Source organism: Gammaproteobacteria bacterium (assembly GCA_029880545.1).
In the GTDB taxonomy this organism is placed as follows: domain Bacteria; phylum Pseudomonadota; class Gammaproteobacteria; order Acidiferrobacterales; family SZUA-150; genus JAOUOD01.
Genome location: JAOUOD010000006.1, coordinates 115,107 through 169,796, shown reverse-complemented (window position 1 = coordinate 169,796; position 54,690 = coordinate 115,107). Strand labels below are relative to the sequence as shown.

Here is a 54,690-nt window from a genome sequence, read left to right as displayed (position 1 = left end):
TCAAGGGCCGTGATGCCTACTCGCTGATCAAGGACCCGGTGCAGGCTTACCTGCTGTTTGGCCTGGAACCGGACCGGGACTTCATCGACGGTGGCCGCACCCTGGAAGCGCTTAAGGCGGCAGATTTTGTTGCCCTGGCAACTGCCTACAAGCCGGGCGCGGAAGCGCTTGAGCACGTGAACGTGTTGTTACCGATTACGCCGTTTACCGAAACTGCCGGAACTTTTGTCAATGGTGAAGGCAAGGCACAGAGCTTTGGCGGAGTTGCCAATCCTGCAGGCGAGGCACGTCCGGGCTGGAAAGTATTGCGGGTAATGGGCAACCTGTTTGAGTTACAGGGTTTTGACTACAACAGCGTTGAAGATGTGCGTGCCGAGATTGATTTTGCTGTTGTGCCATCGGCTCTTGCCCAAACCGGTATTGGTGGCACATTCGGTGGCAAGGCCGCAGACCTGGTTCGTACAGGCGAATACCCTATTTATGCAGGTGACAGTATTGTGCGTCGGGCAGTGCCACTGCAGGAAACAATGGATAACCCCGGACCGTTGGCGCGCATGAATGCATCCCAGGCATCGAAGCAGGGCGTGTCCGATGGTGACCGTGTCCGCGTGCGCATGCTCGAAGGCGATGCCGAGGTCGAGCTGATGATTGATAACCGGATTCCGGATGGCTGTGTCTGGTTGCCATCGGGCTATGCCGAAACCAGCAGGCTGGGTGCTTATGGCCCGGCTTCAGTGACGAAGTTATAAGGCGCAGCAATGATTGAATCATTAACGCAAACTGCATTGGGTGTATGGGGCTGGTTTCCGGTCTGGTCGCAGACACTGATCTATAACGTTGCACTGATCATCCTGATCATGGTGCCGTTGATGTTGTGTGTCGCCTACCTGACTTTTGCTGAGCGCAAGCTGATCGGCTACATGCAGGTGCGTGTGGGACCTAATCGTGTTGGTCCGCGTGGCTGGTTGCAGCCGATCGCTGACGCGGTCAAGCTGATGTTCAAGGAAATCGTGGTTCCGGCCAATGCCAATACTTACCTGTTCGTTATCGCACCAATCCTGTCCATCGCGCCGGCGCTGGCGGCCTGGGCGGTTATCCCGTTTGATAACGGTATGGTGCTGGCCAACATTGACGCGAGCCTGCTGTATGTACTGGCGCTGACATCTGTTGGCGTATACGGCGTTATCGTCGCCGGCTGGGCATCAAATTCCAAGTATTCTTTCCTGGGTTCCATGCGTTCAGCCGCACAAATCGTTGCCTATGAAATCGCCATGGGCTTTGCCCTGGTGGGTGTGCTGATGGCGGCCAATACGCTGAACCTGCACCAGATCGTGGTATTGCAAAGCGGTGATATTACCGACTGGTACATGTGGCCGTTGTTCCCGCTATTCCTTGTCTATTTTATTTCGGGTGTTGCTGAAACCAACCGTGCGCCGTTTGACGTGGCGGAAGGTGAATCGGAAATTGTTGCCGGTTTTCACGTGGAATATTCAGGCATGACCTTCGCCGTGTTTTTCCTGGCGGAGTATGCAAACATGATTCTTATCGCGACTCTTACAGTAGTTATGTTTCTGGGTGGCTGGCACGCACCGTTCAATGTTGCACCGTTTAACTGGGTACCTGGGCTGGGCTGGTTGTTTATCAAGGTTTGTTTTGTGTCATTCTTTTTCCTGTGGTTCCGGGCGACTTTTCCGAGATATCGCTATGACCAGATCATGCGCCTTGGCTGGAAAGTATTGATACCTGTGACCCTGGTGTGGATCGCAGTCATTGGTGTTGCCGTGCAGTATCCCGATACACTCGGTTACATGTTTCATTAATGGAGGAGGCTGAGCGATGAACGCGATAAAACGTTATCTGAACAGTTTCCTGCTGTGGGAATTGTTGAAGGGTATGGCGGTAACCGGCAAACACATGTTTGCCCGCAAGGTAACCATTTTTTACCCGGATGAGCGTACGCCCCAGTCACCGAGATTCCGGGGTTTGCATGCTCAACGCCGTTATCCGAATGGCGAAGAGCGCTGCATAGCCTGCAAGCTGTGTGAAGTCATTTGCCCGGCCCTGGCCATTACTATTGAACTGGCCGAGCGTGAAGACGGTACGCGTCGCACCAGCCGTTACGATATTGATCTGACCAAGTGCATATTCTGCGGATTCTGCGAAGAGGCGTGCCCGGTGGACGCCATTGTCGAAACCCGGATTTTTGAATATCACGGCGAGAAGCGTGGCGATCTGTATTACACCAAGGATATGTTGCTGGCCGTGGGCGACCGTTTTGAAAAACAGATTGCAGCGGATCGCGCTGCAGATGCCAAGTACAGGTAACGGGGAAGTCGGTGGAAATACAATCTTTTCAGCAAGTCTCGTTTTACTTCTTCGGTGCGGTGTTGCTGCTGTCCGCCTTTATGGTGGTCACCATGCGCAACCCGGTCAAGTCGGCGCTGTTCCTGGTGTTGTCGTTCTTCAGTGCCGCCGGTATCTGGATGCTGCTAGAAGCGGAATTCCTGTCCATCTCCCTGGTGCTGGTTTATGTGGGGGCGGTCATGGTGTTGTTCCTGTTCGTGGTGATGATGCTCGATATCAATATCGCCGAGTTACGTTCCGGATTTGGTGAGTACCTGCCAATGGGCGCATTGGTTGCGGTATTGCTGATTATCGAACTGGCCATCATTCTGAGTGGCGGACAATTTGGTCTGCAGGCCATGCCCGATCCGGCGCCGCACGCAGCCGATTACAGTAATACCCGGGAGCTGGGTCTGCTGCTGTACACCGCCTATATCTACCCGCTCGAACTGGCCGCATTGCTGTTGCTGGTGGCGATTGTTGCGGCGATTGCGCTGACCATGCGCAAACGCAAGACCACCAAGTACCAGGATCCTGGCAAGCAGGTTCAGGTTCAGGCCAAAGATCGCCTGAAGATTGTAAAAATGCCGTCTGAGCGCAAAAGCTGAGCGGATGAGGAAAGGAGCCTGAATACCATGATACCGCTAAGTCACTTCCTCATACTCAGTGCTGCGCTGTTTGCTATCAGCGTGATGGGCATTTTTCTTAATCGTAAAAATGTCGTCATCCTGCTGATGTCCATCGAATTGATGCTGCTCTCGGTGAACACCAATTTCGTTGCGTTTTCACATTACCTTGGTGATATGTCCGGCCAGGTATTTGTATTTTTCGTCCTGACAGTGGCTGCAGCAGAGGCGGCTATTGGTCTGGCCATATTGATTGTGTTGTTCCGCAACCGTCGCACGATCAATGTTGAAGATCTCGACAGCTTGAAAGGGTAGAGCCCATGTTTGGACTTGAAATGACAACGATCTACCTTTTGGTGCCACTGGCAAGTCTTGCTGGTGCCATACTGTCCGGCCTGTTCTGCAGGGTTATTGGTCGTCGCAGCGCCCACACCATTACCATAGGCGGCGTCACCATATCCTTTCTGCTCTCGGCTTTTGTTGTGCTCCCGGATGTCATGGCTGGCAACATATTCAACGGCACTGTTTATACCTGGGGCGTGAGTGGTGGCATTCCCATGGAAGTGGGATTCCTGATTGATTCGTTGACAGTGATGATGATGGTGGTGGTCACGTTTGTATCCCTGATGGTGCATATCTATACCATTGGCTACATGCATGAAGACCCGGGCTACCAGCGCTTTTTCAGCTATATTTCCCTGTTCACGTTTGCCATGCTGATGCTGGTCATGTCCAACAATTTCCTGCAGCTGTTCTTTGGCTGGGAAGCGGTGGGCCTGGTTTCCTATCTGCTGATCGGTTTCTGGTATACGCGTGAATCGGCGATATTTGCCAACCTCAAGGCATTCCTGGTCAATCGTGTAGGTGACTTTGGCTTCCTGTTGGGTATTGCCGCAATATACATGACTTACGGTACGCTGGATTATGCAGCAGTATTTGCCATCGCGCCGAGCCAGGCGCAGCAAACCATCACTATCATGGCCGGTGTTGACTGGAACCTGGTGACCGTAATCTGCATCCTGTTGTTTATCGGCGCCATGGGTAAGTCCGCCCAGTTCCCGTTACACGTCTGGCTGCCTGATTCCATGGAGGGTCCTACCCCCATCTCGGCATTGATCCATGCTGCAACCATGGTTACCGCAGGCATCTTCATGGTGGCGCGCATGTCGCCTCTGTATGAGTTATCCGAAACCGCGTTATCTGTTGTCCTGGTTATTGGTTCCATTACCGCATTGTTCATGGCATTCCTGGGTATGGTGCAGAACGACATCAAGCGGGTCGTGGCCTATTCAACCTTGTCGCAGCTCGGATACATGACTGTAGCGCTGGGCGCGTCAGCTTACTCAGCGGCTATTTTCCACCTGATGACCCATGCGTTTTTCAAGGCGTTGCTGTTCCTGGGCGCCGGTTCGGTCATTATCGCCATGCACCATGAGCAGGACATGCGCAAGATGGGCGGACTCAAGAAATATATGCCCTGGACCTACTGGACCGCCGTCATTGGTTCGCTGGCGTTGGCCGGCATACCGCCGTTTGCCGGGTTCTTCTCCAAAGATGCCATTATTGAAGCAGTGCATTTGTCAAACTTGCCCGGCAGCAGCTTTGCCTATTTTGCCGTAATGACCGGTGTCTTCATTACCGCATTCTACAGTTTCAGATTGTTGTTCATGACTTTCCATGGCAAACCACGCATGGATGATCATACGCGCGAGCATCTCAAGGAATCCCCGTTTGTAGTGGTATTCCCGCTGGTCATGCTCGCAATCCCATCAATTCTGGCTGGCGGTCTGTATATCGAGCCGATGTTGTTTGGCAAGTTTTTTGGTAATGCCATCTCGGTAGCGCCGCAACATGACGTGGTCGGTGAACTGGGTCGTGGCTGGCACGGTATTGGCCAGTTTATGGTGCATGGCGTGATGGCGGCACCGTTCTGGCTTGCCGTGGGCGGCATAGTTACGGCAGCGATATTCTATCTCAAGAAGCCCGAGCTGCCGGAATGGTTTGCCTCGAGGTTCAGTTCACTGCATACGTTGCTGATGAACAAGTACTATCTTGACGAGGTTTACCAGGCTGTATTTGCGGGCGGTTCGCGCGCACTTGGCCGGTTTTTGTGGAAAACCGGCGATGTCAGGCTGATTGACGGACTTATGGTAAACGGTTCTGCGAGGGTAGTAGGCTGGATATCATCAGTCATACGCCATGTGCAGACCGGTTACGTCTATCATTATGCGTTTGCAATGATCATTGGCCTGTTTGTACTGATAACGTTTTATTTGCATGCCTAGGCAGGACCGGCAGCGAACCGCAGGTTGGATAAGGAAAAATAAGCGATATGTTTTCTGAAAACGCACTGAGTCTGGTTATTTGGCTGCCAATATTGGGCGCTATCGCCGTATTGGCAACCGGTAGTGACAGGAATGCGCCCCTGGCCCGGGTGCTGGCATTGATTACATCGCTGCTGACACTGGCTGCCAGTGTTCCGTTGTACACGCGTTTTGACAGCAGTACCGCCAACATGCAGTTTGTCGAGAGCTATCGCTGGATCGAGGCATTCAATATCAATTACCATCTTGGTATAGATGGCATCTCGCTGTTACTTATACTGTTGACCACATTTACCACCGTTCTCGTGGTGCTGGCAGGCTGGAAAGTGATCCAGAAGCGGGTTGCCCAGTACATGGCGATGTTCCTGATCATGGAAGGGCTCATGGTTGGCGTATTCAGTGCGCTTGACGCCATGCTGTTTTACGTGTTTTGGGAAGCCATGCTGGTTCCCATGTACATAATTATAGGCGTTTGGGGCGGACCTAATCGTGTATACGCGGCGGTGAAGTTCTTCCTCTATACCTTCCTCGGCTCGGTGTTGATGCTGGTAGCCTTCATCTATATGTATTACCAGGCCGGCAGGAGCTTTGATATTGCCGCATTCCACGCATTGCCGCTTAATGCAACAGAACAGACGCTGATCTTCCTGGCGATGTTCATGGCGTTCGCGGTGAAAGTGCCCATGTGGCCGGTTCATACCTGGTTGCCGGACGCGCACGTTGAGGCGCCGACCGGCGGCTCCGTGGTTCTGGCAGCCATTATGCTGAAACTTGGCGCCTATGGCTTCCTGCGTTTCAATCTCCCGATCACACCGGATGCCAGCCATGATCTTGCCTGGTTGATGATCGGCCTGTCGCTGGTTGCAGTGGTTTATATCGGACTTGTTGCCCTGGTCCAGGAAGACATGAAAAAGCTTATTGCCTATTCATCAATTTCGCACATGGGTTTTGTCACGCTCGGCTTCTTTATTTTCAATGCCCAGGGAATTGAGGGCGGAATCATGCAGATGATTTCTCATGGCTTTATATCCGGTGCATTGTTCCTTTGTGTTGGCGTAATGTATGACCGTATGCACAGTCGGCAGATCAAGGATTACGGCGGCGTGGTCAACACTATGCCGGTCTTCGCGGCATTCATGATGTTGTTTGCCATGGCAAACAGTGGCCTGCCGGGTACTTCCGGTTTTGTCGGAGAGTTTCTGGTTATTATGGGGGCGTTCCAGGTAAATATCTGGTATGCGTTCCTGGCGTCATTTACGCTGATATTTGGTGCTGCCTATACCTTGTGGATGTACAAACGCACAGTATTCGGTCCGGTAGTGAATGATGCGGTAAAACAATTAACTGATGCGACACCGAGAGAACGTTTTATCCTGGCGACGCTGGCTTTCGCTGTGCTGACGATGGGGTTGTGGCCAATGCCTTTCCTTGATGTCATGCATGCCTCGGTTGATCATTTGCTCCAGCAAGCGGCCAGCAGCAAACTGTAAGTGGTGGGGAAAGAGAACAGAATATGGTAATGCCAAACTTTAATTTGCTCGCCCCGGAGATTTTCCTGTCCGGCATGGCCTGCGTCGTGTTGCTGGTGGACCTGTATCTTTCCGACGAGCGGCGGCATATCAGTTACCTGCTCGCCCAGGTTGCCCTTGCAGGTACGGCTATCCTGGCCTGGCAGGGACTCGCCATTGCACCACAGCATACTTTTGAAGGCATGTTTGTTCACGACACAATGTCGTCCGTGCTCAAGATCATGATGAGTCTCGTGGTGTTTTTCGTGTTTGCCTATTCGCGGGAGTACCTGCGTGATCGCAACATGTTCAGGGGCGAGTATTTCGTACTGGGACTGTTTGGCGTAGTAGGTATGATGGTGATGGCATCAGCCAGCCATTTTCTCACCCTTTACCTTGGCCTTGAATTGATGTCGTTGTGCCTGTATGCCATGACTGCAATGCAGCGTGATTCCGGGACTGCCACCGAGGCGGCAATGAAGTATTTTGTCCTTGGCGCACTCGCATCCGGTATGCTGCTCTATGGCATGTCCATGCTCTATGGTGTAACCGGCTCCCTGAATATTGCCGAGGTGCAGGCCAAGGTTTCGCTGCTTGATATCAAGACCAATATGCCCATGGTGCTGGGTCTTGTATTCGTTGTAGTTGCGCTGGCATTCAAACTCGGAGCCGTTCCCTTCCATATGTGGGTGCCTGATGTCTATCATGGCGCGCCGACATCGGTAGCAGCCTATATCAGTTCTGCGCCGAAGCTGGCGGCTTTTGCCATGATCATGCGTTTACTGGTTGATGGCCTGGCCGGACTCGTGGCGGACTGGCAATCAATGCTCATTATCCTGGCAATCTTGTCCATGGCCACGGGCAACCTCATTGCCATTGCACAGACCAATATCAAGCGCATGTTGGCATACTCGGCAATATCGCATATGGGTTTCTTCCTGCTCGGTATTGTGTCTGCCGGCCCCAATGGCTACAGTTCATCGATGATCTACGTGCTGGCTTATGCAGCCATGAGCATGGCCGCGTTTGGCATGGTCATGTTGTTGTCTCGCAAGGGATTCGAGGCCGACAATCTCGAGGACTTTAAGGGGCTGAATCAGCGCAGCCCCTGGTATGCCTTTATCATGCTGGTGTTGATGTTTTCCATGGCCGGCGTCCCGCCGACTGCAGGCTTTTACGCGAAGCTGATGGTAGTGCAATCCGTCATTGATTCCGGCATGTTGTGGCTCGCATTGACTGCGGTATTGTTTGCCGTTGTTGGCGCGTTCTATTACCTGCGGGTTATCAAGCTCATGTATTTTGATGACCCGGTAGCAGATGCGCCGATTGCTCCACGCCCGGCAGTGGCCGCGTTGATGTCGGTTAACGTGATGGCCTTGCTGCTGGCAATGTTGTTCGCCGGCCAGTTAACAGAACTCTGTCGCAGCGCCATAGCGGCGCTGTAGATCGGTTCGCGCCACAAGACCCCAGCCAGTATCATAAACATAACTACCCGGCCCGATACCAGGGCGGGCAGTTGTGGTTGTACGATAAAATCCCGCTATACTGTATGATGTTATGATTGATTGCGACCATGCTCACAGGAGGGGGTGCCCATGACGGGGAATGATCGCTATCGGGAACTGGATGCAGTCCCGAGAGATGCACATTTTATGGACAAGCTCGCATGTCAGCTTGGCACGGGCACCAGTATTTTTGGCAAGTTTAATTCGAGCGATGTCTCTGTGCTTTCCGGGTACCTGGAAGCTTATCGTGCGCAAACCGGTTCGGCGGTGTTTGTTGAAGGGCACAGGGCGGGGTACCTGTGCATTGTTCTTGATGGCGGGCTGGACGTGGTCAAGGAAACCAGTCTCGGTGTCAGCCGAAAGATTACAGACGTGTGTCCGGGAACAACGATAGGAGAGATGTCTATTATTGATGGTCAGCCTCATTCGGCCACCGCAGTAGCGGCGAAACCTACGTTATTGGCAGTATTGACCAGAGATAGCCTGATTCGGTTGACGGAAGAGCAACCTGGCCTGGGCGCGAAGATGCTGGCCAATATCGCCGAGTTGCTCAGTCGCCGGTTGCGTACAACCAGTGACATGCTGATTAATTACCTGAGCTGACCCAACCCCTTTTGGGGTAATTAGCTAAAGGGGCTGGGACTAGATTCGGGTGGGGCAGAAAAATTAGCAGGCAAAGAAATTGCGGAACGAGCCCAGGTTGTAAACTTCACCGAAACCAAAATTCTGCAGAGCCATTTTTGCCATGCCACTGCGAGCACCGGAAACGCAATACAGGATGACAGGCTTGTCTTTTTCCAGCATTTTCTCGGCAGCCTGGATTACGTCCAGCGGGATGCTTTGGGCGCCAGGCAGACAGCCCTGCATGTATTCGGAAGTTGAGCGCACGTCTACCAATTGTGCGCCTTCGGCAATCATTTGTTTGGCCAGTGAGCAATTAATATCCATGTAGTTTCCCCAGTTGTATATTAGTAAATGCTAATATGCGTAAGATAATGGCTGCGAGGAAAAAATTCAAGTAACCAGTCCCGATTTTTTCATCAAAATATCAACGCATTTCGACGAAATACATTTAAACAGCAATACTGATTTGAAATGGTAGCGCGACGAGCTGATCCCGGGGTGCGGGAATGAGGGCGCCGGGGAGAGAGACGGGCGCCAGGCGAGCGTTTAAATTCCGTTGATTTTGAGCACGGTCAGGATTTCGCGGTCACTTGGCCTGGTGTTGGCGGCGACGGTTTTCATAACCGTATCGGTGTTCCGTGACGGTGTTGCAGATGCGGGAATGGTTGAGTCAATGTCTACGCGAACCGAAGTCGAGTTTGTGACATCTGCAATTAACTCGCTACCTGTCTTGGTGTCGACGCCCGAATCTGTGGCCAATACCGGGAAAGCAAATGATAACAAGCCGGCGCAAAGTATCTGTATAAAGTGTTTCATCGGTTTTCCGTCTTCGTCCAAAGGCGCGGGCCTTCGTTATAGTTTTGTTTGTCATGCCAGTGTAGCAAAACCACCTGGCTGCGCCACCGTTGGTGTAACCGGTGGTACCGTATATCGCGCCGGAGATCGGACGGTCATATCTGGCTTTCCGGGAGAGTGGCCGGACGGTTGCGCCATTGATGAAACACTAACCCGGTCATGATCAATGCTGTACCGGCCCATGTATCCGGCAACACTGGTTCGTTGTTGAACTGGTTGCCGATCAGCAAGGCGGCAACCGGCGTGACCAGTGTAATCAGTGACATGGTATTTGCCGGCACGTGCTTGAGGGCATAGAAAAACATGACAAAGCCGAGTACCGATCCAAACAGGCCGAGGTAGCCGATTGCCCAGGCAGCCCTTTCCGGAACATCGGGAATGTAGGTACCATGCCAGCCGAGCCATGTAAGGGCATACAGCATGGCAGTAATGACCAGCCCGCCAGCGGTTATGCTGAGGGCGGGCAGTTCCGCACCAATGTGCTTGATGAGCACACTGCTGGCTGAGTGGATCAACACGGCCAGCAATATTGCTCCGACACCCAGTGCTGAAAGCCGGCTGTTGATGACGTCGGAGGCGTAGATAATCCAGAGACCAGACAAGGCCAGACCAATGCCCAGAAGATGCTGCGGCCGCAGGCTGTCCTCGCGCAGCAACAGCGCCGCAAACACCGCAGTAATCAGTGGTGTTGTCCCGAACAGGACCGATATCAGTCCCGAAGGCAAATACTGAATCGCCCAGTATGTACACATCATTGACCCGTACAGCATGCTGGCGATGGCCACATAGGTTTTGACTGCCTTTCGATGCCAGGGTAATGGAAGGCGCAGCACCGCGACAAGCGCAAGAGCCAGCAGTGCACCGAGAATCATTCGACTGGTTACACCGAACAGGAATCCGCTTCCTTCGCCGCTCCATTTGATTGCGAGCGGCGTAGTCGCCCAGACGAGTATTACGCCTATGTAGGCAGCCGGTACCGACATCTGTTATTCCTCCGGTATCAACAAAATCAAACTCCAAAACGAAAAAGACCGCGCCCGGATCCGGATGCGGTCTTTAGGAAAATCCAATGTAAATTACAGCTAGAAATTCATTATTGACCGCAAACGGGCAGGCTGACGCAGCTTGTACTTGACGCGCCATACAGGTGAAATACAGACGATTGCGGAATATGAGTTCATGGCCCGAGTGTTGCCGGACTTGTGAGGTGTGTCAAGCGCTTGGTGAAAAAAACCGATCATGGGATACTCGATGAAACACCAAGGAGTCCAGTACATGAAAATACTTGTCGAGCATGACCCGGCGCCGGCCAAGCTTGAGGTGATGGGTGTCTATGACTGGCCAGTGTGGGAAAAGGAGAAGTCGGTTTTCCCCTGGACTTACGATACCAGTGAAACCTGTTACCTTCTGGAGGGGGAGGTCACAGTTACACCTGATGGTGGCGAGGCGGTGTATTTCCGAAAGGGCGACCTTGTAAGTTTTCCGAAAGGTATGTCCTGTACCTGGGATATTCATGAGCCTGTGCGCAAGCACTACCAGTTTGGGTAATGCGTGATGACGGGATTTTTTGCCGGAGCGCGATTTTTTCTGCGTGGTTATGAACTGATTCGGCAACGTGGATTGCGTCGGTATGCGGCGATACCACTACTGATTAATGTCGTGATATTTGTCGCGTTGACGATTGTTGGGGCAAACCAGTTTGAGCAGTTAATGCAATGGCTGTTGCCGGAAGGGCAGGGCTGGTGGATAGAAGTTCTGCGCGCCGTATTGTGGATTATGTTCGCCGCCATAGTGGTCGTGGCCTTTTATTTCCTGTTTACGTTGGTGGCCAACCTTGTCGCGTCGCCGTTTAACGGACTGCTGGCTGACAAGGTCCAGATCAGCCTCGGTTCTGTACCGCCTGACGGGCGCAACTGGTTAAGTGTCATCAGGGGATTTCCGGCTGCGTTGGTTTCGGAATCAAGAAAACTGGCTTATTTTCTGTTGATCGGTGTGATTCTTGTGCTGATAAGCCTGGTTCCGGCTGTTAACCTGGCTGGTATTGTTTTGTGGCCGCTGGCCACGGCCTGGATGTTGACTCTTGAATACGTGGCTTATCCCATGGAGAGTTGCGAGCACGATTTCAGGTCGATTCGCGCGCGCGCGCGTGCCAACCGGATGATGGCCCTGGGATTTGGCCTGACTTGCCTGTTATTCACGATCATTCCATTGATTAATCTTTTCGTGATTCCTGCCGCGGTAGCCGGAGCATCAGCCATGTGGGCCGAGAGCTGGTCGCGCAACTCCGGGTAGGCGGTGGCGATCCGGTCAACAATTGTTCGTGTTGCGATTCTATCAGATACACACGGGTTCATCTGGCCGAAAGTCGTCGAGGCTGTGCGGTCGTGCCAGTATGCAGTGCACGCCGGTGATATCGGTTCGGCAGCGGTGTTGAGATCGCTACTGCCCGAAAATGACCTGGTGGCAGTCAAGGGAAACAATGATGTGCCCGGAAAATGGCATACCGATGAGCATCTGGTTCTGGAATCGCTGGGCAATCGTGCCCGGCTTGAATTGCCGGGTGGCAGTATTGCCGTGGTGCATGGCGACAAGGCGGGGCGAGTGGCAGAGCGGCACCAGGTATTGCGCAAGCAGTTCCCGTCGGCAAGAATGATTGTTTACGGTCACAGTCATCGACAGTCCGTAGACACTGATGCGCTGCCGTGGGTGGTGAATCCGGGCGCCGCCGGAAAAGCACGCACTTTTGGTGGACCGTCGTGGATAATATTGACGATTGAAAATAACGACTGGAGACTGGAAACTTTCCGGCTAGATGTATGACTGAGACCGATAATTATCAGCACACACCAGAGAATGAAAATACGTATCGTATTCGTGCGGCAGTCAGGGCGCTGCTAAGTCCGGGGATGTGGTTGGTGGTTGCGATGCAGGCTGTCACATTGGTGCTGCTTGCTTCTGCAGCCAACGACGGTTCATCTGGATTGCGCCCGTTGTTTGGCGCTGCATCTTTTTTCCTGTTTCTTTATTTTACCAGTGGTATGTTTCAGTCACTGGCGACAAGCCGCGATGCCATATCAGTTCGCGATGTGATGTTGAATGGTGCGCGCGTGTTTAACCGGTTCATGGTAATGGGGCTGAAGGCATTTCTGCTTTTCGGTTTTATTCTGTTTCTGGTGGTCGCGCCGCTAGGAGCCGAGTTGCAGTCCATCCTCAAGGACTACCCGTGGTTTTGGGGGCTGTCCATGGCAGTTATGGGGGTGGTGCTGGTCTACTGGTTGCCCATTGCCTTTGTGACCGGACATTTTGGTCTGACCCAGACCTTGTTGTCAGCGCTCAAGGTACAGCAGCAGCGCCTGCAACAATTACCGTATCCCGCGCTGCTGATCCTGACACCCAACCTGGTTGGCCTGGCAATCCCGACGGAGCGCCTGCTGACCGGCGCGGTGTTGATCAGCGCCTTGAGCGAGATACTGGGCTGGGTGGCATATACCTATTGTACCGAGTACGTGGCGCGGAACCGTGACAAGGTTTTAATTGCATCAAAGTTTTAGAGCGGTGATTGGCATCGAGTATTGTTTTGGTGATTCTTTTTTACTGTATTCGGGTTTACCCTTGAAAAGGCACGGCGATGTCGTTAGACTTCGCGCCTCTCATCGAGTGCGGGGTGGAGCAGTCTGGCAGCTCGTCGGGCTCATAACCCGAAGGTCACAGGTTCAAATCCTGTCCCCGCTACCAATTTTTTAGCTTATAAATCAGAAGTTTATGAGCGGCCAGAAGATCCTCGGGCCCGATTTGGGACCACGCGAGGCAAAAAAATACTCGTACTTATTCGAATCCGAGGATTTTGTTCGCCACGGCAGCAACGTCTGGAGCGTCCTCGTTAATCCATGTCGCATATTTTCGTCGCAACATATCGGTCGACGTATGCCCCATTTGTTGAGCGATCCACTCAATAGGGAGCGCGCCCGTCGTTAACAGCTGCGAGGCGAACGTATGCCGGCATTGGCCCGGCCCGCGATATCTCACCTCGGCCGCCTCGCATTGCCTGGAGAAAAACGACTCGCGCAAAACCTTCGTCGAATAGTGCGGCTCCAGGGTTCGCGAATCGAGAAAAACCGGCCGGATCCTCTCGGTTTTTATTGTCCGGTTGTCGCGGTCGAGCACCTGGGCGAGTATCGGCGCCCGGCCGGCCGTGAGTTTGTGCTGTCGTACCAGGGCGTCGCGGGCCGGCTTCAATAACTGAATCTGGCGCTTAGATCGTTTTGTTTTTGTTGCCTTGTACTGTCCGCGAACGATCGCGCGCCGAAACTGGATAACGCCGGCCTCGAGGTCGGCGACGTCTTCCCAGGCGAGCGCGAGCGCCTCCGAGACTCGGGGTCCCGACCAGATCATAAATTCGACAAGGTTTAACTCCTGGATCCTGCCGCCGGCCGCCGGCGTGTTTAGTAGCCTCTCAATCTCGGCGCGCGTGAATGGATCCGGATCGTCGTCGTCGGGCAGCCGGACGACAATCCCCTCAGTTGGATCCAGGGCGCCCGGATTTCGCTTTCTATAGACGCCGAAAGCCTGGCGCAATACCGCGACGACCTCTTTTATGTATTTGCTCGACAGGTCCGCGAGATCCTGGCTAATCCAGCGCTCAAGCTCGATCGAGTCTATGCTGTTTGCCTGGCGCGCGCCGAACGACGGTTTTAACCAGGTTTCGATTATTGAGCGATAAAGGTCCCATGTGCTCGGCGCGACCTTGTTCGACTTGATCTCGAGAAATAGATCCAGGTAATGCCCGAGGCTGTTCTCGGCCAGGCGAGAGGATCCGGGAAAGTGTTTTGCATAATCAAACGCCCCGACCTTTATCTCGTGCTTGATTTGCTCGACCATGCGCTCAGCGTAAACAACATTTGCCGGCGTCGGCTCCATGTTCAGGCGCTCGCGACACTTTTCGCCATTGAATCGAAAATATACGCGGATCGATCCGCCGCGGATCTCTACACCCTTTGCCATTGCGACCCCGTTGTTACATAATTTTAAAATATATTACACCACGAGACAGGGAGCGAGGGCGATGCCTTTAAAGAATTGTCAATCCTGCGGCGGAGCCATCGACGCGCTCGCCGAAACCTGTCCGGCTTGCGGCGCCGCCGGCCCGGGCAAAAAAAAGAAAGAGCTCGCGGCCGGCTTGCTCGTTATTGGTGTTATTTTCTTTTTTCTTATTGCTTCATTGCTTGACGACAAACCAGCACCAAAGGCGCAAGCCTCGGCGCCGGCGGACGCGAGAGCGCTCGCTCATGCGCTGCTGCTTGTAAAACAGGAAAAGAAAATAATAGACGCAACCTGGGGAGACGATACTCGGCCGACCCTGCTCGCCGGTGTTGTTGATGATTCAACGCGCCGCGATGGGTTTGCCGGTTATTTGTGCTCGCTGCTCACGGATGCGGGGATAAAAGGGGGAGTCGTACATATTTTGAGTGCCAATGATAAGGCCCGCCGCGAGCTGGGGCGGGCCGATTGTCCTGGAGGCCGTTAACCTTGACAGCCCGCGCCGCCTTGTTGGCGGGCTTGTGGCTAACTGGTCTCGAGTAGTAAGTCGCTCGCGGTTAACGTGCCGGCGTTGTTTTTAATTAGCCCGTTCGTGTTCAAGTTGCTGAGGTAAGTCCCAAACGTGCCGCCGGTCGAGACCATGCCAACAAGCTCGGCGACGTCTTGACGAGAGATCCCGGCCTCGCCGGCATCGACAACGACCTCGAGGATCCGAAACGCGCCAGGCCTTAACGCCCGCCGCCATTGCTGCATAATCTCGTCGCGAGTCTTTGGCGCCTCCGGGATCTCGCCGCCAAGCTCTTTTATACCGGCCTCGGTTGCCTGTAGTTCGCTATTATCGCCAGCGATAAAACCGGCGACCCTCAAATTGCTAAGGTAAGTCCCAAACGTGCCGCCCCTGGGCGAAAAGCCGGTCAGCGTTGCCACCTGGGCGCGCGTGTACTTTGCCGGGTAGCGCGCAGCCAGAGCGCCGAGGATCTTTTTCGCGCCAGGCCGAATCGAGGCATCGTCCGCCGGCGCAGTCGTCGCGCGCGCGGTTTGCGGGCTACCAGTCGCCGGCGCTGATTTGCCGAGCGCCTTGTCGACGATCTTTTTAATGGCGAGCAATTCCCGCTCGTGGCTCGAGGCTGTCGACACAACAGTCGCCGGCGCCGCCTTGATTCGCTTTAAACAATCCGCCTCGCTTATGCCGGGCCGTTGTTTCGTGGCAATCGTGAGCTCAGCCTTTAGCCTGGAGATCTCTTTTTTTAGCTCTTGCGTGGTTTTAGCCTCCGCCTCGGCCTCTTTGGGTAGATCTCCAAGCTTGGCGAGGATCGTCTTTACCCTTGCCGACGGCGCGGGCGGCTTCGCCAACAGACGACCGCCGGCCTTCGGGTGTGTTGTCGCAACAGGCCCGACCGTTGTTTTAATCACAGTTTGAGAGATCGCCGGCCCAAAGGCGAAAAACGCGCCAGGCTCGAGCGACCTCAACGCCTGGACCGCCTCTTTAGCCGTTAGGCCGAGCTCGTCGGCGGCGCGCTTAACATCAACGTCGAGCCCGGTGCGGCCGATCAATTTGTTAATACACTCGGCGGCGACGTCTTTGTGCAGTTTTGCGAGCCGCTGAGTTGCCGGAATTAAACATTGGCCGCGCTTCCGGCCGCGCGTGGCGACGTCGATTACCGCGCCGAGACTTTCGGCCTTGCCCTTTTCAGGCGCGAAAATGTGCGCCTCGTCGAGCACAATCAAAACAGGGCGCCATAAGTTTTTAGGCGCATTAACCAGGGCGTCGAGAAACAGCTTAACAAACGCGATTCGCTCGTGAGCCTTTAGGTCGTAGATGTCACAAATCGCCGAGGCGCCGGTCTCGAGCAATCGCCGCGCGAGTAGCTTAGCGGTTCGCGGGTGCGCCAGGGCGTCGCCGTCGTGCGGTGCGGCGATTATGTAATCGAATTTTTCGCGCAACGTGGAAAACTCGCCCTCGGGATCGATGATAATGTGTTGCACCTGGCCGGCGGTGATTTCCATTAACCGGCGCAACGCCCAGGACTTGCCGCCGCCCGAGTTGGCCTGGATCAATAGACGCGTTTCGAGGAGTTTTATCACGTCGACGTCGACGTTACCCTTCAGGCTTTTTCCGAGTGTTGTTTGTTTCATTGTTGCCCCCTTTGCAAAACTCAAACCTTGATAAACTCGCCCGATCGTAACAAGTTCGCGGCGTCGATTAGCGTCCCGATCGCCGGATCGCTTGAGACCTGCCAGGCCTTGTCGTCGACGTAGGTGTTTAAATGAATATCCGTAACCAGTCGGCCGGCCAGATCCGCGGGGATATCCAAAAGCGACCGCGCCTCGACGAGCAATAACTCGCCCAGCCTGGGGCGTGACATGCCCAGGTCGTCGGCTTGGTCGGTTAAAAATGCGTCCAGCTGCTCAACGCTAATCGATTGATCTTGTCGCGCGCTCATGCTTCGACCTCGCTTATCACTTCGGCCGGCGGCAAGTTCGGGTCGACCCAGGTTTTAACCAGGCCGACAGAGACGAGCGAGCCATCCTCGGGCAGCCAGCCGACGACCAGTCGCCACGACTGCGGGCTCTCGACTGCCTGAGCCTCGACCCTTGCCTCGATGCGCAACACATTATCGCGAGTCACATGCGCCGAGGTAACGCGTCCGACCTTGTGCATCGGCGAAAAATCGACCTCGATCGGCGCGCCGACTGCGGTTTTTGCCATTGTGCGCAGTTGCTCCGGCGTGAATTGGTGCGCCGCGCCTTGAAAGACAAACCGCGCCGTCGTGGCGATCGTGGCGCGGATTGTTGATTGCTTGCTGATATATCGATTATGGCGGCTCATTGATCGCCCTCCGGTTTGTTGACAACAGAAACACCCAGGGCCGCCGCGACTCGGCGGATCGTCGCCTCGCTGGCGACCTCTTTGCCTTCTGCTTTGCGCTGGGCGTGGTTTTTGACAAGCGAAACGTTTTTCGGCGAGAGGCCTTTTTGCTCGGACCATTCTCCTTGAGTAATCCCCTTGTTAGCGAGTAGCGCGTCGAGGGCGCGCGAGGAAAGCTCCGCCAGGGCGACCAGCTCGTCGGCTTCGGGCGGCCTGGCGGATTTCGAAACAGTGATCGCAGATTTCGCCGCCGCCGGCCGGGCCGGTGCCGTGTTTCCGGCTTGTGTCGAAACGCCGGCCGACGGTTTCGTTATTTCGATAATTGCCATCACCGACACAAGCCAAACAATAACCAGGGCGAGCGCCTGCATAATGACGCGCGCCGCCGCCCAAAAGCCGACGCTCGGCGCCTGAGCGCTCACGAGATCGCGCAACCTTGCCCGGGCGGTGGATAGCTCGGCTTTGCTTGCCTGGATATCGCCCAGCCAGCCCAGGCGCGCCGCCGAATTAGCCAGCGAACGCGCGAGCGCGGCCTCGAGCGTTTCGATTTCCGCTCTCGTGATTTCGATCGATTGCGCACGATTTCGACTTGCTGTTTCGGCGGTTTCGGCCGCGACAATCAACGGCTCGGCGATGTGAAACAACGGGCCGGCCAACAACAAGCCGGACGCAATAACCGCGAACACGCGGCGGCGCTCCCGGTGCGCCCAAAGCCAAAGCGCCGCGCCCTCGAGCGCGAGCGACCAGGCCCAGCCGGTCTCGGTGCCAACAAGCCCCGACCAAAATTTAATGCCGTGCCATTGGGTTAATAGTGTCGCGACCAGTATCGCCAACATATGCCGAAAAGGGATTCGCGCATTAATCATTAATGACCTCTTTTTTTTGCAATGCGAGGAGGGCGTCGACGCGCTCCTCGGGGAGTAGGTATTGCGCCCCGAACATTTCACGCAGCGCCGCGACGTTGGGATCGTTTGCCATGAGATCCGCCAGCTCGGGCGCCTGTTCCTGGATTCCGTTCCAGAGCGCCTCGCGACTCGCTTTCGGTAGGCGGTCAAGCCTGAGCATTGTCGGCGCGCTGCGGGTTTTGTGCCGGCTATCGGGCGCCCAGGCGTGCGGGTCACGAACAAGACAACAAACCTCGCGCTCGGCGTTTTCTTTGGTGTCTTTAGTTGCTGCCACGGTAAAAACCCTCCGGCACAATCAAGTCGACCCACTTAACCCGAGACCGCTCGCGATCCAGCTCAAGAGGAAAAAGCGCGGCCGAGAGACACTCCCAGCCGGCCGCGTTATCGGTTAACAGCCTGCGACCGTGCTCGTCGTCGGCGTGCTTGCCGCATACGACAATCGGCGTCATGCCGACAATAGGCAGCGCCCCGCGCCGGGGGTAAATATGAAGCTGCGCGCGCTTTGTTGCCCGCTCCGGGCAGTTGCAAACCATACAGCGCGCCAAGCGCCCGCCCGTTGTGTTGCTCATTGCGCCGCCTCCGGGTTTTCGAATATCCAGCATTTAACAGTTTTCGGGGTGCCTTCATGATTGCGCAGCAAGGCCGAATTAACTGCGCGCTGGCCGACGTATTTGTGCGATTTACTTGCCTTTAAAAGCCGCTTGAGCTCGACAATGTCGGGGATATGCTGCCTTTGCTCGCTGGCAAGTTTTACAAAGTGATTGAGGTTGACCGCGATCGAGGTCGGTGTTTTGGAATGATCGAGCCGCGGCTCGTGCGTGTCGCCGTTGAGGAAATAAAACGTCTCCCAAAATTGCACGACGAGCGGGTGATCGGCATTTATGGCTTGCTGCCTGGCGAGCGCCATGTCGGCGAGCTCGCGCTTTACTTCGGTTATCACCTGCTTATCGATTGGCAACACCAGGGCGAGCGCATCAACCAGGGCGCAGAGCTGGGCATGATTTAAGACAATGCGAACGTTATTCAGGCCGGCGAGTTTGTGCAGCCTTGCGCGGTATTCTGGCGTCCGCTGCTTGATAACCTCCAGGATCTCGCGCTCGCGCGTAATCGCATCAAGCAAAAAATAACTCACTCGCTCGACGGGGATCGTCGATATTGCCTCGGCGATCTCGCGCGTCCGCTCGCTTTGCTTGGCTTTTGTGAATCGTAAATGAACAATTCGCTCGAGTATGGCCTGGCTCGCCTCGACTTCGGCGTTTTGACTGATAACAATCGCGCCGCGAAACGGCGGCTCGATTGTTTCATTGCCGGAGTTTTTAACGCCACGCGCCCGCACGGAGCGGCCATTGTAAAGCGTTTTAAGTTCGTCCCAGTCAAAGCCGCGATTTTTGCCATCGGCGCCGCGCTCCGACTCAATCAACACGACGGGAAGGTTTGACACTTGCGCGAAGTTTCTCGCCCTGGCTGCCGGTGTTGATTTGCTGGGGTCAAAACCTTCATACCCCAGCCGGCCGCAACACTTCCAGAGAAACTCTATGATTGTCGTCTTGCCGGCGCCAGGCTCGCCGACGATTTCAATAAATGGGTAGCTTTTGTGCGTGGCGCGGATCTGCTCAGCGAAAAACGAGCCCAGCCAAAACGCCGCGGCGATAATGCCTTGCGCGCCAAACGCGCGCCATAAATCATTAATCCATTCGGCATGATAGTCGCGCGGATTGTTAGCGATGTGCAAGTCTGCCGAGCGCGATAGCGACTTTATTGCCAGGTCGTTATATTCGAAAAAATCCTCGTCATTGAGTGCGCAGCGCTCGCCGTCTTTAACCGATATATCGGGATATACATAAACGCCATGATCGGGGCAATAACCAATATAATCGATCGTTTCGACGGTTTTTATCCCGTAGAGTTGATCATGCAAAATGCGGTCGAGCTGCATCGGCGAGCCGGAAAAGATCGAGCCGGCGGCGATGCTTATTAACCGCTTTTTAAATTCTGAGGGGCTCGAGAGCTGCGAGCCGGTAAAAGTATTTTTTATCGATTTGGCACCATGCGGAAAATCAACGCGACAGTAATACCAGCTTTCGTCGGTGAGCGGGGCGTATTGATAATAAAGAAAAGTAAACAAGCAATTCGCGAGCGGCGTAATCGTGCCGGCCTTGTTAATGGCCTGCTCGCGAATATCGTCTTTATCGAGCGCCTTGTCTGATTCGAGCTCTTTGTATGCTTTATCGTATTTCTCGAGATCCAGCGCAAACCAAAAAACCCGCTTGTTATAATTAAAATAAAATTCTCGTCGCCCATTGTGCCTGTATATTAATAAGGCCTTTTGTGTTGCCGACTCGGCAATAAGCAAGTCGCCATGATAGAGATATTCGCCGAGATCCGCCGGCGTGAGCTTGCCGGCCTTATAGAGATCGTTCCAGTCTGTTTTATCCTTGCCTGGCGCCTGAGCGGCGCTAACAACAAAGCCGGCGTCGCGCATCCGTTTAACGTGCTTTCGTGCAAACTTGCGGCCGGCGGCGTCATTATCAAGTGCCATAATCCAGTTAATCGACTTACCGGCATAGCCAGCGAGTGCCCGCTCGGGGTAGTTGCGGCAAGCGAGAATCGAAACCGCTTTAACGCCCGAAAGATTGAGCGCGATCGCATCAATACAGCCTTCGACGATCCAGACTGTATCGCCCTCGACAATGTCCAGGCTTGGCGGCTGCCACCATTGCCCGCCGTGCGAGCCTTTAAAGTGCGCCTTGCGCGTTTCTTTCTCGCCGGTCTCGGGGTCGGTAATGGTAACGGCATCGACAAATCGCTCCATATAAACCGGATCCGCGGCGTTGTCGTCCAGGTAAAATCGGACCGTCGCCGTACCCTTGTCGCCGTCCGGGTGCCAAAATTTGCCCTGCTTATACCAGCCTTTAATTTTGTCAGTATCAAACCCGCGCGCGTGGCGCATATAGGCGTCGGCCGTGGCGTTCGGATCCGCCGGCGTGGGCTTGTATCGCTTATTGAATGATTCGTATAAATCCGGATAGAGCTCGCGCGTTTTCTGTTCGTATGAGCAATGATTTATCCTGTTACAACGGATCACAAACGGCGCGCTCGCGCGAGTATAGAGCTCGTTTTTCCCGCAGCTCGGGCAGCGTCCGCGCTGCAGCCAGCCGCGCGCGTCATGTTTAAACCCAAACTCGCCAACAAGTCGCGCCGTGATTTGATCGGCCTTCGCGGGATCCATTTCAACAAAAGCCATTACCACCACCTCTCGGACGCGATAAGGTTTTTCGGCGCGCCCTTATAGAGTTTGTGCGGGTGGATCCCGACCACCATTTCGCCGACCGATGTTAGGTTATATTCGCGACAGGTTTTCGCCGCGCCGCCGCGCTTGCGCCGGTGCATAACTTCTATATAGCCATTGCGCAGCACGCGCCGACACTCCTCGCGCGAGGGTAGGGCGTCGAGATCGTGAACAAGGCGATTAAGCTCGAATTGCTCATACACGCACGCCGCCAGCGCCCAGGCGGCGTCGGCATTGTCACAAATCGCGACGAGTTTTTCGTTCTCGGTACTGATAACGAATATTTTTTCCGGGCTTGTCATGAGCTACCCCTGATAATGTTGTTATTGCCGACGCCCCGCGCCGACTGTTAAAAATGGAGTGATTGCTGTTTGTTTCTGCTCGATAGCGTTTCGCGAGCGCGATCCAGCGCCGACAGCACGCGCCGACACTTTGCCGGCCGCGAAGTTTTGGCGAGCCGCTCAAGTAATCGGATATGCTTTTTTAATTCCGTGTCGGATAAATGATCGAGAATGGACATAAACGCCCCCGTTATAATTTCAAGCTAAACTCGCCGCGCCCGAGCAATGAGTCGATCGCGAGTTAAACTCGGCGCCGGTTTGCTCGTGCAATGCGACCAGCTCGCCGACGGTAAGCGCTTCGACCGGCTTGCCAAGCTCGGAAACTTTCATCGCGAGAAGGGCCGTATATTTACTATTTGACTCGCAAATAGAGCCGAGCGCGCGTGAGGCGTCGATTAACTCTTTTTCGTTTCGCAAAAAAGCCGACATGATTAACCCCCTGTCGTAATACGCGCCGCGACCTTGCGGGCGGCGCGATGCAAGCCGGAGTTAAAAACCCGGCGCACAACAAAGCCGCGCGCGATTGCGAGCGCAGTAAATAAGCCTGTTATTTCGAGATTCTGCATCGGCTTAACCGGGAGCTCGTAAACCGGCACGACAAACCACGTCCAGAAAGCCAGCGAGACAACAAAGCCGAGCGAGACGTTAAAAGTCACCTCAACAAGCGACTCGATTTTTGATTGATTCATGCGCGCCCCTTGTTGCGACTATTCGGCGATAACAGTCAGATAATCGAGAAACTGCAAAAATGCGGCGATCTCGGCATACCCTTTATGGACGATCTCGTTTAACTCTTTCCGGGTTATGCGCCGGTCAGAATAGGCGCGATGTATTGCCTCGCACGTCGCACCATTGCGGCCTTGCCATTGTGAAAACAGCAAAACGACTTCGGCGTTATCGGCGTCGAGGGTGTAGTCGGGCAGGGGCAGACAGATATGCCTCACCATGAGCGCGTGCGCGTGCAAAATCGGCGCGATCCCGGCGAGCTGCTCGGCCTTTATGGCGTCGTCGAGCCCAAACTTTGCGCGCGGGTAGTCGGCGTTTAATTCGTTGTTTAGGTGTTTAACGGCTTTTTGGAGCGCCTTCGCCATTGCTTTCGGGCCGGTATTGCCGTCGAAAGAAAAATCGCGCGCGAAATTCGCGGCGGCGGTTTGGGCCGGGGTCCAGTGCGCCGGGTATTTGTGAGCGTGTGCCATTTTTTAAAACCTCATGTCGAGATTTATCGATTTATTGGTTAGGCTGTTTTGAGAGCTCGCCCTTAACGATATTTAGCGCCTCGGGGCCGACGCGGCGGTCGTTGCTTTTTGCCCGCCTGACGAGCGCGAGAAAATCGGGCTCCTCGAGCCGGATCATTACGGACACTTTCTTTTGCAATTTGGGGGAGGGTTTTTTGACTGACATTCGGCTAAACTCCGTGAAAACATGCGTTAAAAAAATTAATACAAATTTTCATAAAGTAAAACCGAAAATTATGGATATTCATAATAAAGAATTTTTATCGCGCATTAATAAAGTTTTGGCAGGTCGCCGAAAACACCCCTGGGGCAAGGCGATCGGGCTGAAAAACGCGATAATTACGACGATTTTCGACGGCAAGGTGCCGACCGCGCCGACGCTGGAAAAGATCCATCGCGCCGAAAATGTGCGCCTGGACTGGCTTGTACTGGGCGAGGGCTCGCCCTATTTTGTGAATGATTCGCTCAGCGACGCCGAGCTCGCGCATACTCTGGCGCGGGTCGACACGCGGCTCGCGACGGTGTACGCCATAACCGACGGCGCGCGCGTCGTTGTCGCCGTGAGCGCGGCGGCGGTTGAGCATTACGACGACAACACGTCAGGGCGCTTTACCTCGCTCGATGTATTTGCGCCAGTCGGTGCCGAGGCCTTTGCCGTCCTGAGAGAGTCCCGCCTCGCGACGCGCTGGCGCCAGGCGTCGGCCGAGATCCTCGCCGGCATTGCGACCGGGGAGCTAGGCCCGCCGGAGTTACTGACGCACGACGGCGCGCCCGGATTGCTGGAAACATTGCCCGACGGCCGCGGCCTGCTCGCAACACTCGAGCGCCTGCTCGTACTGGAGCAATACAACGACCAGGAGCGCGCACTATTAAGTCGGTATCGCCTGGCCGAGCCCAGGGTGCGCGATGCGCTCGACGAGCTTGTGGCGGCGCTGGGGCGCACGCAAGACGAAAGCCAGCTCGTACACTTTGAGCCGGAAAAGTTCGGGCGGTTATATGAGGCGGTCGAGGCAGCGCTAAAAGGCTCGGGACATAAAGCCGGCCCGGCAGCTATCGCGGAGATCGTGATCGTTCTTTATGATCGTTACGAGGAGCTCGTCGCCGACGGCGTCGGCCTCGATGCGGTAATCCAGGCAGTATCGTAATCAAATCAGCGCGAGGCAGGTTTTGCAATTCACCAAAACCCAAGCCGCCAGCGCGCCCAGCGTCAGAACAACGCCAGCCAAACCGCCCAGCGCCAAGCCCTGCAAAAACCGCCGCCGCGCCGTTATAAGGTGCTTTTCTGCCAGCGAGTTAATTAATGTCGCCGTGTTTTCGACCGATTCGCGCTCAAGCGTTCGGAGCGCGATCCGAACGTCGTCGACGAGGCCGTTTGTCATAATGCCGCCCTTGTTTACATAAATCCGGTTTGCCTTTCTTTGTGCGTATCGGCTAACAGGGGCGGCGGCTTTAATTGGTATTATTTCAGGCATAACAATATACAACGCCACCGCTTAAAAATTGTGTTTATAGTTTACTCGCCTTAGTTTTGCAAAATTTAACTATTTATTAGTTCCAGCGATAGCGACGAGGTGAGCGCGCCGCTTAAATTATGACTCACATCTGAAACAATCCAGGCGACCGCATCGACCTCGCTTTTAAAGCCGACCATCTTAATCGGGCTCTCGGGAATTATGTCGAGCATTGCCCGCGCCGTCGTGATCTTGCAACGCTTACTCCCGCGCGCGAGCGCTTTCCATTCTGCCTCGGCCGCCGCCTTGGCCTCGTCCTGGGTGGCGAAGGTTTTTTTAATTACTTTTACCTTGCCCGCCTCGCCGGCGGTTGTGTGGTTTACCTGGCCGGTTCCGTAATTAAGCCAGCGCGCAGTTACGCCACTAAAGGCGCTCTCGCGATCCGGATCGACAAAGTTATAAGCGTCGCCGTCGCTGCGATTAATAATGATCGTTGGCAAGTCCTGGCCTGTTTTGGTTTTGCCATCGCCGGCGCGCATAAATAACAGCGTTTTATTTTTAACCGTAGCAATCGCGCCATACCTGACGCCGAGCCGGGTTAAAAAATTCGCGTCGCTTTCGTCGGTTTGGTCTATGTGCTTAATCACGGCGCCGGCCAGGTTGTCGGCAATGCCGGGCTCGAGCTTGTGTTTGCCGGCGATGGTTTGCACGACATCGCCGAGCGTGACGTTATCCCAGGCGCGGGTTTTTTGTGCGAGCAAGTCCGCGCGAAAGTCGGCAGATCGGCCGCGGATTGTGATTTGATCCGGCGGGCCCTGGTGCCCGACCTCGTCAACAATAAACACGCCCTTATTAATGAGCGGCTCGCCCTTGTAGCCGAGCCAGATCTCCAGCTCGACGCCGCGGCGGGGCAGGGCGACAAGGCCGTCGTGATCGTCGATAACAATCGAGCAATCGTCCGCCTCGAATCCCTTGCGGTCGTTTATTGCCAGGCTTACCAGCCGGCCCTCGATCGCCGGCGTAATGTCGGCGCCGTTAATGCTTAGACGGTAATCCGGCGCGCCAATCATAGCCCGAGGCCGATCCGGGTCAGTGCGCCGATCTTGTCGATCGTGCTGTCGTCCGCGCGCTCGAGCTTTAGCGTAAAGTCGATTTTGCGGGCGGCGCCATCGGCAAAAAGCTCGGTTCGTGTTTCGTTAATATCGGCGATAATAAATAGCCCGTATATATAGCCCTCGCCGTCGACGAGCGGCCAGGCGAGCCCCGAGTCGCCCATTGTGCGCAATACATCCAGCGACGCACGGCCGCCGGTAATGGCCGGCGCGAGCGTGCCCGAGAGCGTGATCTCGTCGCTACCCGGTCCGGCAAACTGAAACGCGGAGCGCTTACCGACGCGCGTTTGCTTTGACCAGCTCCAGGAGGTTGAGCGTTGCAGCTGATGAAACGGCGCGCTCGAGAGTTGAAACACAAATAAACCCAGGCTCGCGAGCATCATTACCCCCTGTCAGTTAATCGGCTACGCACGCGCGCCTCGGCCTCGGCCTGTACCTGGGCGAGTGCGCGAGTAACTGCCGCCTGGATTGCGTTCAGATCATCGGACGGCCTCGGCGTGATGTGGAATGTCGCATGGATAACAACGCCGCCGCCCGCGGGCGCTGCTGCCATCGCCGGCCCGGCCGCCAGGCCGCCGGCGGCAATAATCGGCGGCAAAGCTCTCGGCAGTTGTCGCCCGACTTTGGCGATCGCGTCGGTTGCTACGCGCGCGCGCTGCTGGATCCCGACGGCGAGCCCCTCGGAAACGTTGGCGCCCAGGGCGGCAAACACGCGCGACGGCGACTGGATGCCGAGCTTGTCTTTTAACCAGGCCGGCAACATGCCGCCGAGCGCGAGAATCTGATCTTTAAGCGCCTGCAGTCTGTCGCGGATCCCGTCGCGCAGTCCGTCGATCATCATGCGCCCGGCATTGGCAAAGCGCTCGGGCAGGGCCGAGAGCCAGGCGCTAACCTGATCCCAGTTTTTAATTAACAGCAACAGCCCGCCGGCGAGAAGTGTCACAAGCGCCAAAATCGGGTGTTTAAACGCCAGCGACCCGAGAATTTTTAGCGCGCCGATAATCGGCGTAAACTTGACCGTTAATAACACGGCGGCAAAGTTGCCCCAGCCGCCGACCAGGTTCGCCGCCAGCGAGAGCCCGGGGCGGATCGCCTCGAAAGTGCTATACGTTGCCCGCGAAAAATCAATCACAAAGTCGATTAAGTTCAATATTTTTTCGCCGACCGTATCGGCCCATTGTTTAAGCCGGCCATCTTTCGCCATTGCGTCGAGCTGTGCGAGCGCGCCGCGGAGCAAGTCTTTCAGGCGTTGGAATGGCCCCGAGTCCATAACTAACTTCTGGAATCGGGTCCATTGGTCGGCAACGTTCGAAAGCATACCCTCCCAGGTTTTCGAGAGGCGATCCATTGCGCCCGAGTATTTCTGATTCCAGATTGTTGAGAGCGTGCGCTGAATCATGGCGCGATCGCCTTTCCGGACTGACATTTCGCGCGAACGCCCAGCCTTGTCCGAAAACTCGTAGGTTATTAAATCGCCCGAGGTGCGCGCCTTAATGCCAAACTCTTTTAATCGCTCATTTTCGCCGGTGACGGCGTCGGCGATCGCCTCGACTGACTGCATGAGTGGCTTGCCCATTGCCGCGGACGTATCGCCGAGCGTTTTCATGAGCCCCGAGGTCGGGTCCAGGCCGTAAGCGCGCAGCTTAACAAAGGCGTCGTTTACCTGGCCGAGCTGGTAAGGCGTCGTAACAGCAAAGTCGCCGACCCAGGCCATCGCTTTTTTAGCCTTGGCTTGCGAGCCTTCGATCGTGGTTAAAATGGTTTCGTAGCGCTCAAACTCGGCGGCGGTACGCATAGGAACGGCCGCGATCCCGCCGATCGTCGAGAGCCCAGCAACGCCAACAATCGCCGCGCTTGCGACGACTTTTCGCGTCGCCGCCGCCGCGGCGCCCAGCTTTCCGCCGAGGGCGCGCAAGCTATCCAGCCGGCCCGACAATGTACCCAGCCCGGCGGCGCGCCGGTTGAGCTTGTCCAGGCTGGCCGCCAGGCGCTCGGATTCCTTGCCGAGCCGGCCGGTGTTGACGCCCTGAGCCTTGAGCGCAAGCCGCGCCGCGTGTGTCGATTGCCTGAGCTTTTGCTGATTGGCAGACAGTCGCGCGACGGCTGTGCCGGCCGTCGCCATTTTCTTTTTAAGCGCGTTGAGTGGCTTGCCGGCCTTGGCGGCCTCGGCATATTCGCGCCGCAGCGCTTTCACGCGCTCGCGCGAGGCGGCGAGCTTGCTATTGTTCTCGCTCAGGGCGGCGCTGAGGCGCTTGTATTGCTCAATGCCGCCGGCCTGGCGCTTGAGTCCGGCGATTTCGGTTTGTGTTGCCTTGATGGTTGAGGCGAGCGATTTTGTGCGCTTGTCGATGCGCGCCGCCGGCCCGGATACGCGGTCGGCAAGAGATAAAACCAGGGCAAGAGACAATGACATTATGCTAAACTCGTTTTATGCGATACGTTGTCGGAGTAGTTGCCTTTTTGTATGCCGCCGTCGAGTTTGGTTATTCGCCGGCGTTCCTCGTCTCCTGGGCGGTTATCGCGCTGCTCGTTACTCTTGCCGGCAAAAAACAAACCGGCTAGTCGTCCGGCGCGGCACGTTTGGCCGCCTGCTCTCGCCAGTCCATTAACTCGCCCAGCTCCAGCCCGTCGAGATACTCCGGTCCCCAGTGAAACACGACAGCAATGTCGGCCATTGCATCGGCTACGGATTCGGGGAGAGCTTTTTCGAGCCTAAAAAATCCAGCACCTCGAAAGACAAGTCGAGCAAACAGCTCGGATCCAGGTCGCTTAGTTCGGGCTCAGTCAGCGCCGGCTCAGTAATGCGCGGTAACAGTGTTAACATCTGGTCGGTGTTCATGATTAACAGCTCGGACAGGCTCAGGCCGCGCAGCTCGCCGGACCTGGGCCGGCGCACGCGTACAGCGTCTATCCTTTGCGCCTTGTTATCGCCCTTGTCGCTGCCGCGCGTGATCTTGGGCGAGAGCTTGACCGGGTCCGAGTAATGCGGTGTTTTTGTCGTCATTGTTGCACCTCAAAAAAATAGAGAGTTAAACGCCCAGCGCGTCGCGCTGCTCTTGCAGCCGGTCGACGCCGTTAACTTTTTCGATCATGTTAATTACATCGATCTCGACCAGGTCGGCGCCGTTTAGTGTGTATTTGAAATATGACAGGCTAAAACTCGCCTTAAATGCCGTGTCGTCGCCGGGCTTGTTGCTGCCAAAGTCGAGCTCTTTCACGCGGCCGCGCATAACAATCTCGATCGCGTTATGACTGGCGCCGGCGGTGTCGCTCTCGGCATAGCCGAGAAAGCGCATACCGATCGCATCAACGCCCGGGGCGCCGTATTGTTTAAGCACGGTCTCGGCGTGCTCGGCGAACGTTGCCTCGGCCTCGAGTTTCTCTTGCCCCATATCAACGTCAACAGGGCCGGACATGCCGCCGGCGCGAAACTCCTCGACCTTGCGCGCCAGCTTCGGGAGCGTCAGCTCGGCCACGCGGCCGGCGTAGCCTTCGCCATCAACGAAAAAATTAAAGTTTTTAACTTTCTTTGGAAGTGCCATTGATAAACCTCCAGTTTAGGCGGCGCGCAGTTGCGCGAGGTAATCGGTCGTTATGGTCTGGTAAAAGTCCAGCGCCTCGAGCGGCGGGACCGGCGTATAATCATAACTTATGATTATATTGCCGGCCGCGAGCGTGGCGTCGGTGTTCTTTTCCGGATCCAGCCAGGCAAACGCGTCGACAATATAGCCGCCGGCTTTCAGCTCGCGAAACTTCGCATTAACGCCCTCGACAATATCTTTAATAAGCGTTTTCGAGATCGGCTTGTCGATTGCCCACAAGTGCGCGTCGGCAATGGTGTCGGCGAGAATGTCCGCGGTACGGGCGGCGGATTCGAAAGCATAGAGCGGATCGCTCGAGCATGTGCGCGAGCCCCAAAACCGGAAGCCGCTTTGATTGATTAACGTCGTTACCTCGTTGGCGTTGAGGTAACCGGCGATCGTGTTCGGATCCTGCAGATCCCAGGGAACGTCGGCCGAGATCCCGGTAATACCATTAACCGGAACGTTCGAGATAACCTTATGCCAGCCGAGCACATTGTCTATCTTGGCGCGAACGCCCAGGGCAAACGCAACGGAATACAGATTCGACTCGACGCCAGTGTCGGCATTAAGCCCGACCCAGTCCGGCCAGATCACCATAAGACGGCGCGAGTCGAAGTTGTTGCGGTAAGTAACCGCCGCGGCCGAGGTCGCGGCGCCGGCGGCGTAAGCATAGGCCGAGGCGCGTAACTGGTCGGCAATAGCGACGATCTCGGTCGCGACGATCTGACTATCCAGGCCGGGCGCGCCGAGGATGCGCGGCTTGATTCCGAGCGAGGCCTTGGCGGTCAGTAGCGCTTGCAGTCCAGTATGAGCGCCGTCCGCAACGCGGACCTCGCCAATAACATCGGCGTCGGTCACGGCCGCCGCGTCGGGGATGTCATAGTTAACATTTACCGCCGCGCCGGCGCCAATGGCGCCGGAGTCAACGCGGGTAATAACGCCGGTATCGCTGTCGACGGTGTAGTCGGTGCCGGCGATGTAGGTTGTCACGTTATCGGCTGATTTTACGACGACGTTATAAATATAGTCGTCGACCACTTCGAGCGAGTTGGTCACGGCGTCGAACGTGTACTCGGCGGCGGCGACCGCGGTTTTATGCGTGGCTGGATCCAGCACGTTAACGGCAACAATCATCGCGCCGATTTGTTTAAAAATGGCGTCGAATACCTGGCCGGCGGTGCCGATGCCCTTGCCGAACGTTGCCGCCGCCTTGGTGCGGTCGCCGGCAATCAAAACCGGCGTGTTAACCGGGCCTTTCGGCGCAGTAATAACGACGCCAATAACGCCGGAGTTAACAGTGCGAATCGGGCGGGCGCCCTCGGTGTTCTCAATCGTTCTTACGCCGTGATGATAGCCGGGCATGACTAGCGCTCCTTGATGTGTGCGTGTAATTGCTCCCAAGCCTCGGGCAGTTTGCGGATCGCCGCAACGCGCCGGCGAGGTAACTCGCGCATTTACCGGCCGGTCTAGCCCGTGTTCGGATCAAAAGTGGCGCGGATTGTCAGCGCGGCGGTATCCAGGATCTCGAGTGTCGTGTTGTTGCGAATCTGGATATCGATAATCGATGTAATGTCCGTTAAGCCTGGGCCGGCGGTTGCTATTCGCCAGACTGCCGAGGCGCTCAGGGCGTGCCATGAGTTAATCGGCCCGGTGATGACCTCATGCGTGCCGCCGCGTATCGCGCCATAGACTGAATAAGTGCCGCTGGCGCGCGTAACGGGATCGATCCAGTTGCCGGGGTAAGTAATCACGCCCTGGGCGTTTCTATATATGCGGCCGTCGGCCAACAAGCCGATCTCGGCGTATGCCGTGCCGGCGGCGAGCGAGTACCCATTTGCCGAGGTATCCGCCACGGCGACAACGGGCCAGGCTTGTTTAAACCCGGCGCCGTCGTGTCGGCCGACGTAATTAACATCAACAAACCCCGCGCCGTCGTGGCGCTTGAGTGTTTGCGCGCTTTGAAACGCTGTGCCGTTATGTCGCCCAAACATGCGTCACCATACCCACAAGTCGCCGGCAGTTGCGCCAACTGGTTCCGTCGCTTGGACGCTGATCTTGCGCCCGTTCAGTTTGTCGGCATCGAGGCCGGAGCCGTCGCCATCATTGCCAGCGTGCCAGACTTGATTGCCGGAAATCGTTACGTTGCCAGCCTCAAGCGTGCCAGTGACAGCCACGCCGGTTGATTTAGTCTGGAGTTTGATTTGATTGTTATGCCGCAAGTTTGCATAGACGCTGGACCCCGATATAACATCAACGGCTTGTTGCAGGCCTACCCCGTCTTGTTGTCCGCGAAGATAAATATTGTTTGTTGCTAGTGTTGCATCAATATAGAAATGGCCTATTCCGCCTTTCTGTATATATGAATGGACGCCGTTATGTTGAATCTTTAAATCATTGCTTGCACCAAAAACAGCTAAAACCCCGTCAGCAAAATTCAAGTTTCCGGCTGTTTTGGTGTCGCCTGCGTCGGCGCGCAAAAATTGTGAAGGGCTGAATCCTTGCCAGGTGTCGGCATCGAGGCCGGAGCCTGCGCCATCGTTGCCAGCGGTCCAGACCTTATCCCCATTGTGATTTAAGTATGTGGCCTGAACATTGAGGGAATTTACTGTGGTACCCGTTCTGGATATAGAGAACGCGACGCCATACGAGGACAATGCGTCATTATAGGCGCGCAGCGTAAAATTAGAGCCATCAGCAACAAAGCGCCAATATTTATTATCCAACAAGGCATCTAGCTCTTTAAAGGAAAAAACCGGCGCATTTGATTCTATGCGCAGCGTCCCGGAAATGGCGTTGCTGCCATCTGTTCTTACATAGCCTGCGCCCTGTACGCCATCCAGCAAGTCGGCATCAAGGCCGGAGCCTGCGCCATCATTGCCAGCAGTCCAGATTTTGCTGCCCTGAAGGTTAAAGCTGGTGATTGGCGTGCCCGTTCCAAACGTAGCGGCATTGATGTCAAACACGTTGCCAGTCAGGCTGATATTCAGGCGCGAAGTATTCACCGGGTCTGAGCTATTGTATAAGCCAAAAAGTGACGCAGTAGCGGACCCGCTTGGCATCGCGGTCAGCACCCCGTTATTATTGCCGGACTTTGGCTGAATTCTAAAGGCGGCGGTGCCGTACCTGCCTTCATCTTGCCTGATGTCTTGCGCCACGCCATCAACGGTTATGCCGCCATTGAATATGTTTTCCCCGGTCCATGTGTTAGCGCTGGCCAGTTTGCCAAAAAAGGCCAGCACCGCTGCCAGTGTCGCCGGTGTAACGCCTTTATTTGTTAGCGCGCCGGCAACGGCCTCGGCAGTCGTGGCAAGACTGAGCACGCCGGCGACGGTTTCGGTCGCTGGCGGGTTAACAAAGCCGGCGCCGGTAATGGTGATCGATCCCGGCGTTACTGACGTAAAGACAACGTCGGCGGCAAGCATAAGCCAGGCGCTCGTGGCCTTGTCAGTAATGCCGGCCGGGCTGGAATAAATAGCAAATAAAATTCCTGTGTCGGTGTATAACCCGATCTCGCCAAGCGAGTAGATATCGGCGCTCGTGTCGGTGATGGTAACGTGAAACGCATCATCGGCAATGGCGATCGCGCCGATATCGGTCGCGCTTATGCGCTTGATCTCCGCGGCGAGAGCGGTCGCGGTTGCGTCGGGTGACCACTTCCCGGAGCCGAGCGCGGCCTCGGTAATGGTTACCGGCAGCGTCGCGCTTGCCGTTTCGTCAGCAATCGCGCCGCGGCCGGCGTCGGTGATTATCAGTTGCAAGGCTGGCATAGTATTATCCCTCTAGCTCTATACGCGCATAATTAACCGCAAGCGCGCCGCCGGTGACGCCGACCGCTGCGACGGCAGACAAGCCGACGCCGAGAACATAGTGCGCGCTGAGCGGTTTCACTTCGTCGATGGTGTTTTTCATTGCGTCCTGCAAGCCTTCGTCGACGTAACTGTCGTTGGCCGCAAGTATTACGTTAAACGTCCGCGGGTCGCCGGGCGGTGACTGCTCAAACCACTCAGCAATGACAACGGCTCCGCCAAACGCGTTAATCGAATCGACGACGGCTTTTTTTGTGCCGCGGGTGCGCCGGACTTTGCGCCGGACTTTAATCGCGGCGCGCTGGACGGCGATCGGCCAGTCGCTAGACCATTCCGGCACGGACTCGGCCCAGGCTAAAAACGGGAGCAATGGCTCGGGGCATGTATCCGGATTCCAGAGCTTGCCAACATTGGTTAGATTAATATTGCCGATACGAGACAAAGTCTCGTCGACATTGTTCTCGAGCGCGGTCGCGTTGGGCGGCGTGAGCTTATTCATCGACCGCCCCGAGCGCGACAGTAACGCCGGCGCAATAGGCCGCTTCGGTGTCGTTGTTAACAATGTTCGACACTATGTCGCCGGCGATCGTGTTGTTTAGCGTGATATCCATCACGCCAGGCACGGCGAGCGCTTTTGTGAGCTGGACGAGCACAATGTCGAGCCCGAGCTTGTGGTTATTGCTGCCAAACGCAACGCCGGCAGCCTCGGAGGCCTGGCGCACGACTTCGCGGTTGTATCCCGGATAGGTTTTTATTGTGGCGTTGATTGTGTAACTTTTTATCGTTGCCGATTGTATTGTTAAATTGTCAGTCATCGGCCGGCGAGAATCGTCGAGCGCATCGGTTACGGCTTGCAATAAAGCGCTAGAGGCGGTGCCGTCGCCGGTGTGAGATAAAACGGCGACGGTAACATTTGACGGGCTCGGCGATATGGCGCCGACGTCTTTAACCTCGCCGCTCGCCGACTTTGCAAAATAAACATACGCTGCCCTCGGTCCGGCCGTACTAAACGCGTCCTCAGCAATGGCGCAGCGTGCGCGATAATCGTCGTCGGTCTCATAGGTTGGCCCGGCCGGCGGCACGGCGAGCGGGTCGCCGGCATCAATTACAAGGCGCTGGGTGCGAAAATAAGTAATTCCAATATGATCGAGATCCGCGCCGGTGGCATAGGCCAATAACAAGCCCTGGGCGCGGTCGTTAAGCTCCTGGCTTTTAATCATGAGTCGATATGCCGCAACCTCTAACAACATGGTTAGCGGTTCGGCGGGATTGTCCAGGACCTCGGCGAGTGTGCCGTCTTTTGTAACGAGCTCGGCTTTCATCTGATCGAGCTCGGTCTGATAATCGATCTCGGCGATAACAGGGGCGGGCGCGAGCGCTTGGTAATCTATGGGCATGGCTACACCTCAAACGACACTTGCAAGGCAATCGACTCGCCTGGTGCAATTTCATCGATTCCGGATACCGCGACGCCGGCCAGATCCGCAACAAATCGGCCGGGCTCGTCGCCGGCGTAGATCTGCAAGCGCGTCGGGATAATGCGTTGCTCGTGCCGGACAAGCGCGATAATTCCGGCGGCGCGCATTTTGGCAAGGCCGAGCTCGTTGCCTGGATGATCGATCAAGCCGAAAATATTGGCGCCGTAATCGCGACGCATAACCCGCGAGCGGATCGGCGTCGAAAATAATCGCTTTATCGATTGCCTCAAGTGATCGAGACCGGATACCGCGCGGCCGGTGTGTTCGTTCATGCCTTTCATTAAGTAATAATTCCCGTATGCTCGCCGTCCGGCGCGCCCGCCGTGGTCTGGATCTCGGCCGTTGTCTGTATGTGCGCGATTGTTTTTTCGACAACAATCGCGACAAAGTCGTCGAGCCTGGAATAAGGGTTTGCTGTGTTAAAGCCGGCGCCATTGAGGGCGGCGAGGATCTCGGCGGTTAGCGTGGCGTGATTCATTGCCATAATTAAGCCTCGGCGTTAACGGTTGCGGATCCGTGCGGGTGATTGGTGCCGAGAAATGCGCAAATATTCCCGCAAGTCACGACCGGCGATCCGTTATTCAGGTTTATTTGTGCGCCGGTGACGTTGACGGCGCCGGTCGCGCTGGCGTTAATGTCGGCGCCGGCGGTGGCGTCGATATTGCCGCCGGCATCGGCGACGATATTGCCGGTCGCATTGGCAACCAGGTCGCCGCCGGTAATGCTTGCCGTCATTTTGTGGGCGGCGCGATCGTACTCGACAAAGCTTCCGTCTGAAAATTTAACGAGGCGAATGTCGGCGCCGGTGCTCGGCGCGGGTTTGGCGTCTTGATATAGGCCGCACAAAATCACGCCGAGCGCGAGCTCGCCGCCAGGCGATAATATAAAAACCTGCTCGCCGACTTCAGGCGGAAACCATGTCGAATCGTTGCCGGCGCGAGCAAACCAGGGCAGCCAGGCGGAGGCGGCCGGCGTGCCGTCCGGGTTCTCGCCATAATTCACGCGTGCGCGCGCGGCATTATGATCGACCTCAGCAATAACGCCGGGGCGCAATATGTTTTCGATTCGCTGGAGTAGCTCGAGAGTGTTTGGCTCGTTCATGCCTGGCATTATGATTTAGCGCGGGCGTGGCCGATGCTTGCCGGGTCGGTAACGCGTGGATTTACTCGCTTAGAAACTGGGCGACGGCTTGCTCGATCCAGCGCATATCGTCGGCACTAAAGCCGATTAGCTCGCGCCTGGGGTATTGATAAAACGGCCCGTCGGGTGATACGCGATCAAATTGCCCCTCGTGGTGTGCGCGAGCAATGCGCGCCACTCGACCAAAAAAACCGATCGCCAGGCCTTCGGGTGTTTTGTTAATTCGAAAGTGTCGCGCCTGGCGCAGCTTTAAAAACATTTGTTTTTTCTGCTTTATGCCGTGGCGGCGGGCGGGTCGTTGTTTGCGTGCCGGCCAGCTGGCGCCGTCCGGCGATTTTTGTGCGCGGATCCTGTCCATGTTTCGGCGCCGGATCCCGGTCGCAATGTGGCGCAATAGCTTCGCGCGGGCGGCGGGCTTGAGCCTGGCGAGTGTCGGCGAGAGCCAGGCCGTTAACTGGTCGACGGCGTCCATACCTACCAGATCGCGACGGGGCTGCCGTCTCCCGGCTCAATGTAGAGCGACCACTGATCCGCGCTTAATATAACCGGCTCGACATTGGGCTCGCCGATATGAATTAACCGGATCCCGTCGACGGTTTGTTCTACCTGGACCGTTTCCTCGAGATCAAGCTCGAGCTCTATGTCGCTCTTGTGCGCGTCGATAATGTCGGCCTCAAAACGGCCGGCCTCTTGTTTGTGGTCCGGCTGGTTTTGTTTTAACCAGGACAACACCCAAAAGCTCAGCTTGTCAAAGTCGCCGACAAAGTCAGTAATGATAATCGTCGCGCGGTACTGCCATCGAAAATGATTATTTGTCCCGTCGGCGAGAGAGATTAGGGATCCGGCGCGCGCCTGAGTAATAAGGTTGCCCGCATCGAGCTCGATCTCGCCAGGGATTGAGAGGATATGCTCGCGGAGCGATTTAAGTTTTTGCATTGTTCAATTTTGCGAGCGCGTCGGTTTTTTGTTTGCTGCCGGCGCTGGATCCGAAAAAGAAGTTATAGACCTGCTCGGCCTTGGCGGATACCTGGCCGAGTACAAAACCGGCGAGCGTCGAGTCGGCGCTGATCTTGCCGTTTAGGATCCAGAATACAACAACAAAAAATCCCGTTACCGTCAGCGTCGCCAAAACCGGCACGATGCGGCTTTTGTTTTCTTTTTGCATCGCGCGCGCTGAGTCACGATCGCCGGCATTAATACGCTCGAGATCAATGTCGAGCTCGGCCATGCGTTTTTTAAAATCTTGGTCGGCTTTTTTGAGTCCTGCCAGCAATTCGGGCGACGCATGTTTAAGCGCTTGCTCGACCTGTTTCTCGTCGGCGTTTTCGTCGCCGGTGGCAACTTGCGCGATTAACTTGCCGGCAAGCGCGCCGACGGGCCCGCCGAGCGAGGCGCCGAGTGTTGGCGCAACGGCGCCGAGTAATTCTTTCCAGTTAAACGCCATTACTTAACCCTCCATTTAAACCAGCCAAAAACAAAGGTCTCGTCCTTTTCCCGGCGCTCGGCGAGCTCGATGTAAAACGCGCCCTGCAAAGCGTTCAGCATTTTAAACAGCACGTCGGCGCCGGCTTGCCCCCTGGCATCAAGTAGCGCGACAAAGGCGGCGAGCGTTTTGTCGCCGATCTTGCCGTCGGCAACAATGTCGGCATACAGCGCGCCGCGATTGTTGAGCACGTTTAGCGATCGCTGCAGCCAGGATCCGGCGCGCACGGTGCCGGCATTAATCGCGGAGTCGACGAGCTCGGCGGCGACAAGTGGAGCCTCGCGCTCGATCTCATCGAGGCGAAGCGCGGCCCAGTATTTGTCGACATAAATTCGAAACGCCAGGTCGCGCGGTAGCGACTGCATTGCTCCGGTATAGCCGTTTGCAATGGCGACGGCGCGGGTAATGCCCCAGCACGTCTCGCCGCCGGAGTCGTTCGGGTTGTTGACATAGCCGCCCTCGATCTCGATAACGTGATTAATTGCGGAATCCCTAATCGCGCTCATTCTTCGCCCCCTTCGGTGCGTTTGTTGATCCAGGGCGAGGCCTTACGCGGGCGGCCTTCGACCACTTTTAGCCGAAAGTCGATCTCGTCGACGCGCCTTTGCATGGCAACAATCGAGCTCGACATTGTGCTCACTTCGGCGAGCTTCTCGCTCAGCACGGCGACGCGCTCTTTTAATAAAATAATTTCTTTGCCGGCGTCGTTAATGGATTCGCCGACCCAGTACAAAAGCCCGGCGATCATAGTTACCGCGATCGTTTGCACATGCCGCTCGAAAGCGCCGGGGCGGGGTGTTTCGCTCATGATTTTCAGTCCCATAAATTAACTACCTTTTTTTCCCTCGCCGGCGGCGCGCTCGGGATCTCGAGTCGCGTGCCTCGTGGCAGTACCGGCCCCAGGGCGGCGACGCCCGGGTTTGTGCGCAAAACCTCCTCGGTAATGCCGGCGGTTGTGCCGAGATAGCGATCACAAATCCGCTCGACGGTGTCGCCTTGTTGTGCGGTTACGATCATTTAAATTAACTCTACCGTTAACGTTTGGCGGCCCATAATGGCGAGCACATTTTTAATTGCTTCGCGCAAGTAGCCGTCGCGGGTGTTCTCGTATTCATTGGCGCGTGCATCGCCTTCGCGGCTTGTGTCAATGTCGCGCAGTTTGTCGATTATTAATGCCTTGGCGCGCGCGAATACCGCGGCGCGATAAGAAATAACAAGCTCCGACTCGCCATTTATTACGCCGGAGTCAACATCGGCGAGCCGAGTAATGCCTAGAAGCTCGTGCGCGGCTTGCCAGTCGGCGAGCGCGCGGTTTGTTTCGATTATTGATTGGCTCAGCGCATCGACGACGCGCTGATCGGTGACCGTGTCGACGGTGCGCGTCGACGCTTTAAACGCGGCGACGGTTTGGTCAGGAAAAAAGCCGTTGTTTGCGACCGCTTGGTCGCTTGTGTTGTTCGGGTCGGCAGTCGGCGCAAAAATGTTAGGCATTGTCTCACCTTAAAAGCATAGCCGGCGCGGGTTTGATTTTTGATCGCTGCCGCGCCGGTATGCCCGTCGCTGGGGGTGCAACACTATCGAGCGAGCTGGCCGGCTTTCTCGGCTTCGCGGTCGGCGCGCTCTATCATTTTTTTAACGCCGGATCCTTTCGGATCCAGCTCAAGCGCCCGGCGGTAATAGTTGCCCGCCTCGGCAAAATTACCGAGCGCATCAAAGGCGACGCCGATAGCTTTAAAGAGCTTCGCCCTGACTTGGTCGTGCATGTCGCGCTCGTCGGTTAGTGTCTTAACCTGGAGCAATAGCGCAACATCCGGAAAATCATTTTTTGATCGCAAGACATGGTCGGCGATCTCCTCGGCGAGCACGGTCGCGCAATCGCGGCGGAATTTGTCCGGCATTGGCAAATTATGTTTTAGCGCATACTCGGCCAGGCGCACGGCGTCGACAATCATGCCGGCGTCGATCATCCAGACAAAAACAGTCATTACGACCTCGTCCTCGGTGCCGGTATCGGAGGCGATCACGCCGTCGATATAGTCGCGATAGGTGTCGATAAAATCACGCTTTCGCTCGGCTTTCTTTTCCTGGCTTTTAATGGCGCGCAGCTCGCCGCGATGCTGGGCAATTTTCAAGAGCTGCAGCTCATAGAGCGACGCATTGGCGCGGGTGCGGCCGTGTTCGGCGACCTCCTTGTTTTGCTGTTCGGCGGTCGTCCGTTCAAAGTGCTTTTTCGCTGGCGTGTTCGGCATTTATGCCCCCTTATTTCACAAATAGCCCGACGACAAGTCCGGCAATAAAAATGATTAGCGCCACAACAAACCGACCCAGCTCGCCGGCGCGCGGGTTGCGCGCGGGCGTGACGACAGAATTAACAACGCCGGCCGGAGCTGTTCCGGCCGTGTTGTTAAAGTGCTGCTTTGCTGGCGTGTTCGGCATTAGTTAAAGGCGGTACCGTCCCAGATCTTGATATTAACCGCCACGCAGCACGCGCCGAGATCCTCGATAACATAGGCCTCGTTTGCGCTTTCATAGGTTTCGATTCGGTCGCGCTTGGGGTTGTCGATATACATCAATCGACGCTTGCCGTTCTGGTAGTAGATAGACAGGTTCGACGAATCGTTCTCGCCGAGACGCGTTATCATGATCGTTCTTGCCGGGAAAAACGGCGCCTCGGCGACCATGACTCCGCCGAGCTTTTTGTGCGAGACCATCAAATCGAGCGCATTGGCTTCGGTTGGTGTCTCGGCAAACGTTTCGATCATCGGGAAATATTTTTCGTCGACCAGGTCGGACGAGCAGATCGCGACGAAAGTATTGTCCCGCGCGTGCCACGGATCGAGCAAGCTCGAGCGCATATCGTAAACCAGGGCGTCGAGGTTGGTGTAATCGGGTAGGAGTGTCGTGCCATTACCCGCGCCGACGCGGATCTCGCCGGCAGCCTTGCCGCCTTCGGTCAGGTAACGCGCGGGAGCCTCGGCTTGCAGCTTGGCGACCCAGCCGACGTTAACATCCTGGAGTAGCGGATTGGTGACGCGGTTGGTCTGCACGGCCGCGCTCGTGCCATTAAAGCCGATCATAATCCGGTCGCGCGCTTGCTGCAGCATTTGCGCATCGCGGAGCCGGATTTGAAAATCGGGGAATTTCGCCCAGGCGTCGAGGAGTGCGTATTTTACATGTGTATCGAAGTTCGTTTGCTTGCAATCGTATTGGTTCGGATCGAGCGAGCTCGGATCCTGCGTCGCGCGGTCTGTGGTGTCTGTGTCGGTGCGGCCAGCAATGGTCGAGCCGATAGACAGCCCGACTTTTTGCCCTGACTGGTCATTAACGCCGATAAAGTTAACGCGCTTCAAAAATCCCGCGCTTTGCTGGATCCGCGTCTCGAGCTTCTGCTCGACGCTCGGGGTCGCGGCAAACTTTTTGGTCGCGTCGACTATGCCGTTGTTTTGCGCCTGATCGGCGAGAAATTGGTTGTATTGCTGGCGGGTAAATTCGAGCATTGGTCCGTCTCCGTAACTGTTCAATAATTGCCGCTGGATTAATATTCGGCGCGCACATGCCCGTCGCCGCCGGTAATGGGCGGGCGCTGGGCGTGGTTTGCCGGTGTGTTTTCGAGCGCCGCCTTTAACGAGTTAAAGTTGCTCAATAGTTCCGAATACTGGTCGGCGCTGGCTTTAACCTGCTTTTGCAGCTCGGCGACCGCGGCAGCAAACGAGGCATTTTTCTCGCTTGTCGAGGCGTGCGCCTCGGCGATTGCTGCGACACTCTTTTCGATAGCGCCAAAGCGCTCGGCGTGGTCGGAGCTTTGCGCCGACAGCAGGTTTTTAACCTTGGTAAAAATGGACGGCTCCGGGTCGGAAACCTCGTCAAACTCGAGCGCAATCTCGACGGCGGACGAAAACAGGTTCGTCGGCTTCTGTTTGCGTTCGGCAAAAATCGGCGCTTTTGCCGCGGCGCTAAATTGTAGCGCCTCAGTTCCGAGCGAGGCCGGCGAATCAGTAACGCCCAGGCCGACCAGGTACGCTTGCCCGGATTCGGCGAAATTATCGTCGACCTCGATCGAGGTATAAATTTTTTGTTTTGCCTGATTCATCGCAACAAGCCCGGCGGTCGGGACAATTTGCGCATACAAGCCGAGCTTGCCGTCAGGTTCGACTCGCGACTCCAGCGCGTAAACGTCGCCCAGGGCGGCGAACGGCGAGTCGGGCAAAATGCCGCGGAAGTGTTCGAGCCAGATCCGCGCGCCGTATTTTGTGCGGTCATAGCTTGCAGACATTTGCTCGATCCATTCGCGAGTTATCTCGCGGCCGTCAGTCGTGGCGCCCTCCAGGGCAACGCGGAAAAATTTGGACAAAAGGTTTTTCATTGTTCGATCTCGCTTTGTCGGTGCGTGAATGTGATAGACGAGAGAGTCGATAACCTCGGCTTTTTTATCAACGCGCCGGAGGGGTAATTCGGATTTTTACTCGCCGGCCGAGAATATCTATAAAGTCGCGCCGTTTACTCTCTTGCAATGGCAATCGAAGCAACAGAAAACCCGACCAGGCGAGAGGCCGCGCTCCTGTATTTTCAGGGATACGGGACGACTGAGATCGCGCGCGAGCTGGGCGAATCAAAATCGACCGTCGCGTCGTGGAAGCGTCGCGACCAGTGGGACGACGTCTCGCCCATTGATCGAGTAAAAGCAAGCATCGACGCCCGGCTCGCCCTGCTCGTAAATAAAAACAACAAAACTGAGCGCGACCTTAACGAGATCGACTGTTTAATGCGCGCGCTCGAACGTGCTGCGCGGGTGCGAAAGTACGACGAGACCGGAAAGGAATCCGACCTCAATCCAAAGCTCGCCAACAAAAAGAAAAATCGCAAAAAGCAAAAAAACTTCCTCGACGAGGACCAGGTCGCCGCGCTTGTTGAAGCGTTCGAAACTTCTCTTTTTGGTTATCAGCGCCAATGGAGAGGCGCCGGCACCAATAACCGGATCCGCAACATTTTAAAAAGCCGGCAGATCGGCGCGACGTGGTATTTCGCGCGCGAGGCGCTTGTCGATGCTTGCGAGACTGGCCGTAATCAAATTTTTCTCTCGGCATCAAAGGCCCAGGCGCACGTTTTTAAATTGTATATTCTCGCGTTCGTCTATGAGGTAACGGGCGTCGAGCTGTCCGGCGATCCTATCGTTTTATGGAATGGCGCGACGTTGTATTTCCTGGGAACAAACGCCAGGACGGCGCAGAGTTATCACGGCAATATATACATGGACGAGTATTTCTGGATCCCGCGGTTTTCCGAGTTCCGTAAAGTCGCGTCGGGGATGGCGGTCCACAAAAAATGGCGTCAAACATACTTGTCGACGCCGTCGGCCTTGACTCATGAGGCTTATTCGTTCTGGACCGGCGACCGACTAAACAAAGGCCGCTCAAAAGATAATAAAATTAAAATAGACGTCTCGCATAAAGCATTAAAGGCGGGCCGGCTTTGTGAGGATGGGCAATGGAAACAAATCGTAAACATTAACGACGCGATTGCCGGCGGCTGCGACTTGTTCGATCTTGATGAGTTGCGCCTGGATTATACCGACGACGAGTTTCGTAATTTGTTTTTATGTGAGTTTATCGATGACTCAATGTCGATATTTACGCTCGCTCATTTGGAGAAATGCCTGGTCGACTCGTGGGTTGTTTGGCGTGACATAAGGCCTCTCGCCGAGAGGCCTTATGGCAATAAACGCGTTTGGATCGGTTACGACCCAAGCCGGACAAGAGACGCCGCCGCCGTTGCTGTGCTCGCGCCGCCCGTGTCTGCCGGCGCCAAGTTTCGCATAATTGAGCGGCTTAAATTTCAAAACATGCGATTTGATTTGCAAGCCGAGGAAATAAAAAAACTCACGCAAAAATATAACGTCGAGAAAATGTCGATCGATACAAACTCCATAGGGCTCGGGGTGTTTGATTTGGTGCGATTGTTTTTCCCGACGGCGATCGGGCTCAACTATAGCCCCGAGGTAAAAACCCGGCTCGTACTTAAAGCGCAATCGATCATCGAGGGCGGCCGGCTAGAGTTTGACGCGGAATATAAAGACGTCGCCGGCGCGTTTATGTCGATACGCAAGACAATAACAAAGTCGGGGAACGCCATAACTTATGAGTCGGTAAGATCCGACGAGTTCGGGCATGGCGACCTTGCCTGGGCAACAATGCACGCGCTCGACCTTGAGCCGCTAACCGCCATTGATGCTGGCGGCGCGGCGAGTCAATGTTCCATAGTGGAGATTTTCTGACATGAAAAGCAAGACACAAAAAAACAATGCCAAAGCAACAGGCTCGGGCGCGGTTGAGGTTTTTACGTTTGGCGATCCGACTCCGGTTATGGAGGCGCGCGACCTTATGGGATACTTCGAGTCGTCCTGGAATGGCAGATACTACGAGCCGCCGTTTAATGTGGCGTCGCTCGCGAAAAGTTACAGGGCAAACCCTCACCACTCGAGCGCGATCCAGGTAAAGCGCAACATTATCTCGAGCGCATTTATCCCTCACAAAAAACTAAGTCGCCAACAGTTCGAGCGGTTCGCATTAGAGCAAATTGTTTTCGGCAATAGTTATCTCGAGAAAATCGAAAACGCGCTCGGTGGCGTGTTGCGATACGAGTCGCCGTTGTCGAAGTTCGTCCGCGCCGGCAAAAATGGCGAATATTTATACATCCCGAATTATTACGATAGTTATCCCTTTAAATCGGGGTCAATCTATCACTTGATTGAGCCGGACATTAATCAGGATATTTACGGCGCGCCGGATTATTTGTCGGGCTTACAAAGCGCATGGCTTAACGAGGCCGCGACCTTGTTTCGCCGAAAATATTATTTAAACGGCAGCCACGCCGGTTTTGTTTTCTATATGACAGATCCGGCGCAAGACATTAAAGACGTCGACAATATCCGCGCAGCGTTGAAAGAGGCCAAAGGGCCGGGCAATTTTCGCAATCTGTTCATGTATTCGCCGAACGGGAAAAAAGACGGGATTCAAATAATCCCAATCGCCGAGGTTCAGGCTAAAGACGAATTTTTTAATATCAAAAACGTATCGCGCGACGACGTGCTCGCCGCGCATCGCGTCCCGCCTCAGTTAATGGGGATCGTTCCGAATAACGCCGGCGGCTTTGGCGATATCGAAAAGGCGGCGCGTGTGTTCGCGCGTAATGAGTTGTTGCCATTGCAGGAGAGAATGAAAGACTTTAACGCCTGGGCTGGCGAGGAGGTTATTAGCTTCGGGCCTTACGAGATATCGGTTCCCGGTACAGGCCAGAAAATAAAAATCGAGGTCGACTAGCCGTCTTGTTTATTGTTTGTTGTTTGTCACTATCGCCCGGCAATGCCGGGCTTTTTTTGTTCGCGCGACCGGAAGGCTCCAGGATCTATCGGCCGGATCCTCGCCGCAGGTTATCCGGATCCGGCGCGCGCAGTTCGCCCCCCGCCCCGCCTGCGTTGGTTTTGTGTTGTTTGTTTGCATGTATGCGGGGCGCGGAGATCCCTTTATTTATAGGCTTTTGTCTGCGTCTTGCTGGTTTGTTTTTTTGTGCGATTGGTTGCGAGTTTGCGTTGCGCCGGCGAGCTGCGTTTTTGATTGCGGAAGATTAACAAGAGGGTTCGGATAAAGGGGCGGCGAGAGTGTGTAGGTAATAACGATATTCGCCTTCATGGTGTGCCCGCAATGAGGATTAGAGCAGATTAACTTAAGCTCGCGGACCGTCGGCGATAGTTGGTCGCTCGATCGTATAAAGCAAGACTCCTCGCAATGAGGGCATTTTATTTTCATAGCTTAACCCATAGAAAGACGACCAAAGTGTAAGCCACTGATAACAAATAATAAACCATTATGGAAAAACATAATCTTGGGGTCGTGGCTATTTTTTGGTAATCCGGGTTTTTGGCTTGCTTTATTTTAATAAGTAATTGTTTTTAATGAGAATAAATATAACCGTCTGCTGGTTGCGATTGGTTGGTGTAATGGTAATTTTTTCTAAATCATTGAATTGTATAGACAATATATTCTTGTTTTATTACCCATGAAAGAGGTTATAAAAAACGCCTCGCAACCAAAACATAACCAATAGAGAAAATAAAAAGATACTTTATTATAGAGACTATATATATACTCCGGCCGGGATTACCTTTATTACCCAAACGCCACGAGGCCGGTGTTTTTTTCTGATCTCGAATATTTTCCTTTTTCGTGTAATTGTTGCTGGAATCCTGGGACTACATCGGGACCAAAAACAGACAATAACTCGGCGGCCTATTGAGTTAAGGGCTTGAAACTAAAGACAATAAAATAAGGCGCGGCGGGCGGTATAGCTTCAAATCCTGTCCCCGCTACCAATTTTCCTTACAAGACAATGACTTACTGTTGAGAAATCCAGTCAGGGTTTGTCTTTTAAGTGCTCGCAGGCTGGAGCCAGGCATGATGGCAGAGCTCATTATAGAAGATATTGTTGCCGGCGACGGGAAACAGGTGAGTGGGCGAGGGCAGTCTGTACGGGTCCACTACACCGGTTGGCTTGAAGACGGTACCGAGTTTGATTCCAGCGTCAGTCGCAATGAGCCGTTCCAGTTTCCGGTGCAGGTAGGTTATGTGATTCCCGGCTGGGACCAAGGGGTGATCGGGATGAGGGTCGGCGGCAAGCGCAGGCTCACGGTTCCACCTCATCTTGGCTATGGCGAAGCCGGGGCAGGCGGCGTTATTCCGCCTAATGCAACACTGATTTTCGAGATTGAGCTGCTTAGAGTCAGTGACTGATACCCCCCCGGAACGGGCCGGAAGACAAAAGCACCAATCCGGGTTGAAGAATTGATCGCAGGGCATTGTTTTTTGGTAAAAAATGCCTATAATTCGGCGACTGATTTGGTAATCGGTAGAGATGTGAAGTGGGCTTTGGGCCCACTTTTGCGTTTCTGGGGCCGTGCAAGAGGTTGGGCGCAAATCGTGACGCAGCAGTTAGAAAAACTTTTCCGCATACTGGAGCCCAGTGTGTCAGCACTGGGGTTTGAATTGGTGGAAATCGAGCTGGCGGGCGGTGGTAACCAGACCCTGTTGAGGCTGTATATTGACAGCGAGGAAGGCGTCAACGTGGATGACTGTGCAGATGTCAGTCGCCAAGTCAGTGCGGTGCTGGATGTTGAAGACCCGATTGCCGGTCGTTATACGCTGGAAGTGTCGTCTCCAGGACTGGATAGGCCACTGGTCAAGCCATCTGACTTTATTCAGCGTATTGGCGAAACCGTGAAGGTAAGGTTGTATCAAGCCATTGATGGCAGGCGCAAATTCAAAGGCGAGCTGGTTTCTGCAGATGAGAACCGGGTCGTGATTGATAGTGGCGGTTCGACCCATGAGCTGAAATATTCAGACATGGAGCGGGCCAGACTGGTACCCAAGTTTTAGGATCGTTTTAGAGGAAAACAGCGGTGGATGAGATCCTGTTGATCGTTGATGCAGTGTCCCGGGAAAAAGGCGTGGAAAAGGAAATTATTTTCCAGGCCATTGAAGCGGCGTTGGCAACAGCAACGCGCAAGAAACATGAAGGTGATATTGATGCCCGGGTAACGATTGATCGTAATACCGGTGCTTATGACACCGTTCGCATCTGGGAAGTTATCGAAGATGATGCTGAACTGGAGTTCCCGGATCGCCAGATTTTTGTAAGTGATGCCAGGAAAGTGGTGCCGGAAGCCGAAGTTGGTGGAACTGTAGAAGATCCGCTTGAGCCCGTGGAATTTGGCCGCATTGCGGCGCAGGCGGCCAAGCAGGTAATCATGCAGAAAGTGCGTGAAGCTGAGCGTAGCCGCATCGTTGAAGAGTTCGCTGATCGCAAGGGCGAAATGGTTACCGGCCTGGTCAAGCGCATGGAGCGCGGTGATGCCATTATTGAAATTGGCTCAACAGAAGCGGTTTTGCAACGTTCAGCCATGATACCTCGCGAAAGCCTGCGTCCGGGCGACCGGATTCGCGCCTACCTGGCCGATGTGCGTCCGGTACCGCGTGGACCACAGCTGTTTTTGAGCCGGGTTGCTCCCGAATTGCTGATTGAGTTGTTCAAGCTTGAGGTTCCTGAAGCCGGGGAGGGCCTGATTACGATTCATAGTGCTGCTCGTGATCCCGGCGTACGGGCCAAGATTGCGGTGAGCACATCAGATGCCCGAATTGATCCTATTGGCGCCTGCGTGGGCATGCGCGGGTCACGGGTCCAAAGTGTCTCCAACGAGCTTGCCGGTGAGCGTGTCGACATTATTCTCTGGGCCGGCGATCCGGCGCAGTTTGTTATCAGCTCTCTTGCGCCGGCAGAGGTCGAATCCATTGTCGTGGATGAAGACGCCAAGAGTATGGATGTGATTGTTGACGAGTCACAGCTGTCGTTGGCTATAGGCCGCGGCGGCCAGAATGTACGCCTTGCCAGTGAGCTTACCGGCTGGGAAATCAACATCATGACCGCGGAAGTCTCGGAAGAAAAAACCATGAAGGAGTCCGAGGAACTGGTGCAACAGTTCGTCAAGGACCTCGATGTGGACGAAGAGATTGCCGGTATCCTGGTTCAGGAAGGGTTTACCAATCTTGAAGAAGTGGCCTACGTGCCCAAGCAGGAAATCATGGAAATCGAAGGTTTTGACGAAGAACTGGTCGAGGAGTTGCGCAATCGTGCCCGCGATGTATTGCTGACCAAGGCTATTGTCATGGAAGAACAACTTGGCATGGCGGAACCGACAGAGGACCTGCTCGGCATGGAAGGCATGGACGAGACGCTTGCGCGCATGTTGGCCAATAAAGGCATCAAGAGCATGGAAGACCTGGCCGAGCAGGCGGTTGATGAGCTGATTGAGCTTGGAATCGAAGGTGTGGATGAAGAAAAGGCGACAACCCTGATCATGACTGCTCGCAAGCCCTGGTTTGACGAAGAGTAGCCAGGAAAAGCGAACAGGGTTTGAGATTGAAAATACGGGTTTATACGAGTTACTGCTACAGGTTGTTGAGAAATCGCGAAGTTTATGTCTGAAACTACAGTACAAGGTCTTGCCGAACAGATTGGCATCGAAGTCGAGAAACTGCTAGGCCAGTTAAAGGCTGCCGGTATCGAAAAGTCCCGTGCCAGTGACACGCTCAGTGATGACGAGAAAATGTCATTGCTGGCCTATTTGCGTGGCGGCGGTGATGCCGAAGCGCCGGGCTCAGGCAAACGAATCACGCTGAAGCGGAAGACGACCAGTGAAGTCACGCAAAATGTGCGTGGTGCGACCCGGACGGTCAAGGTGGCGGTGCGCAAGAAGCGTACATTTGTAAAGCGCAGCGAGATCGAACAGCAGCGCGCTGAAGAAGAAGCGCGTCGCAAGGCTGAAGAAGAAGCCAAGGCCCAGGCTGAAGAAGAAGCGCGTCGCAAGGCTGAAGAAGAAGCCAAGGCCCAGGCTGAAGAAGAAGCCAAGGCCCAGGCTGAAGAAGTGCCGACCACTGCCGACGAAACAGCGCCGGTTAAGGAGAAGCAGGACGAAGAGGTCAAGACCTCAGAGACCAAAGAGGAAGAAGCAGCAGAGAAAAAGGCTGGCCGCAAAAAACCTTCGCGCGATCGCGAAGAATTCCGGACCAAGGCCGAGCGCGAAGCAGAGCGTAAAGAGCTTAGCCTCAAGAGCGGCAGCAAGAATAGGGGCAAACCTGGCAAGACCAGATCTGCCGGCAGGGGCGCCAAGGTAGTGACCCAGCTTTCCGAAAAACACGGTTTTGAAAAGCCTACTGCTCCCGTAATTCGAGAAGTCATTATTCCTGAAACCATTTCCGTGGGCGAGCTTGCCCAGAGAATGTCGGTCAAGGCAGCTGAAGTAATCAAAATAATGATGACCATGGGCAGCATGGTCACCATTAACCAGATACTGGATCGTGAAACTGCATCAATCGTGGTTGAAGAGATGGGTCACAAGGTGCTGGCCGCGAAGCCGGACAATCCTGAAGCTCTGCTGGAGGCGGAAGAGCAAGGTCTCGAAGGCAGGCCACGTCCTCCCGTGGTAACTGTGATGGGCCATGTTGATCACGGCAAGACATCATTGCTGGATTTTATCCGGGAAACCCGCGTCGCCAGTGGCGAAGCCGGGGGTATCACCCAGCATATAGGCGCCTACCATGTTGAAACCGATCGTGGCGTTGTGACGTTCCTGGATACGCCGGGCCACGAAGCATTTACCGCCATGCGTGCACGCGGAGCCAAGGCCACCGACCTGGTTATTCTGGTGGTAGCCGCCGATGATGGCGTCAAACCGCAAACTATTGAAGCCATTCACCACGCGCGCAATGCCGAAGTACCTATTGTTGTTGCCATTAACAAGATCGACAAGCCGGAAGCTGAGCCTGACCGCGTCAGACAGGAACTGGTGGGCCAGGAAGTCATTCCTGAAGACTGGGGTGGTAACGAACAGTTTATTCATGTATCTGCAAAGACCGGTGAAGGTATTGACGCCTTGCTGGATGCGGTGTTGTTGCAGGCCGAGGTGCTGGAATTGAAGGCGCCTGACGAGGGCCGGGCAACGGGTATCGTGGTTGAAGCCAGGCTCGACAAGGGTCGTGGACCCGTCGCTACTATCCTTGTACAGCAGGGCACGCTGAAGAAGGGCGACATTCTTCTTGCCGGTCGTGAGTATGGCCGTGTTCGTGCCATGCTGGACGAAGCCGGCAGGCCGGTGGCGACGGCTGGCCCTTCCATCCCTGTCGAGATCCAGGGCTTGTCAGGTGTGCCCAATGCCGGCGAGGAGGTGACTGTCGTCCAGAGTGAGCGCAAGGCTCGCGAAATCGCGCTGTACCGCCAGGGCCAGTTCAAGGATGTTCAGCTTGCGCGCCAGCAGGCGGCCAAGCTTTCCAATATGTTTAACCAGATGACTGAAGGCGAAGTGCAGACACTGAACCTGGTTATCAAGGCCGATGTACAGGGCTCCGTCGAGGCACTGACTGATTCACTGGAAAAACTGTCAAGCGATGAAGTTCGCGTGAAAGTGGTTCACGGCATGGTCGGCGGTATCAATGAGTCTGACGTAAACCTTGCGGTCGCCTCTGGCGCAATCCTGATCGGCTTCAATGTTCGCGCTGATGCCGGTGCGCGCCGCCTGGTTGAAACGCATGATGTTGATCTTCACTATTACAGCGTTATCTATGACGCGGTGAATGAAGTGAAAGCGGCCATTGGCGGCATGTTGTCACCCGAAATCAAGGAGCAGATTGTTGGCCTGGCCGAGGTACGCGACGTGTTCCGCTCGCCGAAGCTCGGCGCCATTGCCGGCTGCTTTGTAATTGAAGGCTACGTCAAGCGTAACCTGCCGATTCGCGTATTGCGCGATAATGTCGTGATATTTGAGGGTGAGCTTGAATCCCTGCGTCGATTCAAGGATGACGTTGGCGAAGTCAAGGCGGGTACAGAGTGCGGTATTGGCGTCAAGAATTACAATGACGTCAAGGTGGGTGACCAGATCGAAGTATTTGAGAAGGTCGAAGTCGCGCGAACGCTTGACTAGTTCGCCAGCCAATCTGACTTAAACTGTAACGGCGACATTCCTTGGCACCAGGAAACTCTCAACGTGGTGATGGCACCAGGCCTCGCCGTATCGGCGAGGTCATCAGGCGTGGGCTGGCGGAAGTTCTGCGCCAGGATTTTGAGCACCGCAAGTCAGCTTATATAACTCTCACTGCAGTTGATGTATCTCCTGATCTTCGAAATGCCCGCGTCTTTTTCACGCTGATTGGCAAGGACAGTGATCCGGCTGAAATTGTGAAGGATCTTAACCGGGCGAGCGGCTACCTGCGCCATTGTCTTCGCGACAAGGTGGATTTGCGCGGCTTGCCAAAGCTGGTTTTTGAATATGATGTCGCTGTTGAGCACGGTTCTAAAATGGAGGACTTGTTCAACAGGATTCACCACGACGACAAACCCGACCAGTAGTCCGGGTTGCTCGACATTTTCCACGAGAGAGTTATATCGTTTTGGGCAGAAGAAAACGAAAGAATTGTATTGATGTAGACGGCATCCTGCTGCTCGACAAGCCACAGGGGCTCACCTCCAACGGCGCCTTGCAGGAGGTCAAACATGTTTTCAGGGCTTGCAAGGCCGGTCATACCGGCAGTCTTGATCCTATAGCGACAGGCTTGTTGCCGTTATGTTTTGGTGAAGGCACAAAGGTCAGCCAGTTTCTGCTGGATTCAGACAAGACCTATATTTGCGAATTCAGGCTGGGCCAGGAAACGGATACTTACGATGCGGACGGCCAGATTGTTGCCGAGCACGAGGTTAATGTATCGCGACGCGATGTGGAAAATGCGCTGAAACATTTTGTTGGTCGAATCGAGCAGCTGCCACCCATGTATTCCGCAGTCAAGATGAACGGCCAGGCATTGTACAAGCTGGCGCGCGAAGGTGTTGAGGTGGAGCGCCAGGCGCGAACAGTGACAGTTTATGATATTCGTGTGCTGGACTGGCCTGCGGATGAAAGCTGCCGGCTGGAAATCAATTGCAGCAAGGGTACGTATGTGCGGGCGTTGGTGCACGACCTGGGCCAGATGCTCGGTTGTGGCGCCCACATGACCGCCCTGCGGCGAACCCGGGTGGGCGAGCTGAGTCTTGACAATGCGGTCACGATCGACGAGATCCGGGATATTGATGAATTGGCTCGAGCGGCATTACTGGCACCCATTGATGATGCCCTGATGGGGCTGCCCGAGGTGACACTGACATCCCTGGCCACGCATTACCTGTTGCAGGGGCAGCCCATTTCCATGACCCATGGCCATGCGCCGGGCTGGGTGAGGCTGTACGAGCCTGACAGGCAGTTTCTGGGCATGGGCGAGGTATTGGATGACGGCCGGGTAGCACCCAGGAGATTGATGATTTCGCAGCAAAAGGCTTGAATTTGCTGGAAAAATTGAAAAAAAACAGGTTGAGAAGCGGTGTTGACGCAGTTAGAATACGCGCCTTCTGAAATTTGGTTCATTTTAACGGGAAGAGGTTTATTGAAATGGCTTTAACAGCTGATGACAAAGCGGGCGTGGTAAAAGATTACCAGCTCAAAGATGGTGACACTGGCTCTCCTGAAGTTCAGGTTGCACTGTTGTCTGCCCAGATTAATGATTTGAGTTCCCATTTCCAGGAACACAAACACGACCACCATTCACGTGTTGGTCTGCTGCGCATGGTAAACAAGCGTCGTAAATTGCTCGATTACCTGAAGGGCAAGGACATCAATCGCTACCGTTCATTGATCGATCGTCTCGGTCTGCGTAAGTAATTGAAAAATCAGATAAAATAGATAACCCCACCGGGAGCGGATTAGTGGCAAAAGTAAGCGTATCGTTCGACTATGGTAATCAGAAGGTAACTTTGGAAACCGGCGAAATCGCCCGCCAGGCCAGTGGCGCAGTCATGGCCAGCATGGGTGACACCGTGGTACTGGCAACGGCCGTTGCCGCAAAGGAAGGTCGTGGTGGGGATTTCTTCCCGCTCACCATCGACTACCAGGAGAAAACCTACGCCGCCGGCCGAATCCCGGGTGGATTCTTCCGTCGGGAAGGCCGTCCTTCCGAAAAGGAAATCCTGACCGCTCGCCTGATTGATCGCCCGATTCGCCCGTTGTTCCCCGACGGGTTCACCAACGAAGTCCAGGTCATTATTACCGTACTGTCCAGCGATCCGAATATTGACCCGGAAATTATTTCCATGATTGGCGCCTCCGCGGCCGTGTCCCTGACCGGCGCACCGTTTGATGGGCCTATCGGCGCAGCCCGTGTGGGTTACAAGGACGGCAACTACCTGCTTAACCCGACCATGGCCGAACTGGCGACATCTGACCTGGACCTGGTGGTTTCGGGTACCGACGATGCCGTGTTGATGGTGGAATCAGAGGCAAAACTGTTATCAGAAGAAATCATGCTGGGCGCCGTGGTATTTGGGCACGAGGCGCAGCGTACAGCTATTAGCGCCATACGTGATCTGGTTGCCCAGGCTGGTGTGCAGCCTTGGGACTGGGCCGCCCCGGAAAAGGACGAATCCAAGATGGCGAAAGTGGCCGAAATCGCGGAAGCGGACCTGGGCAAGGCTTATTCCATTGCCGACAAGATGGATCGTTACGCAGCCGTTGGCGAAGTGCGTAACCGTGTGGTTGCTGGGCTGTGTCCTGAAGGCAGCAGTGACGACGAAGTCGAAGCGGTCAAGGGCCTGTTCAAGAAACTGGAAAAGAAAATTGTTCGTGGACGCATTCTGCAGGGCGAGCCTCGCATCGATGGTCGCGATACTCGGTCCGTTCGACCGATTTCCATTCGTACCGGTATTCTGCCGCGCACTCATGGTTCCGCGCTGTTTACCCGTGGCGAAACCCAGGCGCTGGTAGTGACCACGCTTGGCACCAGTCGTGACGCGCAAATCATTGATGCGCTTGAAGGCGAACACAAAGATCCGTTCATGCTGCACTATAACTTCCCGCCATTCTGTGTAGGTGAAACCGGTCGTGTTGGTAGCCCGAAACGCCGTGAAATTGGTCATGGCCGCCTGGCAAAACGCGGTGTGGCCGCGGTGCTGCCGGAAATGGATGGCTATCCATACGTTGTCCGTGTTGTTTCCGAAATCACTGAATCCAACGGATCCAGTTCCATGGCTTCAGTGTGTGGCACATCGTTGTCGCTGATGGATGCCGGCGTACCCACCAAGGGGCCGGTTGCCGGTGTCGCCATGGGCTTGATCAAGGAAGAAGACAGGTTTGCCGTATTGACCGATATCCTGGGTGATGAAGATCACCTGGGTGACATGGATTTCAAGGTGGCCGGTACTGCTGATGGCGTGACTGCGTTGCAGATGGATATCAAGATCAACGGCATCACCAGGGAAATCATGGAAGTGGCCCTGAGCCAGGCAAAAGAAGGCCGCCTGCATATCCTGGGCGAGATGAACAAGGCGATTTCCGCGCCGCGTGAAAAACTGTCTGACTTTGCGCCGCGCATCATTACGTTCAAGATTAATCCTGAAAAGATTCGTGATGTTATTGGCAAGGGTGGTGCAACCATTCGTGCCTTGTGTGAAGAGACCGGCGCAACGATCGACCTGACGGATGACGGCACGGTGAATATTTCTTCTGTAGACGCGGCCGGCGGTGATGAAGCACGTCGTCGCATTGAACAGATTACG

Annotated in this window: 66 protein-coding genes and 1 tRNA gene (2 of these 67 running past the window's edge); 26 read left to right on the top strand and 41 right to left on the bottom strand. The window is 55.2% G+C overall.

The features are described 5' to 3' along the window. From nuoG to OEZ10_08855, 9 genes are all read left to right on the top strand, one after another. Positions 1-749 carry the 3' portion of an NADH-quinone oxidoreductase subunit NuoG gene (gene nuoG / locus OEZ10_08895; GenBank protein MDH5633100.1) on the top strand. 1,636 nt of this gene lie to the left of the window's left edge, so only the last 749 of its 2,385 coding nucleotides appear in the window; its start codon lies off the left edge, out of view; it ends in the stop codon at positions 747-749. Positions 750-758: 9 nt separating this feature from the next. After that, on the top strand, positions 759-1,820 hold the full coding sequence (gene nuoH / locus OEZ10_08890; protein ID MDH5633099.1) for an NADH-quinone oxidoreductase subunit NuoH: 1,062 nt from the start codon (positions 759-761) through the stop codon (positions 1,818-1,820). 16 nt (positions 1,821-1,836) lie between these two features. After that, positions 1,837-2,325, top strand: a complete 489-nt coding sequence (gene nuoI, locus OEZ10_08885; GenBank protein MDH5633098.1) for an NADH-quinone oxidoreductase subunit NuoI — start codon at positions 1,837-1,839, stop codon at positions 2,323-2,325. 11 nt (positions 2,326-2,336) lie between these two features. Continuing rightward, complete coding sequence (locus tag OEZ10_08880) at positions 2,337-2,951, top strand: NADH-quinone oxidoreductase subunit J (protein ID MDH5633097.1); 615 nt, start codon at positions 2,337-2,339, stop codon at positions 2,949-2,951. A gap of 27 nt (positions 2,952-2,978) precedes the next feature. Continuing rightward, a complete protein-coding gene (gene nuoK, locus OEZ10_08875; protein MDH5633096.1) occupies positions 2,979-3,284 on the top strand; it encodes an NADH-quinone oxidoreductase subunit NuoK in 306 nt (101 codons plus the stop codon). 5 nt (positions 3,285-3,289) lie between these two features. Beyond that, a complete protein-coding gene (nuoL, locus tag OEZ10_08870; GenBank protein ID MDH5633095.1) occupies positions 3,290-5,254 on the top strand; it encodes an NADH-quinone oxidoreductase subunit L in 1,965 nt (654 codons plus the stop codon). A 47-nt stretch (positions 5,255-5,301) separates the two neighbouring features. After that, complete coding sequence (locus OEZ10_08865; protein MDH5633094.1) at positions 5,302-6,783, top strand: NADH-quinone oxidoreductase subunit M; 1,482 nt, start codon at positions 5,302-5,304, stop codon at positions 6,781-6,783. Between the two features lie 29 nt (positions 6,784-6,812). Then, the gene (gene nuoN, locus OEZ10_08860) at positions 6,813-8,246 is read left to right on the top strand and encodes an NADH-quinone oxidoreductase subunit NuoN (GenBank protein MDH5633093.1); all 1,434 of its coding nucleotides are present in this window, start codon (positions 6,813-6,815) and stop codon (positions 8,244-8,246) included. Positions 8,247-8,396: 150 nt separating this feature from the next. Then, positions 8,397-8,909 (top strand): cyclic nucleotide-binding domain-containing protein, encoded by a 513-nt coding sequence (locus tag OEZ10_08855; GenBank protein MDH5633092.1) that lies wholly within the window; start codon positions 8,397-8,399, stop codon positions 8,907-8,909. A 63-nt stretch (positions 8,910-8,972) separates the two neighbouring features. Here the strand turns inward: OEZ10_08855 and OEZ10_08850 are convergent, their stop codons facing one another. The 3 genes from OEZ10_08850 to OEZ10_08840 form a co-directional block, all read right to left on the bottom strand. Then, the gene (locus tag OEZ10_08850) at positions 8,973-9,254 is read right to left on the bottom strand and encodes a rhodanese-like domain-containing protein (GenBank protein ID MDH5633091.1); all 282 of its coding nucleotides are present in this window, start codon (positions 9,252-9,254) and stop codon (positions 8,973-8,975) included. 222 nt (positions 9,255-9,476) lie between these two features. Further along, complete coding sequence (locus OEZ10_08845; GenBank protein MDH5633090.1) at positions 9,477-9,746, bottom strand: hypothetical protein; 270 nt, start codon at positions 9,744-9,746, stop codon at positions 9,477-9,479. 134 nt (positions 9,747-9,880) lie between these two features. Next, entirely contained in the window at positions 9,881-10,768 is an 888-nt protein-coding gene (locus OEZ10_08840; protein ID MDH5633089.1) for a DMT family transporter, read from the bottom strand. Between the two features lie 292 nt (positions 10,769-11,060). On the opposite strand from OEZ10_08840, the gene OEZ10_08835 reads away from it, so the two are divergent. From OEZ10_08835 to OEZ10_08815, 5 genes are all read left to right on the top strand, one after another. After that, positions 11,061-11,333 carry a cupin domain-containing protein gene (locus tag OEZ10_08835; GenBank protein ID MDH5633088.1) on the top strand — a complete coding sequence of 91 codons (273 nt, stop codon included), beginning with the start codon at positions 11,061-11,063 and terminating at the stop codon, positions 11,331-11,333. A gap of 6 nt (positions 11,334-11,339) precedes the next feature. Further along, the gene (cysZ, locus tag OEZ10_08830; protein MDH5633087.1) at positions 11,340-12,077 is read left to right on the top strand and encodes a sulfate transporter CysZ; all 738 of its coding nucleotides are present in this window, start codon (positions 11,340-11,342) and stop codon (positions 12,075-12,077) included. A 3-nt stretch (positions 12,078-12,080) separates the two neighbouring features. Continuing rightward, positions 12,081-12,605 (top strand): metallophosphatase family protein, encoded by a 525-nt coding sequence (locus tag OEZ10_08825; GenBank protein ID MDH5633086.1) that lies wholly within the window; start codon positions 12,081-12,083, stop codon positions 12,603-12,605. Next, positions 12,602-13,336: a hypothetical protein gene (locus OEZ10_08820; GenBank protein ID MDH5633085.1), complete on the top strand. Its 735-nt coding sequence runs from the start codon at positions 12,602-12,604 to the stop codon at positions 13,334-13,336. Before OEZ10_08825 ends, OEZ10_08820 begins: the two co-directional genes overlap by 4 nt. Positions 13,337-13,443: 107 nt before the next feature. Beyond that, positions 13,444-13,520 (top strand) — tRNA-Met (locus OEZ10_08815). Between the two features lie 90 nt (positions 13,521-13,610). Here OEZ10_08815 and OEZ10_08810 read toward each other — a convergent pair. Next, on the bottom strand, positions 13,611-14,786 hold the full coding sequence (locus OEZ10_08810; GenBank protein ID MDH5633084.1) for a site-specific integrase: 1,176 nt from the start codon (positions 14,784-14,786) through the stop codon (positions 13,611-13,613). A 61-nt stretch (positions 14,787-14,847) separates the two neighbouring features. On the opposite strand from OEZ10_08810, the gene OEZ10_08805 reads away from it, so the two are divergent. Next, positions 14,848-15,309 carry a hypothetical protein gene (locus tag OEZ10_08805; protein MDH5633083.1) on the top strand — a complete coding sequence of 154 codons (462 nt, stop codon included), beginning with the start codon at positions 14,848-14,850 and terminating at the stop codon, positions 15,307-15,309. A 38-nt stretch (positions 15,310-15,347) separates the two neighbouring features. On the opposite strand, the gene OEZ10_08800 is transcribed toward OEZ10_08805, so the two are convergent. The 12 genes from OEZ10_08800 to OEZ10_08745 form a co-directional block, all read right to left on the bottom strand. Further along, on the bottom strand, positions 15,348-16,958 hold the full coding sequence (locus OEZ10_08800) for a DUF87 domain-containing protein (GenBank protein MDH5633082.1): 1,611 nt from the start codon (positions 16,956-16,958) through the stop codon (positions 15,348-15,350). A 20-nt stretch (positions 16,959-16,978) separates the two neighbouring features. Then, positions 16,979-17,266, bottom strand: a complete 288-nt coding sequence (locus OEZ10_08795; GenBank protein ID MDH5633081.1) for a hypothetical protein — start codon at positions 17,264-17,266, stop codon at positions 16,979-16,981. After that, a complete protein-coding gene (locus OEZ10_08790) occupies positions 17,263-17,652 on the bottom strand; it encodes a hypothetical protein (GenBank protein MDH5633080.1) in 390 nt (129 codons plus the stop codon). The genes OEZ10_08795 and OEZ10_08790 overlap by 4 nt, the downstream gene beginning before the upstream one ends. Then, the gene (locus OEZ10_08785) at positions 17,649-18,557 is read right to left on the bottom strand and encodes a hypothetical protein (protein ID MDH5633079.1); all 909 of its coding nucleotides are present in this window, start codon (positions 18,555-18,557) and stop codon (positions 17,649-17,651) included. Before OEZ10_08785 ends, OEZ10_08790 begins: the two co-directional genes overlap by 4 nt. Next, the gene (locus OEZ10_08780) at positions 18,550-18,870 is read right to left on the bottom strand and encodes a hypothetical protein (protein ID MDH5633078.1); all 321 of its coding nucleotides are present in this window, start codon (positions 18,868-18,870) and stop codon (positions 18,550-18,552) included. The genes OEZ10_08785 and OEZ10_08780 overlap by 8 nt, the downstream gene beginning before the upstream one ends. Next, complete coding sequence (locus OEZ10_08775) at positions 18,857-19,165, bottom strand: hypothetical protein (GenBank protein ID MDH5633077.1); 309 nt, start codon at positions 19,163-19,165, stop codon at positions 18,857-18,859. The genes OEZ10_08780 and OEZ10_08775 overlap by 14 nt, the downstream gene beginning before the upstream one ends. Continuing rightward, complete coding sequence (locus OEZ10_08770; GenBank protein ID MDH5633076.1) at positions 19,162-21,840, bottom strand: toprim domain-containing protein; 2,679 nt, start codon at positions 21,838-21,840, stop codon at positions 19,162-19,164. The genes OEZ10_08775 and OEZ10_08770 overlap by 4 nt, the downstream gene beginning before the upstream one ends. Continuing rightward, positions 21,840-22,187, bottom strand: coding sequence for a hypothetical protein (locus OEZ10_08765; protein ID MDH5633075.1), 348 nt, complete (start codon positions 22,185-22,187; stop codon positions 21,840-21,842). The genes OEZ10_08770 and OEZ10_08765 overlap by 1 nt, the downstream gene beginning before the upstream one ends. A 237-nt stretch (positions 22,188-22,424) precedes the next feature. Continuing rightward, positions 22,425-22,655 carry a hypothetical protein gene (locus tag OEZ10_08760; GenBank protein MDH5633074.1) on the bottom strand — a complete coding sequence of 77 codons (231 nt, stop codon included), beginning with the start codon at positions 22,653-22,655 and terminating at the stop codon, positions 22,425-22,427. A 2-nt stretch (positions 22,656-22,657) separates the two neighbouring features. Continuing rightward, on the bottom strand, positions 22,658-22,915 hold the full coding sequence (locus OEZ10_08755) for a hypothetical protein (GenBank protein ID MDH5633073.1): 258 nt from the start codon (positions 22,913-22,915) through the stop codon (positions 22,658-22,660). An 18-nt stretch (positions 22,916-22,933) separates the two neighbouring features. After that, positions 22,934-23,422 carry a hypothetical protein gene (locus tag OEZ10_08750; GenBank protein ID MDH5633072.1) on the bottom strand — a complete coding sequence of 163 codons (489 nt, stop codon included), beginning with the start codon at positions 23,420-23,422 and terminating at the stop codon, positions 22,934-22,936. Between the two features lie 31 nt (positions 23,423-23,453). Beyond that, complete coding sequence (locus tag OEZ10_08745; GenBank protein MDH5633071.1) at positions 23,454-23,627, bottom strand: hypothetical protein; 174 nt, start codon at positions 23,625-23,627, stop codon at positions 23,454-23,456. Positions 23,628-23,640: 13 nt separating this feature from the next. On the opposite strand from OEZ10_08745, the gene OEZ10_08740 reads away from it, so the two are divergent. Beyond that, positions 23,641-24,606, top strand: coding sequence for a hypothetical protein (locus OEZ10_08740; protein MDH5633070.1), 966 nt, complete (start codon positions 23,641-23,643; stop codon positions 24,604-24,606). Here the strand turns inward: OEZ10_08740 and OEZ10_08735 are convergent, their stop codons facing one another. From OEZ10_08735 to OEZ10_08615, 25 genes are all read right to left on the bottom strand, one after another. Continuing rightward, entirely contained in the window at positions 24,607-24,933 is a 327-nt protein-coding gene (locus OEZ10_08735) for a hypothetical protein (GenBank protein ID MDH5633069.1), read from the bottom strand. It lies immediately after the preceding gene. A 65-nt stretch (positions 24,934-24,998) separates the two neighbouring features. After that, positions 24,999-25,982: a contractile injection system protein, VgrG/Pvc8 family gene (locus OEZ10_08730; protein ID MDH5633068.1), complete on the bottom strand. Its 984-nt coding sequence runs from the start codon at positions 25,980-25,982 to the stop codon at positions 24,999-25,001. Continuing rightward, the gene (locus OEZ10_08725) at positions 25,979-26,407 is read right to left on the bottom strand and encodes a phage tail protein (GenBank protein ID MDH5633067.1); all 429 of its coding nucleotides are present in this window, start codon (positions 26,405-26,407) and stop codon (positions 25,979-25,981) included. The genes OEZ10_08730 and OEZ10_08725 overlap by 4 nt, the downstream gene beginning before the upstream one ends. Then, a complete protein-coding gene (locus OEZ10_08720) occupies positions 26,407-28,437 on the bottom strand; it encodes a tape measure protein (GenBank protein ID MDH5633066.1) in 2,031 nt (676 codons plus the stop codon). The genes OEZ10_08725 and OEZ10_08720 overlap by 1 nt, the downstream gene beginning before the upstream one ends. A 145-nt stretch (positions 28,438-28,582) precedes the next feature. Beyond that, entirely contained in the window at positions 28,583-28,699 is a 117-nt protein-coding gene (locus tag OEZ10_08715) for a GpE family phage tail protein (GenBank protein MDH5633065.1), read from the bottom strand. 8 nt (positions 28,700-28,707) lie between these two features. After that, on the bottom strand, positions 28,708-29,028 hold the full coding sequence (locus OEZ10_08710; GenBank protein ID MDH5633064.1) for a phage tail assembly protein: 321 nt from the start codon (positions 29,026-29,028) through the stop codon (positions 28,708-28,710). 25 nt (positions 29,029-29,053) lie between these two features. Next, on the bottom strand, positions 29,054-29,566 hold the full coding sequence (locus OEZ10_08705) for a phage major tail tube protein (GenBank protein MDH5633063.1): 513 nt from the start codon (positions 29,564-29,566) through the stop codon (positions 29,054-29,056). A 15-nt stretch (positions 29,567-29,581) separates the two neighbouring features. Then, positions 29,582-30,970: a phage tail sheath subtilisin-like domain-containing protein gene (locus OEZ10_08700; GenBank protein MDH5633062.1), complete on the bottom strand. Its 1,389-nt coding sequence runs from the start codon at positions 30,968-30,970 to the stop codon at positions 29,582-29,584. A gap of 104 nt (positions 30,971-31,074) precedes the next feature. Beyond that, entirely contained in the window at positions 31,075-31,599 is a 525-nt protein-coding gene (locus OEZ10_08695; GenBank protein MDH5633061.1) for a hypothetical protein, read from the bottom strand. A 3-nt stretch (positions 31,600-31,602) separates the two neighbouring features. Then, positions 31,603-33,366, bottom strand: a complete 1,764-nt coding sequence (locus OEZ10_08690; protein ID MDH5633060.1) for a hypothetical protein — start codon at positions 33,364-33,366, stop codon at positions 31,603-31,605. A 13-nt stretch (positions 33,367-33,379) separates the two neighbouring features. Next, positions 33,380-33,913 carry a phage tail protein I gene (locus OEZ10_08685; protein ID MDH5633059.1) on the bottom strand — a complete coding sequence of 178 codons (534 nt, stop codon included), beginning with the start codon at positions 33,911-33,913 and terminating at the stop codon, positions 33,380-33,382. Continuing rightward, on the bottom strand, positions 33,906-34,811 hold the full coding sequence (locus OEZ10_08680) for a baseplate J/gp47 family protein (protein ID MDH5633058.1): 906 nt from the start codon (positions 34,809-34,811) through the stop codon (positions 33,906-33,908). The genes OEZ10_08685 and OEZ10_08680 overlap by 8 nt, the downstream gene beginning before the upstream one ends. Before the next feature lie 2 nt (positions 34,812-34,813). Further along, positions 34,814-35,173: a GPW/gp25 family protein gene (locus OEZ10_08675; GenBank protein ID MDH5633057.1), complete on the bottom strand. Its 360-nt coding sequence runs from the start codon at positions 35,171-35,173 to the stop codon at positions 34,814-34,816. Continuing rightward, entirely contained in the window at positions 35,173-35,376 is a 204-nt protein-coding gene (locus OEZ10_08670; GenBank protein MDH5633056.1) for a hypothetical protein, read from the bottom strand. Before OEZ10_08670 ends, OEZ10_08675 begins: the two co-directional genes overlap by 1 nt. 2 nt (positions 35,377-35,378) lie before the next feature. Beyond that, complete coding sequence (locus OEZ10_08665; protein ID MDH5633055.1) at positions 35,379-35,993, bottom strand: phage baseplate assembly protein V; 615 nt, start codon at positions 35,991-35,993, stop codon at positions 35,379-35,381. Positions 35,994-36,054: 61 nt separating this feature from the next. Then, the gene (locus tag OEZ10_08660; GenBank protein ID MDH5633054.1) at positions 36,055-36,504 is read right to left on the bottom strand and encodes a phage virion morphogenesis protein; all 450 of its coding nucleotides are present in this window, start codon (positions 36,502-36,504) and stop codon (positions 36,055-36,057) included. Positions 36,505-36,506: 2 nt separating this feature from the next. Beyond that, positions 36,507-36,968, bottom strand: a complete 462-nt coding sequence (locus OEZ10_08655) for a phage tail protein (GenBank protein MDH5633053.1) — start codon at positions 36,966-36,968, stop codon at positions 36,507-36,509. Then, on the bottom strand, positions 36,955-37,476 hold the full coding sequence (locus OEZ10_08650) for a hypothetical protein (protein ID MDH5633052.1): 522 nt from the start codon (positions 37,474-37,476) through the stop codon (positions 36,955-36,957). Before OEZ10_08650 ends, OEZ10_08655 begins: the two co-directional genes overlap by 14 nt. Then, complete coding sequence (locus OEZ10_08645; GenBank protein MDH5633051.1) at positions 37,476-38,021, bottom strand: hypothetical protein; 546 nt, start codon at positions 38,019-38,021, stop codon at positions 37,476-37,478. Before OEZ10_08645 ends, OEZ10_08650 begins: the two co-directional genes overlap by 1 nt. Further along, entirely contained in the window at positions 38,018-38,338 is a 321-nt protein-coding gene (locus tag OEZ10_08640; GenBank protein ID MDH5633050.1) for a hypothetical protein, read from the bottom strand. Before OEZ10_08640 ends, OEZ10_08645 begins: the two co-directional genes overlap by 4 nt. Further along, positions 38,329-38,532: a tail protein X gene (locus OEZ10_08635; GenBank protein ID MDH5633049.1), complete on the bottom strand. Its 204-nt coding sequence runs from the start codon at positions 38,530-38,532 to the stop codon at positions 38,329-38,331. The genes OEZ10_08640 and OEZ10_08635 overlap by 10 nt, the downstream gene beginning before the upstream one ends. Beyond that, on the bottom strand, positions 38,533-39,006 hold the full coding sequence (locus tag OEZ10_08630) for a head completion/stabilization protein (GenBank protein MDH5633048.1): 474 nt from the start codon (positions 39,004-39,006) through the stop codon (positions 38,533-38,535). 83 nt (positions 39,007-39,089) lie between these two features. Further along, positions 39,090-39,764 (bottom strand): phage terminase small subunit, encoded by a 675-nt coding sequence (gpM, locus tag OEZ10_08625; protein MDH5633047.1) that lies wholly within the window; start codon positions 39,762-39,764, stop codon positions 39,090-39,092. Between the two features lie 186 nt (positions 39,765-39,950). Further along, on the bottom strand, positions 39,951-41,012 hold the full coding sequence (locus tag OEZ10_08620; protein ID MDH5633046.1) for a phage major capsid protein, P2 family: 1,062 nt from the start codon (positions 41,010-41,012) through the stop codon (positions 39,951-39,953). Between the two features lie 38 nt (positions 41,013-41,050). Continuing rightward, positions 41,051-41,878, bottom strand: coding sequence for a GPO family capsid scaffolding protein (locus OEZ10_08615; protein MDH5633045.1), 828 nt, complete (start codon positions 41,876-41,878; stop codon positions 41,051-41,053). Between the two features lie 147 nt (positions 41,879-42,025). Between OEZ10_08615 and OEZ10_08610 the strand changes: the two genes are divergently transcribed. The 10 genes from OEZ10_08610 to pnp form a co-directional block, all read left to right on the top strand. Further along, on the top strand, positions 42,026-43,786 hold the full coding sequence (locus OEZ10_08610; GenBank protein MDH5633044.1) for a terminase family protein: 1,761 nt from the start codon (positions 42,026-42,028) through the stop codon (positions 43,784-43,786). Position 43,787: 1 nt separating this feature from the next. Continuing rightward, entirely contained in the window at positions 43,788-44,831 is a 1,044-nt protein-coding gene (locus OEZ10_08605) for a phage portal protein (GenBank protein ID MDH5633043.1), read from the top strand. Between the two features lie 1,134 nt (positions 44,832-45,965). Further along, entirely contained in the window at positions 45,966-46,298 is a 333-nt protein-coding gene (locus OEZ10_08600; protein ID MDH5633042.1) for an FKBP-type peptidyl-prolyl cis-trans isomerase, read from the top strand. Between the two features lie 186 nt (positions 46,299-46,484). Further along, on the top strand, positions 46,485-46,940 hold the full coding sequence (rimP, locus tag OEZ10_08595; protein ID MDH5633041.1) for a ribosome maturation factor RimP: 456 nt from the start codon (positions 46,485-46,487) through the stop codon (positions 46,938-46,940). Between the two features lie 23 nt (positions 46,941-46,963). Further along, on the top strand, positions 46,964-48,454 hold the full coding sequence (gene nusA / locus OEZ10_08590; protein MDH5633040.1) for a transcription termination factor NusA: 1,491 nt from the start codon (positions 46,964-46,966) through the stop codon (positions 48,452-48,454). An 84-nt stretch (positions 48,455-48,538) separates the two neighbouring features. Continuing rightward, positions 48,539-51,037 carry a translation initiation factor IF-2 gene (gene infB, locus OEZ10_08585; protein ID MDH5633039.1) on the top strand — a complete coding sequence of 833 codons (2,499 nt, stop codon included), beginning with the start codon at positions 48,539-48,541 and terminating at the stop codon, positions 51,035-51,037. A 41-nt stretch (positions 51,038-51,078) separates the two neighbouring features. Continuing rightward, on the top strand, positions 51,079-51,462 hold the full coding sequence (gene rbfA / locus OEZ10_08580) for a 30S ribosome-binding factor RbfA (protein ID MDH5633038.1): 384 nt from the start codon (positions 51,079-51,081) through the stop codon (positions 51,460-51,462). 41 nt (positions 51,463-51,503) lie between these two features. Continuing rightward, entirely contained in the window at positions 51,504-52,424 is a 921-nt protein-coding gene (gene truB, locus OEZ10_08575; protein MDH5633037.1) for a tRNA pseudouridine(55) synthase TruB, read from the top strand. Between the two features lie 107 nt (positions 52,425-52,531). Further along, positions 52,532-52,801 carry a 30S ribosomal protein S15 gene (gene rpsO / locus OEZ10_08570; protein ID MDH5633036.1) on the top strand — a complete coding sequence of 90 codons (270 nt, stop codon included), beginning with the start codon at positions 52,532-52,534 and terminating at the stop codon, positions 52,799-52,801. Positions 52,802-52,845: 44 nt separating this feature from the next. Then, positions 52,846-54,690, top strand: partial view of a polyribonucleotide nucleotidyltransferase gene (gene pnp, locus OEZ10_08565; protein ID MDH5633035.1) — the 5' portion only. The gene runs 252 nt beyond the window's last position; only the first 1,845 of its 2,097 coding nucleotides appear in the window; the start codon lies at positions 52,846-52,848; the stop codon falls past the right edge of the window.

Excerpts from the sequence above, each read along its gene's own strand:
- infB (MDH5633039.1), top strand. The coding sequence starts at position 48,539 with ATGTCTGAAACTACAGTACAAGGTCTTGCCGAACAGATTGGCATCGAA.
- OEZ10_08820 (MDH5633085.1), top strand. The coding sequence starts at position 12,602 with ATGACTGAGACCGATAATTATCAGCACACACCAGAGAATGAAAATACG.
- OEZ10_08705 (MDH5633063.1), bottom strand. The coding sequence starts at position 29,566 with ATGGCACTTCCAAAGAAAGTTAAAAACTTTAATTTTTTCGTTGATGGC.
- OEZ10_08775 (MDH5633077.1), bottom strand. The coding sequence starts at position 19,165 with ATGAGCAACACAACGGGCGGGCGCTTGGCGCGCTGTATGGTTTGCAAC.
- OEZ10_08865 (MDH5633094.1), top strand. The coding sequence starts at position 5,302 with ATGTTTTCTGAAAACGCACTGAGTCTGGTTATTTGGCTGCCAATATTG.
- nuoI (MDH5633098.1), top strand. The coding sequence starts at position 1,837 with ATGAACGCGATAAAACGTTATCTGAACAGTTTCCTGCTGTGGGAATTG.
- OEZ10_08615 (MDH5633045.1), bottom strand. The coding sequence starts at position 41,878 with ATGAAAAACCTTTTGTCCAAATTTTTCCGCGTTGCCCTGGAGGGCGCC.
- nuoH (MDH5633099.1), top strand. The coding sequence starts at position 759 with ATGATTGAATCATTAACGCAAACTGCATTGGGTGTATGGGGCTGGTTT.
- OEZ10_08695 (MDH5633061.1), bottom strand. The coding sequence starts at position 31,599 with ATGTTTGGGCGACATAACGGCACAGCGTTTCAAAGCGCGCAAACACTC.
- OEZ10_08710 (MDH5633064.1), bottom strand. The coding sequence starts at position 29,028 with ATGACGACAAAAACACCGCATTACTCGGACCCGGTCAAGCTCTCGCCC.
- OEZ10_08785 (MDH5633079.1), bottom strand. The coding sequence starts at position 18,557 with ATGATTAATGCGCGAATCCCTTTTCGGCATATGTTGGCGATACTGGTC.
- gpM (MDH5633047.1), bottom strand. The coding sequence starts at position 39,764 with ATGCCGAACACGCCAGCGAAAAAGCACTTTGAACGGACGACCGCCGAA.
- OEZ10_08720 (MDH5633066.1), bottom strand. The coding sequence starts at position 28,437 with ATGTCATTGTCTCTTGCCCTGGTTTTATCTCTTGCCGACCGCGTATCC.
- OEZ10_08845 (MDH5633090.1), bottom strand. The coding sequence starts at position 9,746 with ATGAAACACTTTATACAGATACTTTGCGCCGGCTTGTTATCATTTGCT.
- nuoK (MDH5633096.1), top strand. The coding sequence starts at position 2,979 with ATGATACCGCTAAGTCACTTCCTCATACTCAGTGCTGCGCTGTTTGCT.
- OEZ10_08800 (MDH5633082.1), bottom strand. The coding sequence starts at position 16,958 with ATGAAACAAACAACACTCGGAAAAAGCCTGAAGGGTAACGTCGACGTC.
- OEZ10_08840 (MDH5633089.1), bottom strand. The coding sequence starts at position 10,768 with ATGTCGGTACCGGCTGCCTACATAGGCGTAATACTCGTCTGGGCGACT.
- OEZ10_08655 (MDH5633053.1), bottom strand. The coding sequence starts at position 36,968 with ATGCAAAAACTTAAATCGCTCCGCGAGCATATCCTCTCAATCCCTGGC.
- OEZ10_08675 (MDH5633057.1), bottom strand. The coding sequence starts at position 35,173 with ATGAAAGGCATGAACGAACACACCGGCCGCGCGGTATCCGGTCTCGAT.
- OEZ10_08770 (MDH5633076.1), bottom strand. The coding sequence starts at position 21,840 with ATGGCTTTTGTTGAAATGGATCCCGCGAAGGCCGATCAAATCACGGCG.
- OEZ10_08685 (MDH5633059.1), bottom strand. The coding sequence starts at position 33,913 with ATGAATAAGCTCACGCCGCCCAACGCGACCGCGCTCGAGAACAATGTC.
- OEZ10_08645 (MDH5633051.1), bottom strand. The coding sequence starts at position 38,021 with ATGAGCGCGATTAGGGATTCCGCAATTAATCACGTTATCGAGATCGAG.
- OEZ10_08715 (MDH5633065.1), bottom strand. The coding sequence starts at position 28,699 with ATGGCCGACATTGCTGTCGTGTTTCACTGGGGACCGGAGTATCTCGAC.
- OEZ10_08635 (MDH5633049.1), bottom strand. The coding sequence starts at position 38,532 with ATGATCGTAACCGCACAACAAGGCGACACCGTCGAGCGGATTTGTGAT.
- OEZ10_08630 (MDH5633048.1), bottom strand. The coding sequence starts at position 39,006 with ATGCCTAACATTTTTGCGCCGACTGCCGACCCGAACAACACAAGCGAC.
- OEZ10_08725 (MDH5633067.1), bottom strand. The coding sequence starts at position 26,407 with ATGATGCTCGCGAGCCTGGGTTTATTTGTGTTTCAACTCTCGAGCGCG.
- OEZ10_08745 (MDH5633071.1), bottom strand. The coding sequence starts at position 23,627 with ATGTCAGTCAAAAAACCCTCCCCCAAATTGCAAAAGAAAGTGTCCGTA.
- OEZ10_08795 (MDH5633081.1), bottom strand. The coding sequence starts at position 17,266 with ATGAGCGCGCGACAAGATCAATCGATTAGCGTTGAGCAGCTGGACGCA.
- nuoN (MDH5633093.1), top strand. The coding sequence starts at position 6,813 with ATGCCAAACTTTAATTTGCTCGCCCCGGAGATTTTCCTGTCCGGCATG.
- OEZ10_08805 (MDH5633083.1), top strand. The coding sequence starts at position 14,848 with ATGCCTTTAAAGAATTGTCAATCCTGCGGCGGAGCCATCGACGCGCTC.
- OEZ10_08810 (MDH5633084.1), bottom strand. The coding sequence starts at position 14,786 with ATGGCAAAGGGTGTAGAGATCCGCGGCGGATCGATCCGCGTATATTTT.
- OEZ10_08850 (MDH5633091.1), bottom strand. The coding sequence starts at position 9,254 with ATGGATATTAATTGCTCACTGGCCAAACAAATGATTGCCGAAGGCGCA.
- OEZ10_08760 (MDH5633074.1), bottom strand. The coding sequence starts at position 22,655 with ATGTCGGCTTTTTTGCGAAACGAAAAAGAGTTAATCGACGCCTCACGC.
- OEZ10_08660 (MDH5633054.1), bottom strand. The coding sequence starts at position 36,504 with ATGGACGCCGTCGACCAGTTAACGGCCTGGCTCTCGCCGACACTCGCC.
- cysZ (MDH5633087.1), top strand. The coding sequence starts at position 11,340 with ATGACGGGATTTTTTGCCGGAGCGCGATTTTTTCTGCGTGGTTATGAA.
- OEZ10_08680 (MDH5633058.1), bottom strand. The coding sequence starts at position 34,811 with ATGCCCATAGATTACCAAGCGCTCGCGCCCGCCCCTGTTATCGCCGAG.
- OEZ10_08700 (MDH5633062.1), bottom strand. The coding sequence starts at position 30,970 with ATGCCCGGCTATCATCACGGCGTAAGAACGATTGAGAACACCGAGGGC.
- OEZ10_08600 (MDH5633042.1), top strand. The coding sequence starts at position 45,966 with ATGGCAGAGCTCATTATAGAAGATATTGTTGCCGGCGACGGGAAACAG.
- OEZ10_08605 (MDH5633043.1), top strand. The coding sequence starts at position 43,788 with ATGAAAAGCAAGACACAAAAAAACAATGCCAAAGCAACAGGCTCGGGC.
- OEZ10_08750 (MDH5633072.1), bottom strand. The coding sequence starts at position 23,422 with ATGGCACACGCTCACAAATACCCGGCGCACTGGACCCCGGCCCAAACC.
- OEZ10_08640 (MDH5633050.1), bottom strand. The coding sequence starts at position 38,338 with ATGGGACTGAAAATCATGAGCGAAACACCCCGCCCCGGCGCTTTCGAG.
- OEZ10_08610 (MDH5633044.1), top strand. The coding sequence starts at position 42,026 with ATGGCAATCGAAGCAACAGAAAACCCGACCAGGCGAGAGGCCGCGCTC.
- rpsO (MDH5633036.1), top strand. The coding sequence starts at position 52,532 with ATGGCTTTAACAGCTGATGACAAAGCGGGCGTGGTAAAAGATTACCAG.
- OEZ10_08730 (MDH5633068.1), bottom strand. The coding sequence starts at position 25,982 with ATGATTGGCGCGCCGGATTACCGTCTAAGCATTAACGGCGCCGACATT.
- OEZ10_08835 (MDH5633088.1), top strand. The coding sequence starts at position 11,061 with ATGAAAATACTTGTCGAGCATGACCCGGCGCCGGCCAAGCTTGAGGTG.
- OEZ10_08650 (MDH5633052.1), bottom strand. The coding sequence starts at position 37,476 with ATGGCGTTTAACTGGAAAGAATTACTCGGCGCCGTTGCGCCAACACTC.
- OEZ10_08855 (MDH5633092.1), top strand. The coding sequence starts at position 8,397 with ATGACGGGGAATGATCGCTATCGGGAACTGGATGCAGTCCCGAGAGAT.
- OEZ10_08755 (MDH5633073.1), bottom strand. The coding sequence starts at position 22,915 with ATGAATCAATCAAAAATCGAGTCGCTTGTTGAGGTGACTTTTAACGTC.
- OEZ10_08620 (MDH5633046.1), bottom strand. The coding sequence starts at position 41,012 with ATGCTCGAATTTACCCGCCAGCAATACAACCAATTTCTCGCCGATCAG.
- OEZ10_08665 (MDH5633055.1), bottom strand. The coding sequence starts at position 35,993 with ATGAACGAGCCAAACACTCTCGAGCTACTCCAGCGAATCGAAAACATA.
- OEZ10_08790 (MDH5633080.1), bottom strand. The coding sequence starts at position 17,652 with ATGAGCCGCCATAATCGATATATCAGCAAGCAATCAACAATCCGCGCC.
- OEZ10_08670 (MDH5633056.1), bottom strand. The coding sequence starts at position 35,376 with ATGGCAATGAATCACGCCACGCTAACCGCCGAGATCCTCGCCGCCCTC.
- OEZ10_08735 (MDH5633069.1), bottom strand. The coding sequence starts at position 24,933 with ATGCCTGAAATAATACCAATTAAAGCCGCCGCCCCTGTTAGCCGATAC.
- nuoL (MDH5633095.1), top strand. The coding sequence starts at position 3,290 with ATGTTTGGACTTGAAATGACAACGATCTACCTTTTGGTGCCACTGGCA.
- OEZ10_08765 (MDH5633075.1), bottom strand. The coding sequence starts at position 22,187 with ATGACAAGCCCGGAAAAAATATTCGTTATCAGTACCGAGAACGAAAAA.